Consider the following 57,671-nt stretch of genomic DNA (forward strand, 5'->3'; position numbering starts at 1 on the left):
TGTGCACAAAACCTTGTTCAAGCAGAAAATCGAGCGCACGATAGACGGTAGGCGGCTTAGCCTGTGGTTCGGTTTCCCTTAACAGATCAAGCAGATCGTAAGCGCTGATTGCCCCTTCCTGCAGGCTCATCAGGCGCAGCACTTCGAGGCGTTGTGGCGTGAGCCGCACGTTACGTTGCGCACAGAGTTTTTCAGCTTGAGCCAATAACTCCTGCGTGGTGGTTTTGTCCATTTGGCGCCTCGATTTGCGTGGAAGGTTAATCCCTTACTTTATCATGTTCTGCTTAAAACGCCGAGATCCACCGCTGTGTGCTATACCTGACGCATCGCAACACTGGAAAATTAACATGAAAAGACCCGATTGTATTCGCCACTGGCGTGAAGTTGAGGGGCCTGATGACTCCACCTATCCAGGCAGCGATGAGCTTTTTTCTATTGGCGCGCCGCTGGCCCGCAGGTTGGGGTTAGGGCGATTAGGCATCCATCACGAACGTCTGCCGCCGGGTCGGCGTACTTCTTATCCACACGCTGAAAGCGATGAAGAAGAGTTCATCTACGTGCTGGAAGGGTACCCGGAAGCCTGGATAAATGGTTATTTATGGAAGCTGGAACCCGGCGACAGCGTTGGTTTTCCGGCAGGAACCGGTGTGTGCCACACTTTTATCAACAACACCAGTGACGAGGTGCGGCTGCTGGTCGTCGGTGAGGCGAACAAGAAGCATAACCGCATCTACTATCCACTCAATCCGGTCTATGCAGTCACGCGTGAAGATCGCTGGGTTGATCATCCTCCACAGTTTTTTGGTCCACACGACGGAAAACCTGGGCGGAAATGACAATCCACGCGAACGAAGGGCGCTATCCACGATGATGTGGCTCACTATCGCAACGGTCTATGCTATAGTAGCGCCCCTTTTTTAACCGGATGCTTGAATATTCGCCATGCTGCCTGAATCTCAGTCTACCGCTTTTCCCGCTCATCGTTTTTCTATCGCGCCGATGCTCGACTGGACGGACAGACACTGCCGCTACTTTTTGCGCCTGCTGTCCCGCCAGACGTTGCTCTATACGGAGATGGTGACTACCGGGGCAATTATTCATGGCAAAGGCGATTACCTGGCGTATAGCGAAGAAGAACATCCGGTCGCATTGCAACTGGGCGGGAGTGATCCGGCGGCACTGGCGCAGTGCGCAAAGCTGGCTGAAGCACGAGGTTATGACGAGATTAACCTCAACGTCGGCTGCCCTTCCGATCGCGTACAAAACGGGATGTTTGGCGCTTGCCTGATGGGGAATGCGCAACTGGTCGCCGATTGCGTGAAGGCGATGCGCGATGTGGTGTCGATTCCGGTGACGGTGAAAACCCGTATCGGCATTGATGACCAGGACAGCTACGAATTCCTGTGTGACTTCATCAACACGGTCTCGGGTAACGGCGAATGTGAGATGTTTATCATCCACGCCCGCAAGGCCTGGCTGTCGGGGTTAAGCCCGAAAGAAAACCGCGAAATCCCACCGCTGGATTATGACCGTGTTTATCAGTTGAAGCGTGATTTCCCGCAGTTGACGATGTCGATTAACGGCGGAATTAAATCACTGGAAGAAGCAAAAACGCACCTGCAATATATGGACGGCGTAATGGTGGGCCGGGAAGCCTATCAAAACCCGGGGATTCTGGCGTCGGTCGACCGTGAAATTTTTGCTGCGACCACGCCGGATGCAGACCCTGTCGCCGTGGTGCGTGCCATGTATCCCTATATTGAGCGGGAGCTGAGTAAAGGTACGTATCTGGGGCATGTGACCCGCCACATGCTGGGGTTGTTCCAGGGAATTCCCGGCGCACGCCAATGGCGTCGTTATCTGAGTGAAAATGCGCATAAAGCCGGGGCCGATATTAACGTTCTGGAACACGCGCTGAAACTGGTGGCAGACAAGCGTTAAGTTTTCACCAAAAGTTAGTTAATTTCACCACGCCCTGCGCTTTGTCGCGGGGCGTTTTCTTTATAAATCAATACATTATTTTTGGCATGTTTCTTGTAATGCAATGGAGAGAATTTCATTTCGGGAGAGCGTCATGCTGGAACTACTTTTTGTGATTGGTTTTTTTATCATGCTGATGGTCACTGGCATATCACTGTTGGGCATCCTCGCCGCGCTGATGGTGGCGACGGCAGTAATGTTCCTCGGTGGGATGTTTGCGTTGATGATTAAACTGTTACCCTGGCTGTTACTGGCCGTTGCCGTGGTGTGGGTTATCAAGGCGATAAAAGCGCCAAAAGTCCCACAGTATCAGCGCAATAACCGTCGATTTTACTAAGGTATTGAGCGGTGCGTCACAACCTGCAACATTGCCTTTAGAACCAAATAGGAATTGATTATCAAATCTGTCACTATTGCGTGGTTAACGAATTCATCGAGCTGTACCCTACATACAGCCGAACTAAAAAAAGAAAGGGCTTCCCATGGGAAGCCCTAATTCTTTACTTCCCCGTCATAATTCAAACCGCAGGTGTGTTGGCTGCTTTCATTCACCCCAGTCACTTACTCCAGTAAGCTCCTGGGGATTCATTCAATTGCCGCCTTCCTGCAATTTGAATTATTTAGGGGAAGTCGAAGCATTATGGGATTAGTAAACTCGATCCCTGCGTGGCCCGGCTTTCCAGTGCTTCATGGGCCCGTTGTGCGTCACTTAACGCAAATTTCTGACCCGGCGCGACATCCACTTTGATCACCCCGCTGGCAATCAGCGAGAACAGCTCATTGCTGGCTTCGGTTAATTCATGATGGTTGGTGATGTAACCCTGCAGAGAAGGGCGCGTGACATACAGGGAGCCTTTCTGATTCAGAATACCTAAGTTAACGCCGGTTACCGGCCCGGAGGCGTTGCCAAAGCTGACCATCAATCCCCGGCGTTGCAGGCAATCCAGCGAGGCTTCCCAGGTATCTTTCCCCACCGAGTCATACACCACCCGCACTTTTTTACCGCCGGTTATCTCTTTCACTCGCTCAACTATGCTTTCTTCACGATAGTTAATGACCTGCCATGCGCCGGCCTGCTGCGCTATTTGTGCCTTCTGCGCATTGCCGACAGTACCAATCAGCTTCGCGCCCAATGCTTTTGCCCACTGGCAGGCAATCATCCCGACTCCGCCCGCAGCCGCATGGAACAAAAACGGCTCATCAGGCTGAATTTCATAGGTTTTACGCAGCAGATAAAAAACGGTTAACCCTTTCAGGAATGAGGCTGCGGCTTGTTCAAATGAGATAGCGTTGGGTAGGATGGCGGCTTTATCGGCCGGAACGTTATGCACTGAGCTGTAAGCGCCAAGCGCTGACTGCGCATACACCACGCGATCGCCAGCTTTAATGTGCGTCACTTTGCTCCCCACTTTGCTGACTACGCCGGCGGCTTCGGTTCCCAGACCGCTGGGCAGAGAAGGCGGTGGATAAAGACCACTGCGGATGTAAGTGTCGATATAGTTGATGCCAATCGCTTTGTTCTCGACCTGGATTTCGTTCTCTGCCGGATCTGCAGGCGTAAACTCGACGACCTGAAGCACTTCAGGACCACCATGCTTGTGAAATTCAATACGCGTTGCCATGCTTCCTCCAAAAGAAATGTGGTAATCTTTCGACCCAATCATTATCTCGGTAACTCCATTCACTATGGCAGGAAATAAACCCTTCAACAAACAACAGACTGATGCTCGTGAGCGCGATCCCCAGGTCGCCGGGCTGAAAGTACCGCCGCACTCGATTGAAGCGGAACAGTCGGTGTTGGGCGGTTTAATGCTGGATAACGAACGCTGGGACGATGTGGCCGAGCGCGTGGTGGCGGAAGATTTCTATACCCGACCGCACCGGCACATCTTCACGGAAATGCATCGACTGCAGGAGATGGGAAAACCTATCGACCTGATCACACTCGCAGAATCGCTGGAGGTTCAGGGACAACTGGACAGCGTCGGCGGCTTTGCTTACCTGGCTGAGTTATCTAAAAACACGCCAAGTGCGGCGAACATTAGTGCTTATGCGGATATCGTCCGCGAACGCGCCGTTGTTCGTGACATGATTTCGGTGGCCCATGAAATTGCAGAAGCTGGTTTCGATCCACAAGGGCGCTCCAGTGAAGACCTGCTGGATCTTGCGGAATCCCGCGTCTTTAAAATCGCTGAAAGCCGTGCCAACAAAGACGAAGGCCCGAAAAACATCACCGATGTGCTCGACGCCACCGTCGCGCGTATCGAGCAGTTGTTCCAGCAGCCGCACGACGGCGTCACCGGCGTAAACACCGGTTATGACGACCTCAACAAAAAGACCGCGGGTCTACAGCCGTCGGACTTGATTATCGTCGCCGCGCGTCCGTCGATGGGTAAAACGACATTTGCAATGAACCTCGTCGAAAATGCGGCGATGTTGCAGGATAAGCCGGTTCTTATCTTCAGTCTTGAAATGCCCTCAGAACAGATCATGATGCGTTCTTTGGCCTCGCTTTCGCGCGTGGACCAGACCAAAATCCGTACCGGTCAACTGGATGATGAAGACTGGGCGCGAATTTCCGGAACAATGGGTATTTTGCTGGAGAAACGAAACATCTATATTGATGATTCTTCCGGCCTGACGCCAACGGAAGTGCGCTCGCGTGCCCGTCGTATCGCCCGTGAACATGGCGGTATCGGACTTATCATGATCGACTACCTGCAGCTGATGCGTGTACCGTCGCTCTCCGATAACCGTACGCTGGAAATTGCTGAAATTTCCCGCTCGCTGAAGGCGTTAGCAAAAGAACTGCATGTGCCGGTGGTAGCGCTATCGCAGCTTAACCGCTCTCTGGAACAACGCGCCGACAAGCGTCCGGTCAACTCGGATCTGCGTGAATCCGGCTCCATCGAACAGGATGCCGACTTAATCATGTTTATCTATCGTGATGAGGTTTATCACGAAAACAGTGACTTAAAAGGCATCGCCGAAATTATTATTGGTAAGCAGCGTAACGGTCCGATCGGTACGGTGCGCCTGACGTTTAACGGACAGTGGTCCCGCTTCGACAACTATGCCGGTCCTCAATATGATGATGAGTAATTTCTAAGGAATACAAATGCAAGCGGCAACTGTAGTCATTAACCGCCGCGCTCTGCGACACAACCTGCAACGTCTGCGTGAACTGGCTCCTGCCAGCAAACTGGTTGCGGTCGTGAAAGCGAACGCTTACGGCCACGGTCTGTTAGAGACTGCGCGAACGCTCCCCGATGCGGACGCTTTTGGTGTCGCTCGTCTTGAAGAAGCCCTGCGGCTGCGAGCGGGAGGGATCACGCAGCCCATCCTGCTGCTGGAGGGATTTTTTGATGCCGCCGATCTGCCGACGATCTCCGCGCAGCGTCTGCATACTGCCGTCCACAACCTGGAGCAGCTTGAAGCCCTGGAAGCCGCAGAACTGGCTGAACCGGTCACCGTCTGGATGAAGCTCGACACGGGGATGCACCGCCTGGGCGTGCGCCCTGAGCAGGCCGAAGCGTTTTATCAGCGTTTAACGCAATGTGACAACGTGCGCCAGCCGGTTAATATCGTCAGCCACTTTGCGCGCGCGGATGAACCTGAATGCGGCGCGACGGAAAAACAGCTCGATATCTTTAATAGCTTTTGCGAGGGAAAACCTGGACAGCGTTCAATTGCTGCGTCGGGCGGTATTTTGCTGTGGCCCCAGTCCCACTTCGACTGGGCGCGTCCGGGGCTGATTCTGTACGGCGTATCGCCGCTGGAAAACCACTCTATCGGCGCCGATTTTGGCTGTCAGCCGGTGATGTCGCTGACCTCCAGCCTGATTGCGGTGCGTGAGCACAAAGCGGGCGAGCCGGTTGGTTATGGTGGAACCTGGCAAAGCGAGCGCGACACGCGTCTCGGTGTGGTGGCGATGGGCTACGGCGACGGTTATCCGCGCGCAGCGCCGTCCGGGACGCCGGTGCTGGTTAATGGCCGTGAAGTGCCGATCGTCGGCCGCGTCGCGATGGATATGATCTGCGTCGATTTAGGCCCCGAGGCGCAGGATAAAGCTGGCGATTCGGTGATCCTGTGGGGGGAAGGCCTGCCCGTTGAACGCATTGCTGAAATGACGAAAGTAAGTGCTTACGAACTTATTACGCGCCTGACGTCGCGCGTGGCGATGAAGTATATCGATTAAGCGCATGATGTGCCGGATAAGGCGGTTACGCCGCTATCCGGCAATATTCCTCTCAACATCCTCTCGATCTTCTCCTGCTTCCGGTTTATTGTGTTCATATCCTCTGCCTGTAAACCTGGAGAACCACACGTGTTTCAAAAAGTTGACGCCTACGCCGGCGACCCGATTTTATCGCTCATGGAGCGGTTCAAAGAAGATTCACGTAGCGACAAAGTGAACCTCAGCATTGGCCTGTATTACAACGAAGATGGGATTATTCCTCAGCTTAAAGCGGTAGCGGAAGCGGAAGCCAGACTCAATACCAAACCGCATGGCGCTTCGCTGTATCTGCCGATGGAAGGTCTGAACACGTATCGCCATACTATTGCGCCGTTGCTGTTTGGGGCGCAGCATCCGGTACTCCAGCAACAGCGCGTGGCAACCATTCAGACGCTGGGCGGCTCCGGTGCGCTAAAGGTTGGCGCAGACTTCCTGAAGCGCTATTTCCCTGATTCTGGCGTGTGGGTCAGCGATCCGACCTGGGAAAACCACATCGCGATTTTTGAAGGGGCGGGATTCGAAGTAAGTACTTACCCATGGTATGACAACGCGACTAATGGCGTGCGTTTCAACGATCTGCTGGCAGCGCTGAATACCTTACCGGCGCGTAGCATTGTGCTGCTGCATCCGTGCTGCCATAACCCCACGGGTGCGGATTTAACACCAGCACAGTGGGATGCGGTGATTGAGATCCTGAAAGCGCGCGACCTGATCCCGTTCCTCGACATTGCCTACCAGGGTTTTGGTGGCGGAATGGAAGATGATGCGTACGCCATCCGTGCGATTGCGAGTGCTGGTTTACCAACTCTGGTTAGCAACTCATTCTCCAAAATTTTCTCATTGTATGGCGAACGTGTTGGCGGGCTTTCTGTGGTGTGTGAAGACGCCGATGCTGCCAGCCGCGTTCTGGGGCAGCTAAAAGCGACGGTGCGCCGGAACTACTCCAGTCCGCCAAACTTTGGTGCGCAGGTGGTTGCCGCGGTACTGGGGGATGAAGAGCTGAAAGCGAGCTGGCTGGCGGAAGTTGAGGCAATGCGTACCCGCATTCTGGCGATGCGTCAGGAACTGGTTAACGTATTGAATGCGGAGATCCCGGGCCGTAACTTTGATTACCTGCTGCAACAGCGCGGTATGTTCAGCTATACCGGGCTCAGCGCCGCTCAGGTCGATCGCCTGCGCGATGAGTTTGGTGTTTACCTGATAGCCAGCGGACGTATGTGCGTGGCCGGGTTGAATCACGGTAATGTGCAGCGCGTGGCGAAGGCATTTGCCGCCGTCATGTAATCGGCTTTGTGTGATGCCGGATGGCGCGTAAACGCCTTATCTGTCCTACAAGGATACATGGATTTTAGTTTGTAGGCCTGATAAGCGGAGCGCCATCAGGCGTACTTTCCTGTGTGATCATGCTCCTTTTCCTGGACAAAACCAGAGAAAATCCTTCCTTTCCCTTCCCCCAGGGGGTAAGGTCAGATAGTTTTTTGACCAGTTGTTAAATAAAAAATCATAACTAACTGACTACTTAGGGAAAAATATGCGCAAGTTTACCCTGGCACTGAGTGCCGTTTGTTTATTGTTCACGTTAAATCAGCCCGCTCAGGCGTTAGTTTCCTCTCCTTCTCAGCTTAATCCGGGCACCAACGTTGCAAAACTCGCTGAGCAGGCCCCCATTCACTGGGTCTCCGTGGCACAAATCGAAAACAGCCTGACCGGACGCCCGCCGATGGCCGTTGGCTTTGATATCGATGATACGGTTCTCTTTTCCAGCCCGGGCTTCTGGCGCGGAAAAAAAACGTATTCCCCGGACAGTGAGGATTACCTGAAGAATCCGGCCTTCTGGGAAAAAATGAACAATGGCTGGGATGAATTCAGTATTCCGAAAGAAGTGGCGCGCCAGTTGATTGATATGCATGTGCGTCGTGGCGACAGCATCTTTTTCGTGACCGGGCGTAGTCAGACGAAGACCGAAACGGTATCGAAAACGCTGGCCGATAACTTTCACATCCCGGCCGGCAATATGAATCCGGTCATTTTTGCCGGTGATAAACCCGGTCAGAACACCAAAACGCAGTGGTTGCAGGATAAAAGCATCCGCATGTTCTACGGTGACTCCGACAATGACATCACCGCCGCTCGCGACGTAGGAATCCGCGGTATCCGTATTTTACGCGCCTCTAACTCTACCTATAAACCCCTGCCGCAGGCTGGCGCGTTTGGTGAAGAGGTGATCGTCAACTCGGAGTATTGAGAATACGAAATGCTGCTTTTTTAAACAAATTTACGCTGCTGGCTTTTACCTTTTGCGGACTTGCTGCACACTGAATAAAAGATGTTCTCATTAGGCAATATGCTGGTAAGGGGAATAAAGATGACGAATTCGGAGTTGCTGCAATACTGCATGGCAAAAACGGGTGCGGAGCAGAGCGTGCATAGTGACTGGAAAGCCACGCAAATCAAAGTTGAAGATGTACTTTTTGCCATGGTCAAAGAGGTCGAAGGTCGCCCGGCGGTCTCTCTGAAAACCAGCCCTGAACTGGCAGAATTGCTGCGTCAGCAACATAAAGACGTGCGACCCAGCCGCCATCTCAATAAAGCGCACTGGAGCACGGTGTATCTTGACGGCTCGCTGCCGGGTTCACAGATTTATTATCTGGTGGACGCGTCTTACCAGCAGGCCATAAACACCTTGCCGGAAGATAAACGCAGGTTGCTGGTGCAGCCTTGATCCGTTTTGCCGGATGGCGTCGCCAGCGATTTATCCGGCCTACAGGGTATGTGCCCGTAGGCCTGATAAGGGCAGGATTACAACAGCGGCTTGAGGAAACGTGCCGTGTGTGAGGCTTCACATTCAGCGACCGTCTCCGGTGTGCCGGAGACTAAAATTTCCCCGCCGCCGCTGCCGCCTTCCGGACCGAGATCGACAATCCAGTCTGCGGTTTTAATCACGTCCAGATTGTGCTCAATCACCACGATGGTGTTGCCCTGATCCCGGAGCTGATGCAGCACGTCCAGCAGTTGCTGAATATCCGCAAAATGCAGACCGGTGGTCGGCTCATCGAGAATATACAGCGTTTGCCCGGTACCGCGTTTTGACAACTCACGCGCCAGCTTCACGCGCTGCGCCTCACCGCCAGAGAGGGTCGTTGCGGACTGACCCAGTCGGATGTACGTCAGGCCAACGTCCATCAGCGTTTGCAGCTTACGCGCCAGCGCCGGAACGGCATCGAAGAACTCACGGGCTTCTTCAATCGTCATATCCAGCACTTCGTGGATAGTCTTGCCCTTGTACTTAATCTCCAGCGTTTCGCGGTTATAGCGCTTACCTTTGCACTGATCGCACGGCACGTAGATATCCGGCAGGAAATGCATTTCGACTTTGATCACGCCGTCGCCCTGACAGGCTTCACAGCGTCCACCACGGACGTTAAAGCTGAAACGGCCTGGCGTGTAACCGCGCGCACGTGACTCCGGCACGCCGGCAAACAGTTCGCGCACTGGCGTAAACACGCCGGTGTAGGTTGCCGGGTTAGAGCGCGGCGTACGGCCAATCGGGCTTTGGTCAATATCGATGACTTTGTCGAAATGTTCCAGACCCTGAACATCGCGATACGGCGCAGGTTCCGCCAGCGTCGCACCGTTCAGCGCCGTCTGCGCAATTGGGAACAGCGTATCGTTGATCAGCGTCGATTTACCTGAGCCGGAAACCCCGGTAATGCAGGTAAATAAACCAACCGGCAGCGTCAGAGTGACATCTTTCAGGTTGTTACCGCGTGCGCCGGTGAGCTTCAGCACTTTTTCCGGGTCAGCCGCCACGCGCTGTTTCGGTACTTCAATTTTGCGCTTACCGCTCATGTACTGGCCGGTTAGCGACTCAGGCACCGCCATGATATCTTTTAGCGTTCCTTCAGCAACCACCTGGCCGCCGTGAACGCCCGCGCCGGGGCCGATGTCGATAACGTGGTCAGCGGCGCGAATCGCATCTTCATCGTGCTCGACCACAATCACGGTATTACCCAGGTTACGCAGGTGGATAAGCGTACCCAGCAGACGTTCGTTATCGCGCTGATGCAGACCGATAGACGGTTCATCCAGCACGTACATTACACCGACCAGACCCGCGCCGATCTGGCTTGCCAGGCGAATACGCTGAGCTTCGCCGCCGGAGAGCGTTTCCGCTGAACGCGACAGCGTCAGGTAGTTGAGGCCGACGTTGACCAGGAACTTCAGACGATCGCCAATCTCTTTAAGGATTTTCTCCGCAATCTTCGCCCGCTGACCTGCAAGCTTCAGGTTGTTGAAGAAATCCATCGCATGACCGATGCTCATGTCGGAAATCGCGGGCAGTGGCGTATTTTCGACAAATACGTGGCGGGCTTCCCGGCGTAAACGCGTCCCTTCACAGCTGGCGCACGGTCGGTTACTGATGAATTTGGCTAATTCTTCGCGTACCGCACTGGATTCCGTCTCTTTATAACGGCGCTCCATATTGTGCAGCACACCTTCAAACGGGTGACGACGTACGGACGTATCGCCGCGATCGTTCATGTATTTGAATTCGATATTTTCTTTACCCGAACCGTACAGCACCACTTTATGCACAGTAGGGTTCAGGCTGGCCCACGGGGCTTCGACATCGAACTTATAGTGTTCCGCCAGCGACTTAAGCATCTGGAAATAATAGAAGTTACGGCGATCCCAACCGCGGATGGCGCCACCGGCCAGCGACAGTTCCGGGTTTTGAATCACCCGGTCAGGATCGAAATACTGCTGCACGCCGAGACCATCACAGGTTGGGCATGCACCTGCCGGGTTGTTGAACGAGAACAGGCGGGGTTCCAGTTCGCGCATGCTATAGCCGCAGATAGGGCAGGCGAAGTTGGCGGAGAACAGCAGCTCTTCCGCTTTCGGGTCGTCCATATCGGCGACCACCGCCGTACCACCGGACAGTTCCAGCGCGGTTTCAAAGGATTCAGCCAGTCGTTGGGTGAGATCGTCACGGACTTTAAAGCGGTCAATCACCACTTCGATGGTGTGTTTCTTTTGCAGCTCAAGCTTGGGCGGATCGGAAAGGTCACACACTTCGCCGTCGATACGGGCGCGGATATAGCCCTGGCCCGCCAGGTTTTCCAGCGTTTTGGTGTGCTCGCCTTTACGCTCCTTAATTACCGGCGCCAGCAGCATCAGACGTTTGCCTTCCGGCTGCGACAGCACGTTGTCCACCATCTGGCTAACGGTCTGCGCTGCCAGGGGAACGTCGTGATCCGGGCAGCGCGGCTCGCCAACGCGGGCAAACAGCAGACGCAGATAGTCGTGAATTTCGGTAATCGTACCTACCGTGGATCGCGGGTTATGCGACGTCGATTTTTGTTCAATTGAGATGGCAGGAGAGAGCCCCTCAATGTGGTCGACGTCCGGTTTTTCCATCAGCGACAGAAACTGACGTGCGTACGCGGAAAGGGATTCAACGTAACGACGCTGCCCTTCGGCATATAGGGTGTCGAAAGCGAGCGAAGATTTGCCTGAGCCCGAAAGCCCGGTGACGACAATCAGCTTGTCGCGCGGGATGACGAGGTTGATGTTTTTGAGATTATGGGTGCGGGCGCCCCGAACTTCGATCTTATCCATTCATCTTTCCCGGATTAAACGCTTTTTTGCCTGGCTGCATGGTGCTACCGGCGATCACAAACGGTTAATTATGACACAACCTGACCTGAATGGATATACAGTATTGGAATGCAAAACGCATGTTCCTGTGCAACAATGTCTGGCGGAGGTTGTTTACTGGAATCAACTTCGCAACGTAGTAAAAGCGCTATTGGAAATGCTACAATCCCGCGCTTACACTTATTCAGTAACGTTTTTCAGGAGACACGATCATGGCCAGCAGAGGCGTAAACAAGGTGATTCTCGTCGGTAATCTGGGCCAGGACCCGGAAGTACGCTATATGCCGAATGGTGGCGCAGTTGCCAACATTACGCTGGCTACTTCCGAATCCTGGCGTGATAAAGCGACCGGCGAAATGAAAGAGCAGACTGAATGGCACCGTGTTGTGCTGTTTGGCAAACTGGCGGAAGTCGCCAGCGAATATCTGCGTAAAGGTTCTCAGGTCTATATTGAAGGCCAACTGCGTACCCGCAAATGGACCGATCAATCCGGCGTAGAAAAATACACCACTGAAGTCGTTGTTAACGTTGGCGGCACCATGCAAATGCTGGGTGGTCGTCAGGGCGGCGGCGCGCCGGCAGGTGGTGGTCAGCAGCAGGGTGGTTGGGGTCAGCCTCAGCAGCCGCAGGGCGGCAACCAGTTCAGCGGCGGCGCACAGTCTCGTCCGCAGCAGTCCGCTCCGGCAGCGCCGTCTAACGAACCGCCGATGGACTTCGACGACGATATTCCGTTTTAAGATAGCCGAACGTATTAACGTTCGTACTGATGAAAACCTCGTTGCGACGGGGTTTTTTTACATCTCTTATTCAGAATTAATTATTCGGTATTTTCTGGTTTATCATCGCAGCTTTATCATTCATTTTATACGAACTGATTCACGCTAATATTCGGTAATATTTATTGTTGGTTACGGGGAATGAAAATTAATGTAGGTATTACCGAATAATAACTGTGAAGATGACGAAAATAACTAATGAATATATGTCGTATGTTTGATTTTTCTGCTTGAAATAGTTCTCTGGAAAGTAATATTCAATTAATTTAATGGAAAAATTGTATTTTACTGCATGGTAGATATTGACAAATTAATACATGGCTTTAAATAATGCTTTTAGCTTATCAATTCTTCATTGATGAAAATTCATTTATTATTTGCTGCTTTTTATTGGTGGGGTGTTAATAAGTGATTTGATAAACTATTTGTTATGGAGCTTACTATGTATCAAAGGAAGATAAACCCTAAAGCAATAATACCCTTTGCACTATCATTTACCGCAGCGCAGTTGGTTTGCGCTGGATTTGCGAGTGCAAAAAACTATGAACTGAATTATATAGATGTTAATGGTGGTCAGGAAGGGATCATCATTCGGGATACGATTGCTGATGATAAAAACTATGATATCACGGTAAATATTGATAACCCTGTGCGAGGTGAAGGTAATGGCCTTGAGGTGAAGATTGGCAGTATCACCAAAGACCAGGCGGGAGAGTATCAAATTGGTAATTACAACGTTAATATCAGTGGAACTACGCAACAGGAACACCGCGCCGGGCTGGCCTTTTTTGGCTTATCCGCCGAAGGTCAGGGCACCAACGTCAAAGTTGATAACTTTAGCCTGAAAAATACTTTCTTAATTGGCTCTAAGTATACCCATAATAATACTGCGTTGTATGCGGGAAGCGGTGCGGATATCACTGTAAACGGCAATGTGTATGTTCGTTCAGAGGTTGAACACACCAACGATGGAGAAGATGCTACGCTGGCAAATAATGGAATCTATGCACGTGGAGTAGGTTCAACTATTACGGCAAACGGTGGTAACATTTACATTAATACTTATGCCAGTAATTTCAGAGAACTGCTGGAAAACAACAGCGGTTATCCTGATGGTTCATCAAAAAGTGATGCGGTTAGTGCTAAAGATGGTGGCGTCGTTAATATTAATCAGTCAGGTGAGTATAAGGTCAATTTGTTGGGGAATATCGACTTTGGCGATAAAATATATGCTCATACCAGCCAGATGAATATTACGCTAAATGGTGCAGAATCATTTTGGCATGGGCACGAAGCGAATGTTCTGGACATCGACAGTAATAAATGGGCGGGAGATTTGAATCTGACGTTGATGAATAATGCCCACTGGATCCCAGATGGTAAAGACGCTCAGATCAGTGCTATCACCTTGCAAGACGGCGGGACGATAAACCTGCATGGTTTTAACCTGCATACTAATCAGAGCATCAACGAAACCGTGAAGATTCACGATCTGAAAGGCAACAACGGTATTTTCCTGATTGATGTAAATACAAATAAAACAGATGAGCAGCGGCGTAATGGTAGCGACTTTATCGAAGTCGTTAAGAGTAGCACGGGGGGAACTCATGCCATTGAGGCGTTAAATATTAATAAGCTCAGCAATCTACAAGAAGATATCTGGGTTGCCGATGCCGCCAGCAATGTGATGTTTGAAGCGTACGATAAAATCGATATCACTAACGAGTATGTATATGACTATAAACCGCTACTGCGCTCTGATATTCGGGAAGGCGATCCGGCAAGCCAGTATGGCACAAACTGGTATATTACGGGGATTTCAACGAAAGCCAGTGCGGGTAGCAACACCGCGATTGCCAATGCCGGGTTAAACTACGCGGCGGCCACCGCCCGTCTCGAAATCGACAGCCTGAATAAGCGTTTAGGGGAATTACGCCAGAACCAACAGCAAAATGGTCTGTGGATACGCTATAAAGGCGGTGAAATGGAAAGCGATAATGGCAGCTACTTCAAAAACCTGTATAGCTTCTGGCAACTTGGTTATGACAATAAGGTAGAGGGTGAACAATCAGTCTGGACGCGAGGCATTGCGGCGCATTACATGAGAGGTAACGCTGACTTTACTTATGGCACGGGCGATAACAAGAGCTACGGTGGTTCACTTTATGCTGCATGGAACCGTCCGGAGAAACAGGACTACCTGGATCTGGTTCTGAAATATAGCCGCCATGAGAGTGATTTTAACTACCGAAATGTGTACGGCAATATGGGGGGGGCGGATAGCAGCACGTGGTCAATTAGCGCCAGCGCAGAATACGGCCGTGAGTTTAGTCTGGGAGAATCCTCTTTCATCGAACCGCAAGCGCAACTCGTGTATACCCGATTGGATGAAGCGCGTTATACCACCAGCAGTGGGCTACGGGTACGTCAGAATGATATCGACAGCGTGATTGGTCGTGTCGGATTGCGGGGAGGTTATCGCTTTGAGGAACGCCCGGATAGCGACATTTATGTGAAGCTGGATCTGCTGCATGAGTTTGCCGGCGATCGTGATGTCACTGTGTGGGGTAAAGACGCGTCCATGACGGTCCGTGAGGGAGGTAGCGACTCGTGGATTAACTACGGTATTGGAACCAATATTCATCTTACTCAGAACAATAATTCCCGACTGTACATTGACCTGGAAAGATCGGCTGGAGGCGACATTGATATGAACTGGCAGGTGAACGCAGGGTTCCGGATGGAGTGGTAAGCGGTTACCGGAACGTCAGTAAAATCGTTATCGCTTAAAACCGTGTCCGACCGGGTATAATCTGGTCGGACACACTGCTGTTATCAATTCAACACCATCGGCCAGTCTGGCGGAGTATGGCTCATCACGTCGAGCATCACAGATTCGATGTTATTCCAGATAGTGGATACATCTACCAGGGTGATACCGAGTAATCCGGTTGCAAACCAGCAGGCAAAAACAAGCCCTAAACTGCTGCTGATAACGGCCAGTCCAACATAATCTGATTTACGAAAACGAATATTGAGCGTACTGGCTAAAAACATCAGTACTGCGCTGAGCAGTTGCCACCGCAGAAGAACTACGCCAGTTGTTATTGTTGCCATGAAAAACGTCCTCAGAAAGTCTTGATGCCCAGGACAGCGCGGGGTTATTCACAGAGGGTGTGGTACTCTGGCTATCGACGGGCAATAACATGAATGAAACAATTTTTCTGTTACATTATTTCTGTGAACTATATCACATCTGCTCGTTTGTTCACCAGTATCTGACGTTATTTTTGCTGGTTTTTATCCATGTTAATTGTATGGTTATCTTGATTCATAAACGAATAATAAATTATGCGTTATGTAAGATGCATTCATGTTACTTGTTTTCTTTATCCGAAATTAATCGTTAAAAAAGTTAATGTGTTTTATACGTGCCGCCAGTATAACGCGTGTAAAACATTACTCTTTCTTGATAATGATGTTGCAAAATAAGCGTAACTTTAAGTTTGCCTTACGGGAAAATAATATCATCATCCACTATTATCAGACTTTTACATAGAGACGTCTGTTGATAATGTTGATAGATTCATGCAACTTAACCAGTTGGTGTTTATAGCATCCTGCCTTGATGGGTACTGGCATATACGAAACAGGGAAATAGGGCTGACATGAATCTCAGTGCGCAAAGCAAGATGCTGAAGCTCCTCGGCACGCTCACGGTGGTATTGCTCCCCGTGGTGCTGGCGCTATGGTTTGCTCATATCCGGGCGACGTCCGAAACCCGCACTCAACTCCACTCATTTGCTCAACTGGTGTTAAATAAAACGGAACTGGTGATCCAGCAAGCTGATTTAGCGCGTGATATGGCTCAGCTGTATCAGGGTAAGATGTGTACCCCTGCCCATCAGAAAAGTATGCTGAATATTATTCGCGGGCGTTTATATATCAGCGAGCTAATTTATGCACAAGATGATCGTTTTTTGTGCTCTACGTCGATGGCACCGTCAGTTCCCTATATTATGCCAACCGCTGACTATAAACGTACGCCGGACGTTTCGATCTATTACTATCGCGATACGCCTTTTTTCTCTGGCTACAACATGACGTATATGCAAAGAGGAAACTACGTCGTTGTCATTAACCCATTATCTTACAGCGAAGTCATGTCAGATGACCCTGGCCTATTGTGGGGCGTCTATGACACGATAACGGATACTTTCTTCTCCGCCAGCAATCAGGCGCATGTTAAGCAATTTCTGCCGCTGGTACGCGGTAAAGCCTCTACCTTCCAACTGGACGATCGGTTCTATACCATCGTTCGTTCTGAGAAGCGCCCGATCGCGATTATTGTTTCGACGACCCGCGATCGCGTCCATCAAAATTTCTATCACGAAGCCGCACTCACGATCCCCTTTGGGGTGATCTGCAGCATTCTGATGTTGTTGATGTGGTGGCGTACACGCCAGCAGTACCATTCCCCTCGTCGTTTGTTAAGGCGTGCGCTGGAAAAACGCCAGCTACGCCTGCATTACCAGCCGATCATCGATATCAAGAATGGTCAATGTGTGGGGGCCGAGGCGCTGATGCGTTGGCCAGGTTGCAAAGGCGAGGTCATGAGCCCGACGGAATTTATTCCGCTGGCTGAAAAAGAAGGCATGATTGAAAGTATCACGGATTACGTGGTCGAAGAAGTGTTCAATGATTTAGGGTATTTTCTTTCAGCGCATCCCCAGATTTATATCTCAATTAACCTCTCAGCTTCTGATTTCCATTCATCCCGACTGATTGCCCTGATCGCTGAGAAAGCGCGTGATTACTCAGTCGCTGCCCAGCAAATTAAGGTCGAAGTGACGGAGCGTGGATTTATTGATGTGCATAAAATGACTCCGGTAATCCAGGCATTCCGTCAGGCCGGTTATGAAGTGGCATTTGATGATTTTGGGACGGGATATTCCAATCTGCACAATCTGGCGGCACTGAACGTGGATATCCTGAAGATTGATAAATCTTTTATTAGTACGCTGGCGACCAACAGTACCAGCCACCTGATTGCCGAACATATCATCGAAATGGCGCAAAGCTTACATCTGAAGACAATTGCTGAAGGGGTGGAAACGGCAGATCAAATGGAATGGCTGCTTGAACGTGGCGTTCAGTATTGTCAGGGGTGGTATTTTGCGAAAGCGTTACCGCCGCAGGAGTTTATGCTCTGGCTACAGCGCTCGCCCGCCATACTGACGCAGAGCGGGCAATAATCCTACAGGCGATGACGGTAGTCGCTGGGTGTACGATCAAACTCGCGGCGGAACACGCGTGAGAACGTTTGTTGCGACACATAGCCGAGATCCATCGCAATATCGAAAATAGGTCGTTCGGTCGTCCGTAGTTCCACGGCGGCTAACAAAAGTCGGCGCTGGCGGATATAGTCACCCAACGTCTGACGCATCACCGTGCGGAACATCCTCTGTAAATACCACTTCGAGTAACCTGATTTTTTCGCCACCGCCTCAATGTTCAGCGGTTGATCGATATGTTCATCAATCCATTCAATAAGGGTCTGAATTATCTGCTGATGGGACATAGGGCTGCCTCTTTCTCAGTATTCGATTCGTCGTTTTGTCTGTGGGCGAGTATAATTCCTCAAGTTAACTTGAGGTAAAGCGATTTATGGAAAAGAAATTACCCCGGATAAAAGCGCTGCTCACGCCAGGTGAAGTCGCAAAACGTAGCGGTGTCGCGGTATCAACTCTGCACTTCTATGAAAGCAAAGGGTTAATCAGCAGCATGCGCAACAGCGGCAATCAGCGTCGATACAAACGTGATGTGTTGCGTTATGTCGCGATTATCAAGATTGCCCAGCGTATCGGTATACCACTGGCGACGATTGGCGACGCGCTAGGGGTATTACCCGAAGGACATTCGCTCAGCGCCAAAGAGTGGAAACAGCTCTCGTCGCAATGGCGTGAAGAACTGGACCGGCGTATTCATACCCTGGTGGCGTTGCGTGATGAACTGGATGGATGCATTGGTTGCGGTTGTTTGTCGCGTAGTGATTGCCCGTTGCGTAACCCAGGCGACCAGCTTGGTGAGCAGGGGACCGGGGCGCGCCTGCTGGAAGATGATTGATGGGTTTAAATACGGGTATAAAACTAAAGCGCCACAGAGGGCGCTTTAGTTTGGTTCCGGTCTTCGTCTTTCACTCTATCCCGCTGGTTCACGGGAGGGTTTCCCCCGACATCAACACCCCTCAGTCGAGCACATTAGGGGAGGTTCCGGCTTGTGTCGATAAGGTAAGTGTATGCCACCCCCGTCTATTTGCCAGTCGATTGATGGTTTTTTAGCCGAAAAATTTTCCGCATCTTCATTCGTTTTTTTGCGCGAATTAACGTGAAAGATTACCGCTGGGGTTGTAATAACTGCGCGAAATTTGTTGCCAGATTGCGCATTGACGATAACGTTTGCGCATCGACTGGCTATTTCTTGTGCGTTATAAGAAGAAATGAGTAAAAAGCGGCAAAGTTCAGTTGAAAACCAGTACATGATCGCTAGATAATCGTTTGCTTTTTTTTACCACCCGTTTTTATGCGCGGAGCTAAACGTTTGCTTTTTTGCGACACCCCTACTGACGCAAACCTGGCACAGGGAGAAAACGTTAAGCAGGCAGTGGATTGTCCAGCACGCATAATGACGAAAAATAAACTCTCAGGGGATGTTTTCTATGTCTACGCCTTCAGCGCGTACCGGCGGTTCACTCGACGCCTGGTTTAAAATTTCGCACCGTGGCAGTACCGTTCGACAGGAAGTCGTTGCCGGATTAACGACGTTTCTGGCGATGGTCTACTCTGTTATCGTGGTTCCAGGAATGCTGGGTAAAGCCGGTTTCCCGCCAGCCGCTGTATTTGTGGCAACCTGCCTGGTAGCCGGTGTCGGCTCTATTGTGATGGGCCTGTGGGCAAACCTGCCGCTGGCGATTGGTTGCGCCATTTCTTTGACGGCGTTTACCGCATTCAGCCTGGTGCTGGGGCAGCATATTAGCGTGCCTGTTGCGTTGGGCGCGGTGTTTCTGATGGGTGTTCTGTTTACCATCATTTCCGCGACAGGTATTCGTAGCTGGATCCTGCGCAATCTGCCACAGGGCGTTGCGCACGGTACGGGTATTGGTATCGGCCTGTTCCTGCTGCTGATTGCGGCAAACGGCGTTGGTCTGGTCATTAAGAACCCGTTGGATGGCCTGCCGGTTGCGCTGGGTGACTTCGACACCTTCCCGGTCATTATGTCGCTGATTGGTCTGGCGGTGATTATCGGCCTCGAAAAACTGAAAGTACCGGGTGGCATCCTGCTGACTATTATCGGTATTTCCGTTGTTGGCCTGATTTTCGATCCGGCCGTGCATTTCTCCGGTATTTTTGCCATGCCGTCTCTGAGCGACGAAAACGGCAACTCGCTGATCGGCAGCCTGGACATTATGGGCGCACTGAATCCTGTCGTTCTGCCGAGCGTGCTGGCGCTGGTCATGACCGCCGTCTTCGATGCGACCGGAACCATCCGCGCTGTTGCGGGCCAGGCGAATCTGCTGGATAAAGACGGTCAGATTATCGATGGCGGCAAAGCGTTAACGACTGACTCCCTGAGCAGTGTGTTCTCTGGTCTGGTGGGCGCTGCTCCGGCGGCGGTTTACATTGAATCTGCAGCGGGTACCGCGGCAGGGGGTAAAACCGGTCTGACGGCGATCACCGTAGGTGTTCTGTTCCTGCTGATCCTGTTCCTTTCTCCGCTCTCTTACCTTGTTCCTGCTTACGCAACGGCACCGGCGCTGATGTATGTTGGTTTGCTGATGCTGAGCAATGTGGCGAAAATCGACTTTACCGACTTCGTCGACGCGATGGCGGGACTGATTACCGCAGTCTTTATCGTGCTGACCTGTAATATCGTGACCGGCATTATGATCGGTTTTGCCACTCTGGTTATTGGCCGTATTGTTTCCGGCGAATGGCGAAAACTGAATATCGGAACGGTGGTGATTGCCGTGGCGCTGGTTGCATTCTATGCAGGCGGTTGGGCTATTTAATTCCGATACGCTCTTGATCCTGAAAACGGGTGGCTTTTGCCGCCCGTTTTTATTTTCAGAACACACTCGTTGTCTTTTGCGTTACTCTCGAGTAGATAGAATTGAGGCACGACGCCTCTCACCACTAATCATAAGAAACATCGCAAACAGGGAACGCATGGAAATCTTTTTCACCATACTCATCATGACCCTTGTGGTCTCGCTGTCGGGGGTATTTACTCGCGTATTGCCCTTCCAACTCCCTTTACCCCTTATGCAGATCGCCATCGGCGCCTTGCTGGCGTGGCCGACGTTTGGTTTGCATGTGGAATTCGATCCTGAGCTGTTTTTGGTGCTGTTCATCCCGCCGCTGCTGTTTGCCGATGGCTGGAAGACGCCAACGCGTGAGTTTCTGGAGCACGGACGAGAGATCTTCGGTCTGGCACTGGCGCTCGTACTGGTTACGGTGGTCGGCATTGGTTTTATGATTTATTGGCTGGTCCCGGGGATTCCGCTGATCCCCGCTTTTGCGCTGGCCGCAGTGTTATCGCCAACCGATGCCGTTGCCCTTTCTGGCATTGTAGGCGAGGGGCGTATACCGAAGAAAATCATGGGCATCCTGCAGGGCGAAGCGTTGATGAACGATGCGTCTGGCCTGGTATCGCTGAAATTTGCTGTGGCCGTGGCAATGGGAACGATGGTGTTTACCGTTGGTGGTGCGACGGTTGAGTTCTTTAAGGTAGCGATTGGCGGCATCCTGGCGGGTTTTGTCGTCAGCTGGTTGTATGGACGCTCTCTGCGCTTTCTTAGCCGCTGGGGCGGCGATGAGCCGGCAACGCAAATTGTTCTGCTGTTCCTGCTGCCGTTTGCTTCTTACCTGATTGCCGAACACATTGGTGTTTCCGGGATCCTCGCGGCGGTCGCAGCCGGGATGACGATAACCCGTTCAGGCGTAATGCGTCGTGCGCCATTGGCGATGCGCTTACGTGCTAACAGCACCTGGGCAATGCTGGAGTTCGTCTTTAACGGCATGGTCTTCCTGCTGTTAGGGCTGCAATTACCGGGGATTCTGGAGTCTTCTCTGGTGGCGGCAGAAGCCGATCCGAACGTTGAAACCTGGATGCTGTTTACCGATATCGTGCTGATTTACGTAGCGCTGATGCTGGTGCGTTTTGGCTGGCTGTGGACGATGAAAAAATTCAGTCTGCGCTTCCTGAAGAAAAAGCCGATGGAGTTTGGCTCATGGACAACGCGTGAAATCCTGATCGCCTCCTTTGCGGGGGTTCGCGGGGCGATTACGCTTGCTGGTGTGCTCTCTATCCCGCTGCTGTTGCCGGATGGTAGCGGCTTCCCGGCGCGCTACGAGCTAGTATTCCTTGCCGCGGGCGTGATCCTGTTCTCTCTGTTTGTCGGTGTAGTGATGCTACCGATTCTGCTGCAACACCTGGAAGTGGCAGATCACTCGCAGCAACTGAAAGAAGAGCGGATAGCCCGCGCTGCGACGGCGGAAGTCGCGATTGTTGCTATCCAGAAAATGGAAGAGCGTCTGGCGGCGGACAGCGAAGAGAATATTGATAATCAACTGCTGACCGAAGTGAGCTCTCGTGTAATCGGTAACCTGCGCCGTCGCGTCGATGGACGTAACGATGTGGAAAGCTCATTACAGGAAGAGAACCTCGAGCGACGTTTCCGCCTGGCGGCATTGCGTTCAGAACGTGCAGAGCTTTATCACCTGCGCGCCACGCGCGAAATCAGCAATGAAACGCTGCAGAAACTGTTGCACGATCTGGACTTGCTGGAAGCGTTGCTGATCGAGAACCAATAAACGGTTGTGCCGGATGCGCTACGCTTATCAGGCCTACGGAATCGAATTGTAGGCCGGGTAAGGCGTTTACGCCGCATCCGGCACTTACGATTCTTGCGTTAACCAAAACCCTTCGCAGCATGTCAGCCACGCCTGAGCGCTGTGCGACAGATACACGCCTTCACGCCAAATCATGCCCAGTTGCCAGCGTAAATCGCTCTCCAGCGGGATCCAGCGCAGCGTCTGTTTATCCAGTCGTTGGCAAATTGGCTCCGGTAAAATGGCAATCCCGACTCCGGCTTGTACCATGGCCGCCAGAAAATCCCACTGCCCGCTGCGTACCGCGATGCGCGGCTTGACGTTGTGCTGGCTAAACAGTTCAAGCAGCTGGCGACTCAAGGCGAAATCTTCGTTATAGATCAGCAGCGGGTGCTCCGCTAACGCTTCGGGGGAAATGGACTCACACGTTGTCCACTGACCGGAGCGGGGGACCAGCACGCAGAGCGGATGACTGAAAAGCGGTAAGGTTGCCAGTCCACTCTCTTCCTCGACCGGAAGGGCCGTCATGGCAACATCCAAATCACCGCTCATGACTGCCTGTTGGACGGTTAAGCCACCAAACTCCGATATTTTAAGCTCAACGCCGGGATAACGCTGGCGAAACAGGCTGATGGGACCTGCCATCAACATACCGACCATTGGCGGGATACCAAGGCGCAATAGCCCTTTGTTCAGATGGTTAATGTCGCTAAGTTCGGCTTCAAGCTGGCGAAACTCGGCCAAAATCGCCAGACCGCGCTCAAAAACAACCTGTCCGGTATCGGTCAATAAAAGCCGCCGACCGTCGCGGATTAACAGCGTGCAGTTCAGCTCGTCTTCAAGGTTCTTCAACATTTTGCTGATGGTGGGTTGGGTGACAAAAAGCTTCTCCGCTGCGCGGGTAAAGCTCTGCTGACGCACCACCTCAACAAAATATCGCAGCGTTCTGATATCCATGATTATTCCTTAAGACTATGCCTGCAATGAGTTTAATTCATTTCAGTCCTGGACGGAGGCTCTCTATACTGGCGCTCTCTATTTTTTAAGGACATACCCTCATGGCTGTGGCGATAAGCCGCGTGACGCCTGCTGTCATTCAACGACTCCAGATCCCCGTTCAGGTTCTGTTGTACGCAGGTCTCTTTGTATTTGCTCAATATCTTGTCTCTTGGCTGCATCTGCCGCTTCCCGCCAACCTGGTCGGGATGGTGCTGATGTTGGCATTAATTGTCTGTCGGGTTATCCCGCTGAGTTGGATACGCGCCGGTGCCCGCTGGTTACTGGCTGAAATGCTGCTGTTTTTTGTTCCGGCAGTGGTGGCCGTCGTCAACTATACGCAGCTGTTGTTAGTCGATGGCTGGCGTATTTTTGCTGTCATTGCGATAAGCACGCTGATGGTGCTCGGCGCCACGGCGTGGGTGGTCGATAAAGTGTATCGCTATGAAATGAGCAGGTTAAACCGTGAGTAATTTCCAGCTAAGCGTGTTGTGTCTGGTGATTACGCTGGGTATCTACTTTGCTAATAAGCGTTTGTATCGCCGTTTTCGCAAATTACCGCTGATGCCGCTGGTCCTCACGCCAGCACTGTTGGTGCTGATGCTGGTGTTCGGGCATATTTCCTGGCAGAACTATATTGGCGAATCACACTGGCTGCTGTGGTTATTAGGTCCCGCGACCATTGCCTTCGCTGTTCCGGTATACGATAACCTCGCGGTGATTAAGCGTCACTGGATGTCGCTGACGGCGGGGGTGATCACAGCGACGCTGGTGGCTGTCACCAGTTCTGTGTGGTTGGCGCGTCTGTTTATGCTACCTGATGAGATCCAACGTAGCCTGGCGGTACGTTCCGTCACCACGCCATTTGCGCTGGCGGCAGCAGAGCCATTGGGCGGGCAGCCGGACCTGGTGGCCCTGTTCGTGGTAGTGACCGGTGTATTTGGTATGGCGGTCGGCGATGTGCTGTTTTTACGGCTTTCCATTCGTGAAGGAATGGCGAAAGGCGCAGGATTTGGCGCCGCATCGCATGGCGCAGGCACGGCGCGCTCTTATGAGCTTGGTCAGCAGGAGGGCGTGGTTGCCAGTCTGGTAATGATGCTTTCCGGTGTGGTGATGGTGCTGGTGGCACCGTTGGTGGCGAGGCTGATGTTCTGAGAAAAGATATAATCCTCCGGCCCGAAAGCCGGAGGAGAAGGGAGGTTAGTGTGCACGACCTTGTTCTACACCGTACCCGGTCTGGGAACGGATGAACTGAGCACGGAACTGCTCGCGTTCGCGGTTGCCTTCTTCTGAGTTGTCGGTCGCAGAGAAGAACCAGATCCCGAGGAACGCTACGCTGATGGAGAACAGCGCCGGATATTCATACGGGAAAATGGCTTTTTCGTGACCGAGGATCTGGACCCAAATGGTTGGGCCGAGAATCATCAATACTACCGCTGTTAACAGACCTAACCAGCCACCCAGCATTGCGCCACGGGTGGTCAGTCTTGACCAGTACATGGAAAGCAGAATGATGGGGAAGTTACAGCTGGCCGCGATGGCGAACGCCAGACCCACCATGAAGGCGATGTTCTGATTTTCGAACAGCACGCCGAGCACGATGGCAATCACACCCAATATCAGTACGGTAATTTTCGAGACGCGCAGTTCTTCACGCTCGGTAGCGCCTTTGCGGAACACGTTGGCGTACAGGTCGTGAGAAACTGCCGATGCGCCCGCCAGCGTCAGCCCGGCAACCACCGCCAGGATGGTGGCAAACGCCACTGCAGAGATGAAGCCGAGGAACAGGTTACCGCCCACCGCATTCGCCAGGTGAACCGCCGCCATGTTGTTACCACCGATCAGTGCGCCTGCAGCATCTTTGTACTCTGGGTTAGCACCTACCAGCATGATCGCGCCAAAGCCGATGATAAAGGTCAGGATGTAGAAATAACCCATAAAGCCGGTGGCATAGAATACGCTCTTACGCGCTTCGCGGGCATCGCTGACCGTGAAGAAACGCATCAGAATATGCGGCAAGCCTGCCGTACCGAACATCAATCCAAGACCTAACGACAGGGCGGATATCGGATCTTTTACCAGACCGCCCGGGCTCATAATCGCGGAGCCTTTCGGGTGTACCGCCATCGCTTCGGTAAACAGGTTGTTGAAGCTGAAGCCGACGTGCTTCATGACCATGAAGGCCATAAAGCTGGCGCCGAACAGCAGCAGAACGGCTTTAATGATCTGTACCCAGGTGGTTGCCAGCATGCCGCCAAACAGCACGTACATCATCATCAGTACGCCAACCAGCACCACGGCGATGTGATAGTTCAGACCAAACAGCAGCTCAATCAGCTTACCTGCGCCGACCATCTGGGCGATCAGATACAGCGCGACCACCACCAGGGAACCACAGGCCGACAGAATACGGATTGGCCCCTGCTTCAGACGATAAGACGCAACGTCTGCAAAGGTATAACGACCGAGGTTACGCAGGCGTTCCGCAATCAGGAACAGGATAATTGGCCAGCCGACCAGGAAGCCGAGCGAGTAGATCAGCCCGTCATAACCCGAGGTAAACACCAGCGCGGAAATCCCGAGGAACGATGCCGCCGACATATAGTCGCCCGCAATCGCCAGCCCGTTCTGGAAACCGGTGATGTTACCGCCAGCGGTGTAGTAGTCATTACGCGAACGTACGCGCTTAGACGCCCAGTAAGTAATACCGAGCGTAAAGATGACGAAAATCAGGAACATAATAATCGCCTGCCAGTTGGTTGGCTGGCGTTGAACTGCACCGCTAATAGCATCCGCCGCGTTTGCGGCGAAGGGCAGCGTGGCGGCAAGCGCCGTCAGGACTCTCTTCATGATGCTTTAACCTCGTGCAGAACCGCATTGTTCAGGCGATCAAATTCACCGTTGGCCCGCCAGATATAGATCCCGGTCAGGATGAAGGAGATGAGGATCACTCCGACCCCAATCGGAATACCCCGGGTGACGCTGGTTCCCGCGTGTAGCGGCGTACCCAGCCAGCCAGGCGCAAAGGCAATCAGTAAAATAAAGCTGATATAAACTGCCAGCATGATGATGGACAGAATGGTGGCAAACCGTTGCCGTTTTTCAACTAATTCCCTGAAACGCGCACTGTCTTCTATCCGCTGATAAATTTGGTCATTCATCACAGAGTTCTCCAGAGGTCCCCCTGCGTCTTTCGTGCTACAGGTTCGTTGGCCGCACTCGCCTACCCCAGTCACATAGTGAACTATGTGGCTGGGGATATGCTTGCTTGCCGCCTTCCTGTAACACGAAATCCTTTGGGGGAGGTTTTTATATTTCCTTCCCGGTCAGGGGAGGGGTAGGGATAGGATTTGTAGGCCCGATAAGCAGCGCGCCATCGGGCATTTCACGGTTATGGTTATGATGGCATCGCGATGGCCTGCTTCTCTTCGAGCAGTTTCTCTACCACGCCAGGATCGGCGAGGGTTGAGGTATCGCCCAGATTGCTGGTATCGCCCGCCGCGATTTTTCGCAGAATACGGCGCATGATTTTGCCGGAGCGGGTTTTCGGCAGTGAGTCGGTCCAGTGCAGCACGTCTGGCGTTGCTAACGGGCCAATTTCTTTTCGTACCCAGTTGCGCACCTCGGCGTACAACTCAGGTGACGGCTCTTCGCCGTGATTCAGCGTGACGTAGGCGTAAATGGCCTGGCCTTTAATACTATGTGGAATGCCGACCACGGCGGCTTCGGCAATCTTTGGATGCGACACCAGCGCCGACTCGATTTCTGCTGTACCCAGGCGGTGGCCCGAGACGTTCAGCACGTCATCCACACGTCCGGTTATCCAGTAATAGCCGTCTTCGTCACGACGCGCGCCGTCGCCGCTGAAGTACATATTCTTGAAGGTAGAGAAGTAGGTTTGCTCAAAGCGTTCGTGATCGCCAAACAACGTTCTCGCCTGACCCGGCCAGGAGTCGGTGATCACCAGGTTGCCTTCGGTCGCCCCTTCCTGCGGGTTACCTTCGTTATCAACGATGGCTGGTTGTACGCCAAAGAATGGACGCGTTGCAGAACCGGCTTTCAGCTCGGTGGCGCCCGGCAGTGGGGTGATCATGAATCCCCCGGTTTCGGTCTGCCACCAGGTATCAACGACCGGACATTTTTCGTTGCCAATTTTCTTCCAGTACCACTCCCATGCTTCCGGGTTAATCGGCTCGCCAACGGAACCCAAAATGCGTAGCGATGAACGGTTAGTGCCTTCAATCGCCTTATCACCTTCTGCCATCAGGGCGCGGATAGCCGTTGGCGCAGTATAGAGGATTGTGACCTGGTGCTTGTCCACGACCTGTGACATACGCGCCGGGGTCGGCCAGTTAGGTACACCTTCAAACATCAGCGTGGTGGCACCGCAGGCCAGCGGACCGTACAGCAGGTAGCTGTGGCCGGTAACCCAACCCACATCAGCAGTACACCAGTAGATATCGTCCTGATGGTAATCAAACACATACTTAAAGGTCGTTGCCGCGTAAACCAGATATCCGCCGGTAGTGTGCAGCACGCCTTTTGGCTTACCGGTTGAACCAGAGGTATACAGGATAAACAGCGGATCTTCCGCGTTCATTTCTTCCGGCTGATGTTCAGGGCTGGCTTTTTCTATAAGATCGGACCACCACAGGTCACGGCCTTCCTGCCATTCCGTTTTTCCACCGGTTCGTTTGAGGACGACCACATGCTCCACGGTCTTCACGTTCGGGTTTTTCAGCGCATCATCGACGTTCTTTTTCAGCGGGATGCTGCGTCCGGCGCGCACGCCTTCATCAGCGGTGATCACCAGGCGTGAATTGGAGTCGATAATACGTCCGGCGACGGCCTCCGGTGAGAACCCACCGAAGATGACCGAATGCACCGCGCCAATGCGGGCGCAGGCCAGCATGGCGACCGCAGCTTCCGGCACCATCGGCATATAGATCGCTACCACATCGCCTTTTTTAATGCCTAAATCCAGCAATGTATTGGCGAAACGACAAACATCGCGATGCAGTTCGCGATAGGTAATGTTTTTACTTTGGCTGGCGTCATCGCCTTCCCAGATGATGGCGGTACGATCGCCGTTTTCCTGCAGATGGCGGTCAAGGCAGTTTGCCGCCAGGTTCAGCGTGCCGTCTTCGTACCATTTAATCGACACGTTGCCGGGTGCAAAAGAGGTGTTCTTTACCTGGCTGTATGGCGTGATCCAATCAAGAATTTTTCCCTGCTCGCCCCAAAATGTGTCGGGATCGGTAATGGACTGTTGGTATTTCGCTTCGTACTGCTCCGGGTTTATCAGGCAACGGTCCGCAATGTTTGCGGGAATAGCGTGTTTGTGTATTTGGCTCATGGCTTTTGTTCTCCTTGTAGGATGTTAATAATATGTCGCACAAACGTTAAATGTAGGGGCTTTGCGAGTTTTGTTTAGTATTTGGGCGACAGATCACGCAATAACCGAATTGTGCAAATTAGCGGCAAACTGAATTTTGAAGAGAACTAGCAAAAATTGATTAAACCTCGCGATAACATGCGGTTATATAGAGAGTTTTGAAAAGGTGATCTGTGTCGGGTATAGACAAAAGAGTGAGGGATTAGAAGGGGTAAATAACTCTAAAGTGGTATTTTACATACACTTACAATTGATTAAAAACAACATTTCTTGTGGGGTTTCTTGTTACAAATAGGGTGGAGCAATGTCATGACAGTATTCGTGTGGTTGCTGTTATGGAAAACAATAAAAGAACCGCCATTGCAGATAATGGCGTCATCTGGATGAGACCCCTATGGCAAGGATAAAATCACGCGTACGCCGTTTCTTCAGCCTGTTAGTACCTTTATTATTTATCTCTGCAGTTCACGCTGAACAAACCCCCGTACCCGCAAAAACCGTCACCGTTGAAGCGAAGAATGAAGTCTTCGCCCCTCAGCATCCCGATCAATATCTCTCCTGGAAAGCCACGTCTGAGCAATCAGCCCGTGAAGATGCGCTGGCAGAAGATCCGCGTCTGGTGATCCTGTGGGCGGGATATCCCTTCTCGCGCGATTACAACAAACCGCGCGGGCACGCGTATGCCGTGACCGATGTCCGTGAAACCTTACGTACCGGTGCACCCAAAACGGCAGAAGATGGTCCGTTGCCGATGGCCTGCTGGAGCTGTAAAAGCCCGGACGTGGCGCGTCTGATCCAGAAAGACGGTGAAGATGGCTACTTCCACGGTAAATGGGCGCGCGGCGGTCCTGAAATTGTTAACAATCTTGGCTGCGGAGATTGCCATAACACCGCGTCACCAGACTTTGCCAAAGGCAAGCCAGAACTGACGCTGTCGCGCCCTTATGCTGAACGCGCGATGGAAACCATCGGCAAACCGTTTGAGAAAGCCGGTCGCTTCGATCAGCAATCCATGGTCTGCGGCCAGTGCCACGTGGAGTACTACTTCGACGGTAAAAACAAAGCCGTTAAGTTCCCGTGGGACGACGGCATGAAAGTCGAGAACATGGAGAAATACTACGACACCATCGCCTTCTCTGACTGGACCAACTCCCTGTCTAAAACCCCAATGCTGAAAGCGCAGCACCCGGAGTATGAAACCTGGAGCGCAGGCATTCACGGCAAGAACAACGTGACCTGTATCGACTGCCACATGCCGAAAGTGCAGAACGCGGAAGGCAAGATCTACACCGACCATAAGATTGGGAATCCGTTCGATAACTTCGCTCAGACCTGTGCGAACTGCCACACCCAGGACAAAGCGTCCCTGCAAAAAGTGGTCGCCGAGCGTAAACAGGCCATTCATGACCTGAAAATCAAGGTTGAAGATCAACTGGTACATGCCCATTTCGAAGCGAAAGCAGCATGGGATGCGGGCGCAACGGAAGCGGAAATGAAGCCGATTCTGGAAGACATTCGCCACGCGCAATGGCGTTGGGACCTGTCTATCGCCTCACACGGTATTCACATGCACGCGCCGGAAGAAGGCCTGCGGATGCTGGGTAGCGCCATGGATAAAGCTGCCGATGCGCGTACCAAACTGGTCCGTCTGCTGGCGACCAAAGGCATCACGCATGAAATCCCGTTACCGGATATCTCTACCAAAGAGAAAGCCCAGGCGGCGATTGGTCTGAACATGCAGCAAATCAATGCTGAGAAACAGGACTTCATCAAAACGGTGATTCCGCAGTGGGAAGATCAGGCGCGTAAAAACGGTCTGTTAAGCCAATAACCCCATTTCGCCCCGCAAGGGGCGGATAACTCAACGGAGTGAATATGAGCGTATTACGTTCGTTATTAACTGCTGGGGTGCTGGCGTCAGGCTTGTTCTGGAGCCTGAGTGGAATCACTGCCACGCCAACGCCGCAGGAGTCGGATCAACGCTGGACGGTTACCCAACAGCGTAATCCGGATGCCGCCTGTCTGGACTGTCATAAGCCCGATACCGAAGGCATGCATGGTAAGCATGCGGAAGTCATCAACCCGAATAACAAACTGCCGGTCACCTGCACCAACTGTCACGGCCAGCCGTCACCGAACCACCGTGAAGGGGTGAAGGATGTGATGCGCTTTAACGAGCCGATGTACAACGTGGAGCAGCAGAACAGCGTCTGTATGTCCTGTCACCTGCCTGAGCAGTTGCAAAAAGCGTTCTGGCCGCACGATGTCCACGTAACCAAAGTGGCGTGTGCCAGCTGTCACTCACTGCATCCGAAGCAAGACACGATGCAGACGCTGAGCGATAAAGGACGGATCAAGATTTGCGTCGATTGCCACAGCGATCAGCGTAACAATCCGAACTTTAACCCGGCGTCGGTTCCGTTGCTTAAGGAGCATCCATGAGTTGCTCTCGTCGCCAGTTTATCACCGGCGTCGGCGCGCTGGTGGCAGTGAGCGGGACGGCGGGACGCGTTGTGGCGAAGACGCTGAACATCAACGGCGTGCGTTACGGTATGGTTCATGATGAGTCTTTATGCATCGGCTGTACGGCTTGCATGGATGCTTGTCGGGAAGTTAACAACGTGCCGGAAGGTGTATCGCGTCTGACGATTATTCGCAGCGAGCCGCAAGGGACATTTCCTGATGTGAAGTATCGCTTCTTCCGTCACTCGTGCCAGCATTGTGACCATGCTCCCTGCGTTGACGTCTGCCCGACGGGGGCATCGTATCGCGATGCCGCCAACGGCATTGTGGATGTGAACCCCGACCTTTGCGTTGGCTGCCAGTACTGTATCGCCGCGTGTCCTTATCGTGTGCGCTTTATCCATCCGGTAAGCAAAACGGCGGATAAATGCGATTTCTGCCGGAAAACCAACCTGAAAGCGGGCAAACAGCCTGCCTGCGTTGAGTCATGTCCGACGAAGGCGCTGACGTTTGGTAATCTGGACGATCCCAACAGCGATATCTCCCGTTTGTTGCAGCAGAAAACCACCTACCGTTACAAACTGGCGTTGGGTACAAAACCGAAGGTCTACCGCGTTCCCTTTAAATTTGGGGAGGTGAGCCAATGACATCCGCTTCTGCATTTCATTTCGAATCACTGGTGTGGGACTGGCCCATTGCCATCTATCTGTTCCTGATAGGTATCTCTGCCGGACTGGTCACGTTGGCGATTCTGCTGCGTCGTTTCCATCCGCAGGCGGGTGGTTCTGACAGCACGCTGCTGCGCACCACGCTGGTGTTAGGGCCGGGGGCGATTATCTTCGGTTTGCTGATTCTGGTGTTCCACCTGACGCGTCCATGGACCTTCTGGAAACTGATGTTCCACTACAGCTTCACTTCGGTGATGTCTATGGGGGTCATGCTGTTCCAGTTGTACATGGTGGTGTTAGTGCTGTGGCTGGCAAAAATCTTTGAAAAAGAGGTGATTGCCCTGCAACAGCGGTTCGTGCCGCGACTGACGATGGTCTCAAAACTCCTGACGCTAATCACGCCGTTCCATCGCGCGCTGGAGACATTGATGCTGGTGCTGGCGGTCCTGCTCGGGGCGTATACCGGGTTCCTGCTGTCGGCGCTGAAATCCTACCCGTTCCTGAATAACCCGATCCTGCCGGTGCTGTTCCTGTTCTCCGGGATCTCCTCCGGCGCGGCGGTGGCGCTGATCGCCATGGCATTACGCCATCGTAGCAACCCGCACAGCACCGAAGCGCACTTTGTGCATCGCATGGAAGTCCCGGTGGTATGGCTGGAGATCTTCCTGCTGGCGGCGTTCTTTGTTGGTCTGGCGCTGGGCGATGACGGCAAAATGCGTGCGCTGGCAGCGGCACTGGGCGGCGGATTCTGGACCTGGTGGTTCTGGCTGGGCGTGGCCGGGCTTGGGCTGATACTGCCGATGCTGCTAAAACCCTGGGCCAATCGCAGTTCGACGTTTCATGGCGTGCTGGCAGTGTGCGGCGCCAGCCTGACCGGCGTACTGCTGCTGCGCTTTTTTATTCTCTATGCGGGTCAGCTAACCGTTGCGTAAGGTGATATCTGGACGTTCTCCTTCCTGAAGCCGGTTTTCTGGCGCTGTTATTAAGCCTCGGGGTCAACGTGTTGACCCCGCTTGCCGTGTTGGTGGGTGTCCGCCAGCGCTGGCAAGGGGTGATGCGCCTGGCATGCGTGGGCGTGTGGACGCAATTTGCCCTGCTGCTACTGGCCTTTGCCATTCTGGTATTCTGCTTTCTGACCAGTGACTTTTCGGTGGTCTACGTTGCCCAGCACAGCTACAGCCTGCTGCCGTGGGGATTAAAACTGGCGGCGGTGTGGGGCGGTCATGAAGGATCGTTGCTGCTGTGGGTGCTGTTTCTTTCCGCCTGGAGCGCGCTGTTCGCTTTTCGCTATCGGCGTGATGCCGACGCGCTGTTTACGCTGACGCTCAGCGTCCTTTCAATGATAACGGCCCTGCTGTTGCTGTTTGTGGTGGTATGGTCCGATCCGTTCGTGCGTATCTTTCCGCCAGCCATTGAAGGGCGCGACCTTAATCCGATGCTGCAACACCTTGGATTAATTCTCCACCCGCCGCTGCTGTACCTGGGTTACGGGGGGTTAATGGTGGCGGCAGGCGTGGCGCTGGCCTCGCTGCTGCGCGGTGACTTTAACGCACAAAGCGCCTGGGTGTGCTGGCGCTGGGCCTTGCCCGGCTGGTGCGCGCTGACGCTGGGGATTATCCTCGGCTCCTGGTGGGCGTACTGCGAGCTGGGTTGGGGCGGCTGGTGGTTCTGGGACCCGGTAGAAAACGCTTCCTTATTACCCTGGCTTTCCGCCAGCGCGTTGCTGCATAGCCTGTATATCACGCGCCAGCGCGGGATCTTCCGCCACTGGTCGCTGCTGCTGGCTATCGTCACGCTGATTTTATCGCTGCTGGGGACGCTGATTGTGCGTTCCGGCATTCTCGTTTCGGTGCATGCTTTCGCGCTGGATAACGTCCGTGCCGCGCCGTTGTTTGCGCTGTTTACCGTGTTGAGTCTGGCATCGCTCGGGCTGTACGCCTGGCGGGGCCAGCAAGTCCGGCAGAATGCGCGTTTTGGCGGTTGGTCACGCGAGATGCTGATTCTGGTTGCGTTGCTGCTCTTTAGTGCGGTGCTGCTGATTGTGCTGATTGGCACGCTCTACCCGATGATTTACGGGCTGTTCGGCTGGGGGCGGCTTTCTGTGGGCGCACCGTACTTTAATCGCGCTACGCTGCCCTTTGGGCTGCTGATGCTACTGGTTATTGTGCTGGCTACGGTCAGAAGCCGCAACGTGTCTGTACGTTGTCAGCTTCCGGCGCTGCTGGCGCATGCCGGGGTGCTGGTGTTTGCGGCCGGGATCGTCTTTTCCAGCGGGAGCCGTCAGGAGATAAGCCTGAACCTGAGCCCTGGGCAGCAGGTTGAACTGGCGGGTTACATTTTCCGTTTTGAGCGTCTCGACCTGGAAGCCAAAGGTAACTACACCAGTGAAAAAGCGCAGATCACGCTGTGGCACAATGAGAAACGCATTGGCAGCCTGCAACCTGAAAGGCGCTTCTATGCCGCGCGTCGTCAACAGATGATGGAGCCGGGGATCCGCTGGAACCTGATGCATGACTGGTACGCGGTGATGGGTGAAAAAACCGGACCAGACCGTTATGCCATGCGCTTGTACGTGCAGACCGGCGTGCGTTGGATTTGGGGTGGGGGACTATTAATGGTCTTTGGCGCGCTGCTGAGCGGATGGCGAGGAAGGAAGCGTGAGGCGTAATATCTGCGGTTTTATCGTCCTGTTTTTTATCACTTTCGCCACGCATGCCCAGGTTGTGGACACATGGACGTTTGCCAACCCGCAACAGCAGGAGAAAGCGCTGTCTATTGCCAGCCAGCTGCGCTGCCCGCAGTGCCAAAACCAAAACTTGCTGGAATCCAATGCGCCGGTAGCTGTCAGTATGCGCCATCAGGTTTACAGCATGGTGGCGGAAGGGAAAAGTGAAGCCGAGATAACCACGTGGATGACCGATCGTTACGGTGATTTTGTACGCTATAACCCGCCGTTGAATGAGCAGACGCTGCTGCTGTGGGCGTTGCCGTGCCTGTTGTTGTTACTGGTCGGCGTGGTGGTCTGGCGGGTGAGAAAGCGTCAGCGCGCAGAGGAGGAGGTGCAATGAGTCAGTCCGAACATCCCACTGCGCCGTTACGACCAATGCCCGTGAAGCGGCTGACTGCTGCGGTGGTGCTGATGGTTGTGGCCTGCATCGGCGGTTATCTGTTGACGCCAAAATGGCAGGCGGTGCGGCAGGAACAGGCGCGGTTGGCGGACCCATTACATGCGTTCTCCGATGATAACATTCAGGAAAAACAGCTACTTTCTTTGCAGTCGCAGATTCGTGCTGCTCCACAGGACGGTGTGTTATGGGCGCAACTGGGGGAATATTATCTTTGGCAAAATGCGTATCACAATGCACTGCTGGCCTATGAGCAGGCGCTGCGTTTTCGGGGTGAAAACGCCGAAATCTATTCGGCGCTGGCGACGGTGTTGTACTATCAGGCCGGGCAACATATGACACCGCAAACGCGCGAAATGATAGATAAATCCCTGGCGCTGGACGGTAACGAAGTTACCGCGCTGATGCTGTTGGCTTCCGATGCGTTTATGCAGGCTGATTACGCACAAGCGATTTCAGTGTGGCAAAAAGTAATGGATTTAAACTCGCCGAGGGTGAATCGTGCGCAGTTGATCGACTCGATTAATATGGCGAAATTATTGCAGAATCGGCAAAAATAAATTTGTTTTTTTTGTGATTTGCATCATTTTGCCTGTTTAAAAAACAGGCAATTGAACAAGTGGGCAAAAAAAACTCATGGAAGAACTTCTTCATTTTTTATCAAATAAAAATTCTTTTATAACAAAAAGTTATTCATGATTACCGATATAAACTCGCGTTTTTATGCATAATTTAAGCTAAACCCCCTGTTCTGAAAGGCTTGCGCGAGATAGCGTGCAAATGATAATGATAATAAGCGTTAAAAAACTCTATAAACGAACGCAACACAAATCATACCCTTTCAGTATGTACTGTTCTCGCATTTTTATATGCGGAATAGCGCTCCATCGAGGAAGTCCGTTGTTATGAAAAATTTGAAAGTCAGCCTGGCATGGCAGATCCTCATCGCCATGGTGCTGGGCATTTTGCTGGGGAGTTACCTGCATTACCATAGTGACAGCCGCGAATGGCTGGTGTTAAACCTGTTGCAACCGGCGGGTGATATCTTTATCCACCTGATTAAAATGATTGTCGTGCCGATTGTTATCTCCACGCTGGTTGTGGGTATTGCCGGGGTAGGCGATGCCAAACAGCTGGGCCGTATTGGCGCCAAAACCATTCTCTATTTCGAAGTGATCACCACCATCGCCATTATTCTCGGCATTACGCTGGCGAACGTGTTTCAACCGGGTTCCGGGATTGATATGTCGCAGCTGGCGACTGTGGATATTTCGAAATATCAAAATACAACCGCAGAAGTGCAAAGCCACGCGCATGGCCTGATGGGCACGATTTTGTCACTGGTGCCGACCAACATCGTCGCATCGATGGCGAAAGGCGACATGCTGCCGATTATCTTCTTTTCGGTGTTATTCGGTTTAGGCTTGTCTTCGCTGCCAGCTACTCACCGCGAGCCGCTGGTGACCGTGTTCCGCTCTATTTCCGAAACCATGTTTAAAGTGACGCACATGGTGATGCGCTACGCGCCGGTTGGCGTTTTTGCGCTGATTGCTGTGACCGTCGCGAACTTCGGTTTTGCCTCACTGTGGCCGCTGGCGAAGCTAGTACTGTTGGTGCATTTTGCCATCCTGTTCTTTGCGCTGGTGGTGCTGGGTATCGTGGCGCGTGTCTGTGGTCTGAGTATCTGGATCTTAATCCGTATCCTGAAAGATGAGCTGATTCTGGCGTATTCAACCGCCAGTTCTGAGAGCGTACTGCCGCGTATTATTGAGAAAATGGAAGCCTATGGCGCGCCAGCCTCAATTACCAGCTTTGTGGTGCCGACCGGTTACTCATTTAACCTTGATGGCTCAACGTTGTACCAGAGTATTGCCGCTATTTTCATTGCGCAGCTGTACGGTATCGACCTGTCACTATGGCAGGAAATCGTATTGGTGCTGACGTTGATGGTCACCTCGAAAGGGATTGCAGGCGTGCCGGGCGTCTCCTTCGTCGTACTGCTGGCTACGCTTGGCAGCGTCGGGATCCCGCTGGAAGGCCTGGCGTTTATCGCCGGCGTTGACCGTATCCTCGACATGGCGCGTACCGCGCTGAACGTGGTGGGGAATGCACTGGCGGTGCTGGTAATCGCCAAGTGGGAACACAAGTTTGACCGCAAGAAAGCGCTGGCTTACGAGCGCGAGATGCTGGGTAAATTTGATAAGACCGCGCAGTAATTAGTGATGGGTGCCTGATGGCGACGCTCACGCGTCTTATCAGGCCTACAAAGGATGTGTAGGCCTGATAAGCGTAGCGCCATCCGGCAACCAGCATCAACCATTGGTCAGCTTTTCAAACTCTTCACAGCCGGTATCAAATCCTTCCATACAGCTCAGATTCAGCCAGTGCAGCGCCTTCTGTTTATTCTTCACGATAAACCCCTGCTCGCCGTTTAAGAACATCATTCCGGCCCAGTACTCGGAATAACCGGTGCGGGAGATGGCCGAGCTGCGCTTGAAATACCATGTGGCCTTTTCATCGTCAGCAGGAATACCCACGCCATTGGCGTAGATCAGTCCGAGCAGCATTTGTGCATCGACAGTGGAGTCATTTTCCAGATCTTCAGAGGCGTTTTGCAGCAATGTAATGGCTTTGGGGTAATCTGTGCGTCCAGCCTGCGTGTTCACCAGAATTCTCGCCAGCGTAATTTCCCCCGCCTTACTGCCTGCCTCGGTCGCTTTTTCGGCCAGCGTTTTGGCTTGTGGATAATCCAGACTGACCGGGTTGGTTATCTTAATTTGCGCCAGTAAGGCCCAGGCATCCGCATCGCCATTGTCGGCTGCTTTTTGCGCCCAGTATTCGGCTTTGCTCAAATCGCCTGAACTAAACCAGGTGTCGGCGAGAAAGTATTGTGCGCGTCGGTCTCCTGCCTCAGCGGCCTGTAAGTACTGGCTTCCTGGCTCAGTATCACTGGCATGGGCAAAGAATGTCATAAAGAACATCAATGCAATGATTTGTTTCATTTTGAGTTTTATTTAGGGTACGGAATGAACAGTATAAAGAGATCGTATGGATAAAAAAACAGCCTCCGGGCGGAGGCTGTTGCAGAACAGGTACGAAAACGGACTAACCCATCGCGCTTTCGCGCAGGCTGGCTTTCAGCTTGGTGTACTCATCAATCACATACTGTTCGGCGGCGCGCTGATCGGCAATGCGTTCAACGTTAACGGCACAGTACTTGTACTCCGGCGTTTTGGTAATCGGGCTCAAGTTCTCGGTTACCAGCTCATTACAGGCCCCAATCCACCATTGGTAGGTCATGTAAATCGCGCCTTTGTTTGGACGATCGCTGACTGCCGCACGAGTAATGACCCGACCTTTACGCGAGTTCACCCACACCAGCTCTTCATCCTGGATGCCCAGGCGTTCTGCGTCGGCGGTGTTGATCTGGGCATAGCCCGGTTCATCCGCCAGCGCGGCCAACGCCGCACAGTTACCGGTCATCGAACGGCAAGAGTAGTGGCCGACTTCACGCACCGTTGATAGTACCATTGGGTACTCTGGGGTGAGTTTGTCGATTGGCGCTACCCAGTCACAAGTGAAGAACTGCGCCAGGCCGTTCGGGGTGTCGAACTTCTCTTTGAAGAGGTAAGACGTCCCCTGGTCGGCATCGGAGGTGTCGCGGCAAGGCCACTGGATATAACCCAGTTCGCCCATCTTCTCGTAAGTGGCACCGTAGAAATCCGGGCACAGATGACGCAACTCGTCCCAGATTTCCTGGGTGTTGTTGTAGTGCATCGGATAGCCCATACGGGTGGCGATTTCACTGATAATCTGCCAGTCCGTTTTCAGATCCCACTTCGGCTCAACGGCTTTAAAGAAGCGCTGGAAGCCACGGTCAGCCGCGGAGAATACGCCTTCATGCTCACCCCATGACGTAGACGGTAAAATAACGTCTGCGGCAGCGGCGGTTTTGGTCATGAAGATATCCTGTACGATGACCAGTTCCAGATCCTCAAAGCCTTTACGTACCGCGGAAAGCTCAGCGTCGGTCTGTAATGGATCTTCACCCATAATGTAGGCCGCACGAACTTCGCCATGGGCCGCACGGTGCGGCAGCTCGCTGATGCGATAGCCGGTATGTGCAGGCAGGCTTTCCACGCCCCAGGCTTTGGCGAATTTCTCGCGGTTCGCCGGATCTTTCACGTACTGATAGCCCGGATAGGTATCCGGCAGCGCGCCCATATCGCATGCGCCCTGAACGTTGTTCTGGCCACGAACCGGGTTAACACCGACGCTTGGCTTACCGAGGTTACCGGTCAGCATTGCGAGGCTGGTCAGTGAACGCACGGTTTCCACGCCCTGATAGAACTGGGTAACACCCATGCCCCACAGGATGGCCGCGCTTTTCGCCGTGGCATACATACGTGCAGCCTGACGGATATCGTGCGCGCTCACGCCCGTGATATCTTCGACGGACTCCGGCGTGTAGCCTTCGACAATCTTGCTGTACTCTTCGAATCCTTCCGTACGCGAGGCGACGAACGCCTGGTCGTACAGTTTTTCTTCGATGATGACATGACCCATAGCGTTAAGCAGCGCGATATTCGAGCCGTTTCTCAACGCGATGTGCATGTCAGCAATACGCGCAGTTTCAATTTTGCGCGGATCGCAGACGATAATTTTCGCCCCGTTACGTTTAGCGTTAATCACGTGATTCGCCACGATAGGGTGGGAATCCGCCGGGTTGTACCCGAAGATGAACACTAAATCTGTGTTATCAATTTCATTGATAGCATTACTCATTGCGCCGTTACCGACCGATTGGTGCAGACCTGCAACCGATGGGCCGTGTCAGACGCGAGCGCAGCAGTCAACGTTATTGGTACCAATAACGGCGCGCGCGAATTTTTGCATTACATAGTTGGTTTCGTTACCCGTACCGCGAGATGAACCGGTCGTCTGAATAGCGTCCGGGCCATACTTCGCTTTGATGGCGCTCAGACGAGTGGCGACGTAATCAAGCGCTTCATCCCAGGAAACAGATTCCAGTTTGCCGCCACGTTGGCGACGGATCATTGGGGTTTTCAGACGAGGGGTCAGGATCTGGGTATCGTTGATAAAATCCCAGCCATAGTAGCCCTTCAGACACAGGGTACCCTGGTTGGTTTTCCCCTGCGCCGCTTCAGCCCGGACGATTTTGCCGTTATCGACCACCAGGTTGATTTTGCAACCTGATGCGCAATATGGGCAAACCGTGACGACTTTTTTCATCGGTCTCGCTCCAGTTAATCAAATCGCGCATACGCGCTTGTCGCTTTAGTTATGCATCTTTTATGCCATGTTTTTATCAGGGGCATTCATCGATATTACGGGCGAATTTTGCGCAAAACCCTGACGAAAAACAGGCTGTCGTCATATTTGACGTGACGAATCTCCAATACGTGACGCCCCGGCAGTGTGACCGAGGTTATGTTTCCCACACATCCTTGTGCCTTATCGCTGTCACTCTGGGCAGAATCAATCACACTCATTTAAGTTGGCCAGAAATGGGGAAAAACAATGAAGCCAGCCATACTGGTTGTGGATGATGACGTGGCGGTCTGCTCGCTTTTACAGGATGTGCTGAGCGAACACGTCTTTGCAGTGACCGCTTGTCACACCGGGCAGGAGGCGCTGCGTTGCATTGATACTCAGCCGGAGATCGCGCTGGTGTTATTGGACATGATGTTGCCCGATATCAACGGTCTGATGGTGTTGCAGCAGGTGCAAAAGATGAGGCCCGGACTGCCGGTGGTGATGCTGACCGGGCTTGGCAGCGAGTCGGATGTGGTGGTCGGGCTGGAAATGGGCGCTGACGATTACATCGGTAAACCGTTCAATGCGCGGGTGCTGGTGGCGCGGGTGAAGGCGGTGCTCAGACGCGTCGGTGTGTTAACACCCGAAAGCAGCGGCCCACAAACTACGGGGTTATCCTTTAATGGCTGGCATCTGGACACTGCAGGTTGTCAGTTACGTAATCCTCAGCAATTGAAGGTGGACCTGACACAGGGTGAATACAGTTTGCTGCTAGCGTTGGCACAGAACGCCCGCCGGGTGCTCAGTCGGGAACAATTGCTGGAACTGACGCGCAGCGATAGCGTTGAGGTGTTTGACCGCACTATTGACGTGTTAATCATGCGATTGCGGCGAAAAATAGAGATTAACCCGCATCAACCGATGTTGATCAAAACCCTGCGCGGGCTGGGCTATGTATTCGCCGCCGACGTGCAGCATCACGACAAGGCGGCGTAAATGCCTTATCCGGCCTACAAAAGCGATAACGACCTCGTAGGCCTGATAAGCGTAGCGCATCAGGCAACAGCCATTCCGGCTTTTAACTCTGCCAGCGTTTTCGCGCCGTCGATTGCATTGGCGCACAACAAACTGGCTCGCGCGCAGGCGTGTGCCAGCCGGATGCTCTCTTCCAGCGACCAGCGTTCATGACAGCCATACAAAAAACCGGCGCAAAACGCATCTCCCGCCCCGACGCTGCCGACGATCTCCTCCTGCGCCAGGTATTGTGACGGAACCCAAATGCCCGCCCGATCCGGCGCTTCCCCCCAGGCACCTTCCGGACAGTGAATAACCACCCGCTGGCGTACGCCTGCACCCAATAATTCGCGCGCGGCGGTAGCGATATGCGGGATATGCAGCTCGCCGTTGGGCTGGCGGATCTCCAGCCCGCTGAACTCTCCGGCTTCCAGCTCGTTAATCACCAGATAATCGAGATGGCGCAGGGCGGGCATCACCAGCGGCTGGTAGCGCGGGTCGCCCTTGCGTGAGACCAGATCCAGCGATGTTTCAAAGCCGTTGTCGCGCATTTGCGCCAGCAGCCGAGCGCTACGCGTGCCGTACTCTTCATCCGGCATGTCCAGGCTGTCGAGCAGCAGCAGATAGCCAAGATGGAAGATTTTCATCGAGGTATCCAGTTGCTCAAAAGCGGGCAGATCCAGCAGGCGATTTGCGCCGGGCGAATGAAAAAATGTGCGCTGACCGCTCGGGTCGGTCATCACCTGCGACATTGACGTAGGGGCTGATGTTGTGCGCTGAACATGCTGGCGATTAACGTGATACTGTTCCAGCATCGCCATGATGTAATCGCCATCGCTGTCCTTGCCAATTAAGCCCACCGCCTGCAGCGGCAATCCGGTGTGCATTTTTGCCAGTGTAAGCAGCACGTTCAGCGGCGCACCGCCCGTGGCGCGTTCGCTACGGGTGATTTCCGCCAACCAGCCGCGCTCCGGCCACTGCACAATCTGATGTACATGATCGACCAGCATGTTGCCTGCGGCGATAATGCCTTTACGTTCCATCAGATTTGCCCCGCGCTGCCAAAAATACGCATCTGTTCTGAAACGGTATCAGTAATGGCCTCTTCAATGCCGAGCAGCAGTTCGGCGAATTCGTCGTACAAGGGCTGACGATTCGCCATCCGCGTCTCCACTGCCGACAGCGCCGCCTGCGACATGCCCGTATAAAAGTTGATTTTGTGAATGCCAAGCTCGATTGCCCGACGGAAATCGTCGTCGCTGATGCCGGAACCGCCGTGCAGTACCAGCGGGATCGCCGCTTGCTGGCGAATGGCGTCCAGACGCGGGAAGTCGAGCACCGGTTCGCCTTTATATTTGCCGTGGGCATTGCCAATGGCGACCGCCAGCGCGTCAATACCGGTTCTGTCGACGAAATCACGCGCCATCATCGGGTCGGTGAATAGCGACTCGTCGGCATGACCGTACAGCGCGCCGCCCTCATCACCGCCCACTGCGCCCAGTTCAGCTTCCACAGACACGCCGACAGCGTGGCACATCTTCACCACTTCGCGGGTTTGACGGATATTTTCTTCATATTCCAGCGTGGATCCATCGAACATCACTGAGCTGAAACCTAAGCGTAACGCTCGCACCACCGACTCAAAGTGCAGGCCGTGGTCAAGATTCAGCACTACCGGAATGTCATGTCTGGCGGCTTCGAACTTGACCGCTTCGACCAGAGAATCCAGCGAGATATATTTAAAATGCACTTCGGCGATATTGATGATAAACGGCGAACGTTCCTGCTTTGCCGCGGCAAACAGCGCACGCAGGAAGTGTGAGTCCAGAACGTTAAATGCCCCTAAGGCATAGCGGTGCTCGCGGGCATGGGCAAGCCCATCGGCGAGAGATATCAACGGCATAATGCGCTCCTTGGTTAGCGGAACAGGCGATATTCGTTACACAGCACCAGCAGCGCCGGTTCGTCTTCTTCAATGTCGTTGTAGCGGGAAATCGGTTGCAGAAAATGGTTGTCGTGGTCGTCGTCATTAACAGAAGAGACCTCGCCAACCAGCACGTCGCCAAAACCTTTTTCCGCCCAGAAGCTGTGATACAGGCCCGGCGGCAGGCAGATGCTCTCACCCGGCGTCAGGCGTAGTTGGCTGCCCGCGGCATGGGTTTGTCGACAGCCGTCAATCACCACGCTAACGTCGCTGTCTTCCGTTTGCTCGCGGATCCCTGCATTCCACAGTTCGACAATCAGATTGCCGCCGCCGCGATTGATAATGTCTTCGCGTTTGCGCCAGTGAAAATGCATCGGCGTGACCTGCGCATCGCGAACATGCATGATTTTCTCGGCGTAGCATTTCTCGTAAGGCATGCCTTTCGGCGAACCATTACGCAGGGTGAACAGCGTTAATCCTTGCGCGGAAAAATTGTTGCCGCCGAACGCGGTGACATCCCAACCGAGCTTGAGGTCGAACACTTCGCTCCAGGCAGCGGCATCAAGCTTGCGCCATTGGGTCGGCGGGAAACTGGCAAAAGGGGGGAGATGCACGTCGTGCAGAGAGAAAAACTGGCGCGTGTGGCCAAGGATCTCGTTTATTGCGGAGCGTTTCATTGATTCTCCTGTGGCTGATAAGATGACCTTTATGCGGCCCTCTCGCAAAGGGAGAGGGAGAAAATCAAAAGCTTTCCCATGGATCAAATGGGATACCATCCGGTTACCTCTCCCTCACAGCAGAACAGGGAATCGTTATATTTTATTGTGTTTTTTTATGGGGTGGTGTGATTCATTCAATAAAATGATAAATGAAAAGAATATTTTTATAAATGTTATTGTAAATCATTGAGTTAATTTGTTCATTTTTTTAGTCACATCTCAGTTTTCTGGAACCATTTGGATGTGAATGCTGGATTGTTACCTCGCGATGAAAAAACGAATGCGGCGTTTTATAAATCTTTTTGTTAAAAAATTAATTTCATTGAATCTAAAATCGCGCCAGTTAATCGTTTATTTATATGCCAGGATTATATTACGTGTTTGACTAATAATAATTAATTCACTTTTCATATTTTTTTCAGTAAAAAATAACCTTTTTTAGTTATTATTGATATGCTGGCTGGACTTTATTTCTTATGTATTACTTTCTTTTGGTAAGGGATGCGATAATGAAAAAAGGTTCAGGGTTCTATAATCTGGAAGGTATAGTTTCAGAGGAGAGTATAAATAAGTATTTATTCTCCGTAAGGGGCGAGGGTAAGTTAGGGGTGCTTGATGTTGAAACAATTGAAGGTTATGAAAACTTAAGTAAACCATACAGTTATAAAATTACATTCACATCAAAACTAAAAAGCATCCCTCCTGATTTACTTCTAAATATTGAAGGCTCGCTGAAAATCAGAGCACCTAATCATAACTGGAATAAATATATTCAGGGTTCTGAGATGTGGCTATATGAACGACAAATTGAAGGCGTCATTACGTCATTTTCGCTTATTAGCACATCAGCGGATGAATCACTGTACGAAATCAGGCTGGAGCATAAGCTTGCATTACTCTCTCAACGCAAGCGATCGGCTATTTACCTGAACATAAATGTGCCGAATTTGGTCACGCAGCTCCTCAAAGAACATGCTTTTGCCGATTATGAAATCGACTTTGATAATCTTGTTTGTATGTATCCTAACCGGGAAATGATCGTCCAGTGGGAGGAATCAGATTTAGCGTTTATCAGCCGCATCCTGTCAGAAGTTGGGATCTGGTTCAGAATTGAAAATCATCATGCCGTTCCGCACATTATGGTGCTTATCTTCAGTGATTCACAAAGCCGGTACATCTTCGATCAAAAGATTATGCATGCATCTCATGCGGGTCTGACAGCAAATGATTACGCGATCGATAAGCTGGTATCAAAGCACAACGTTGTTTCCGCAGCCGTTAAAGCAAAGAACTTTGACTACCGGCTTGCCAATTCGCTAGTACTCAATGCTGATGCCGAGGAAGCTGAACAGACGTCGACGACGTATGGAATGGATTATCGTTATGCGGATATTCATCACCAGCCGGGATCGAAATTTGCGGAGGAACAACCGGGCGAATCAAGCTGGTTCTACGCCAAACTGCATCACGAAATTATTCTTAATAATCAGTCCGTTTTAAGCGGCGTGACCACCAGTCCGTCGATCGTGCCAGGTATGGTGCTTAACATCGACGGTACCATTCCGCAGGCGTTCACTTCGGGCTTTGTGGTAACGGCAATGCGAGTGACGGGCAGGCGTGATGCAGCCCTGCAATCCCAACTGTTCGGTATTCCTTACAATGAGCGCGTTTGCTTTCGACCGCAGCCATTACCCCGGCCACGTATCGCCGGTACTGTTCCCGCAATCGTTTCATCACCAATAGACAATGACCAATATGCCCACATCGATCTGCAGGGGCGCTATTGGGTGAAGTTTGATTTTGACCTCGACCAGCATAGGCAAGGCTATGAAAGTATGCCCGTTCGTCTGGCGCGAGTTTATGCCGGCGATACTTATGGTCATCACTTTCCACTCATTCAGGGTGCGGAGGTCGCCATTGCGTTTGAAGGTGGCGATCCGGAAAGACCTTTCATTGCTCATGCCCTGCATCATGCACCAAAGCCGGACCCCGTCACCAGCCGCAACAATACCCGCAACGTCATCCGCACTGCGGGTTTCAATAAGCTACGGATGGAAGACCGACGTGGGCAGGAACACGTCAAGCTGAGTACCGAGTACGCTAAAACCCAGCTAAACATGGGCCATCTTGTTGATGCGGGTGGTAAGCCGCGCGGTGAAGGCGCAGAACTGCGCACCGATGATCGGGCAGTTTTGAGGGCCGCAAAGGGAATATTGCTGACGACAGAGGCGCAGCCAAAAGCCCAGGGTCAGCAGCTCGACATGAACGCAGTCGTTCAACAGCTACAGGCTGCCCTTGTGCTGGCAACTTCTCTTCAGCAAAGCGCCCTGACGGCGCAAGCGTTAAACGTTGAAATGGATCAACAGCAGCAGCTTAACGCCGCGCTTCAACAGCTCACCCGCTCGGGGCTGGTGGCCTATGCCGATAAAGGTATGGCTCTGCTCACACCGGAAACCATGGCGCTGTCGGCAAACAAAGATCTGTCGCTGAACGCGGCCAATAACGGCAGTTTTAACGTTTTTAAGAAACTCTCCATGGCCGTCGGGCAGGGTTTATCGCTTTTCAGCAGAGCGATCGGAATCAAAATTATCGCCGCAAAAGATGATATTTCCGTCCAGGCGCAGCGTGGCGAAATGGGTCTGCTTTCTGATAAGCATTTTCATATTCAAAGTATGAACGGCAACGTAACCATCAGCGCCAAAAAGAATATTCAGTTGCTGTGTGGAGGGGGCGGTATTCGAATAAATGAAGATGGCTCAGTAAAAATATTCTCTCCCGCCAAAGTGCAGCTCAAAGGCACCACCCTTGACTGGAGCGGGCCGGAATCCGTTAAAGATAAATCCCCCGTTTTTCAGGAAGACCAGTTTCACCGCCGCATTAAATTACATGGTTATGGAAATACGGACGATGTTCTGAAAAAGACAAAATTCAGACTGACTAAGTCCTCCGGTGAAATCATTGAAGGTGTTACCGACGATGAAGGCATGACGCCGTTACTGGATATGACGGAAATGGATGAAATGAAAATGGAGATTTTGCCAAATGAGTAACAGTCCCTTTAATCCGCGAGTGGTGGCGACAGGTGTACAAGGCGTGCCTAAATCCACCGGCGGAAAAATGGCCGTCTGCGAAGTGGCGGTTAAAAATCCTATGCCCTGCATTGTGATCCTTGTTCATGGCGTCAACGATGTTGGCGAGGCGTATCAAAATCAGGAGCAGGGGATCATTGCTGGCCTGAATGAACGTATGGGCCGCACGGATATGTATCCGCATGAGTGGCATCAGTACAAAATGGATATGGGGGATGGCGAGCAGCAGCAGGTGAAAATGCCCGGGCGCAGCCCGGTGATCCCATTTTACTGGGGATATAAACCTGTTGACCATACAACGTATATTGACGATCAGCGGCGTTACCGCGATGAGCGGGCTAAATCAGGAGACGCCGCAAAGCTGCCTTATAACGCCTACCAGGAAGATGACAACGCAACGCTGGCAAAGTTAGGACACATTCCTCAAACCACGTTGAAATTTCAGAATGATAATTTCGGCAACGTGCTGGACGATGTGTACGCCAAAGGCGGGGGGACCTTTGCCAATGCGACAACCACTATTCCGGATATGCTAGGCCCTGGCTCCGGCGGCCCTGCGAACGCTACGGCAGGATTTGCTTCATTTCATCTGAATGGCGGGGATTTTACGCACCCTATTTATGATAACCCGCACCGAATTTATCAGTTTTTTGCCGCGCAGCGGCTGGCCGATTTAATCCTGATGATTCGAAGAGAACCGGCAACAAAATTCGATCCCATTAATATCATTGCGCACTCCCAGGGAACGATAATCACCATGCTGGCCAATATGCTGGTAAAAGCAGCAGGTGCCGATCCTGCCGATTGTGTGATACTTAACCATTCTCCCTATGCACTGGAAAAAACGGCTGCTGAAAGTGTCACACCTGGACATCACCAGACGGATCGCGCCCGACAGCAGACGTTCCGCAATTTCTGCCAGTTGATGGCGACCAACGCCAGATACGGCAAGGGGGAATATCACACGCAGGCCGAGATTGATGAATTAGAAGGCGCGCTGTGCCTGAGTAAAACCAATTCACAGTGGCGGCAGAATAAACTCTATACGCGTAATAACTTTGGCAAGGTATATAACTATTTTTGCCCCAATGACAGTGTGGTTTCATTACTTAACGTGCAGGGGTTGGGCTGGCGGGGAGTCCCCCATAACATTGCCAGCGGAATAGACAATCTGCGCCAGCGGGTTTTCTGTGAAAATGGTCCGGAAATAGGCGGCAGCCCGCTGAGCGTCCCTTTTGAAATGCCGGCGTTAGAAAAGGATTGTTTTGATCAGGATACGCTGGCAACCAGACAATATACGTTTGCGGATGTGGTTGTTAACGGCGAGCAGCTCCCCGTTACCTTCAGGCATCAGTTACAGGGCGCGGGAAGTCAGTATAAATATTCGATAGCGCCGGGTTCACCCGATCAGGACATCTCATTTTCTGCAAAAGCCACGGTTATTGCGCGCACTGAGACAGATTTCAAAAATCTCAGCGGCGCAGGTTTCGATTATTTACAGCCGGGCCAGGAATTAACGCCCACTGAACTTACGATGTTCGCCAAAAAATATGGCAAGCCTTATACCAAAGGCGTTGTTCTGGGCGGGGGATACAATAAGACCGTTCAGTTGATTTATGAAAAAACGCCGGATGAGCTGCAAAAAGAATGGATGCAATCAGAGCAGGTTGGTTACAGCCAGCATTCCTCTATTGTTATGTCGAAAGATGCCCCCGCGAAAGCGATGCCTTTCGATCTGGCGGTGGGAATATGCAGAGCATTTGATCACCGCTGCGGAGAATTCTGGACCGAGCTACTCCTGCGCGGGGACTGGCGTATGAAGCGTAACGGTCTTCAGGAAGCAGTTGAATATTATAAATCAGGAGAGCTAAACGACAGGAAAACAAAAATATATATGAATAAACCAGATGATATTTTACCGACAGGAACGTTTGGCGTGGTTAACGAATATTGCCATTCAACAACGGTTAAACCTGCCAGACATAATGAAATATATAATACCGAGACACCCAATCTGCAATGGGATATGCCCAAAATACTTAACGTTTAAGGATGAGTTATGATAATGGGAAATGTGGTAAGCGTAATCGTCGTAGCAATTTCACTATGTGTTATCTCTGGATGTACAAAAAAAACGCCCTCACAGGTTATTTATCGTTATGACGATAATCGTTATCTGGAGTTAAAAGGCTATTATTGTGAGGGAGCACTTTGGTATCACGATGGTAAAAAAAATATTCATAAAGAGATATATGATGGAGTATTTGCTTCCTTCAGGATATTCTCTGGGATATATATCCATCCATCGGATAAATACATCTTTATTCCTGAATGGGAACCCGGTGCATATACAATATCTAAAGACTATGGACAAACGTGGCAGGTCGCAACGTATATGTCCCCATCTCAGGGGCAAGAGAAAAATTCTGATGGGAATATGGTAGATAGACCTGAAGGAAAAGAAATAAAAAGAGTGGTGGTGGTTAATAATCAGGCATTTATTTCCACTGCACAAGGACATTTATATCTGAGCTCATACCCTTTTGACGACCCGCGCTTAAAGCCGGGTGGTCCGGGTATAGATTATCAATACTTTGATGACACGTATTATCTCTACAGACCAGGCAAGCATAAATCCAGTGGCGAGTATGTGAACGGCCATATGAGACCTGAATCGCCAGGTGCTGCCTGGGGAACGGTGGTGTTTATGAAAGCATCCCTGGCCCATTTAACGGAGGGATATAAGGCCAACTATCAAAACCTGCCGGACAAAGAACCAGAAGTGGTGGGCTATAAGGGCTGGACCCGGATGTACTGCGATATGGATGCAGGGAAATAATCTGCAATGGGATATGCCCAAACCGCTTAACGTTTAAGGATAAATTATGAATAAGGGAAGTGCGTTAAAAATAATGATCGGAACTATTTCGCTATGTGCTATCGCTGCCTGTACAAAAAGAACACCCTCACAGATTATTTATCGCTATGATGATAACCGATATCTGGAATTAAAAGGCTATAATTGTGAGGGAGCGCTTTGGTATCATGATATTACAAAAAATATCCATAAAGAGTTGATTGATGGCAGATTTGCTTCCTTCAGGATTTTCTCCGGAACCTATATTCACCCTTCCGATAGATATATATTCATTCCAAACTGGGAGCCAACGGCTTATCTGATCTCTAAAGACTACGGGCAAACATGGCAGGTGGTAACCTATATGGCCTCTTCCCGGGCGCTGGAGAGAAACTCCGATGGGGTTATGCGTGACTATCCTGAAGGAAAAGAAATAAAAAGAGTGGTGGTGGTCAATAACCAGGCGTTTATTACCACGGCGCAGAATCATTTATATATGAGTTCATACCCATTTGACGACCCGCGTTTAAAGCCGGGTGGTCCGGGTATAGATTATCAATACTTTGATGACACGTATTATCTCTACAGACCAGGCAAGCATAAGTCCAGTGGCGAGTATGTGAGCGCCCATATGAGGCCTGAATCTCCTGGGCGCGCCTGGGGAACGGTGGTGTTTATGAAAGCATCCTTAGCCCATTTAACGGAGGGTTATAAGGCTAACTATCAAAATCTGCCGGACAAAGAACCAGAAGTGGTGGGCTATAAAGGTTGGACCCGGATGCACTGCGACCTGAATGCGGGGAAATAATATGAAAGGTGTAATCAGACTAAATGACCCGCTGGAAAACGGTGGATATGTGAACAAAGCTTCTGGTAGCAAGTTTATGAGAATCCCTGTTGCTTTAATGGGGGATACTGTTTTTTGTATTGCGCATAAAGGGACCTTTCCCATACTTGATTTTGAACCAACCTGGACAATGGACGGTAGAGGCGTTGTTGTGGATGGGTGTAGGGCTGCATGCGGTTGTGCAATAAAAACCACACTGCCAACGGCGGGGATAAGCAAATGAATAAATGGAAGAGACCAAACAAGAATCCGTATCAGGAGCCAGAACAATTCCCGCTTAATATTGTGCTGATCATTAGCTGTGCTATATTTCTGTTTTTTATAACGTACAATATATTCAGCTGGTTGCAGGACAAGAAGGTTCCTGATGATCTGATATGGAATGCAATAGGTATCCCGTCGCTAATAGTGTTAGCAATCTGGTGTGTGGTGGTAATCATTTACGGTGTTATATATTTTCCATGTTACTATGCGGGTTATCTTGAGCTGTATGGTATGAATAGGTGGAAAAACTGGGCAATACGGGCATTGCCTCTTTTAGACTATTCATCCATTCTCCCGGTACCTGAACTGGCATTAAAAATTCAGAAACTAGAGGGTGAAGCGCCAGCAGGTTCTGCAACGCCGTTACGAATTGATATTGAAGTTGACTCAATGGATGACACCAGAGTTGATAAAGTGCTAAGGCAGTTGATAGAGCCCCTCAAAGATTCTCTTGTCAGGGATTATCGGCCTTTTAATACCTGGATGTATGTTAAGGGAGCGGATGACACTATCGGCAATAGTTTTAAGGCGGTACTGGCAAGTCTGGGCATCCCCAACGATAAGGTCGGAAAAATTAATATTCTTTACGAATGTCCTGATTATTTTTTAATAAATGATTGGGTTGATTTAAATATGTCTGAAAATAGCCTTGTTATTGCAGTTGAATTGCATAATGAAAATAATTATGATTTCTTCGAAAGTGCTAATGCTTTTATTTTCACCAGTACGAAACTGCTTGAAGATAAAGACACACCTTTATATTTATTACGCATGATGGACAGTACCCCTTACTATCTTGATGAAATCGTAAGTACATATCTTTCTGCACAGCAAGTGGATGTTAGTAAGATTAAAAAACTATGGTTCAACTCACTGGATAAGCAGTCAAAATTCGTATTGTTTAGTGGAATAGAAAACGCAAAAACGAGTATTCTGGCCGATAGTCGATATGAACTGGAGGCCGTCACTGGGCAAAGCACAGAGGTTCAGCGCTGGGTTGTATTGGCGTTGGCTGCGGATGCTGCAAAATATGGTCAAGGCCATCAGTTATTCGCCAGTACATCTGCAGACACTATTCAATCCGGCATAATAGCTGCTAAATATCCAGGATCTTGTCCGGCACTTGATAAGCTGGATTTCGATGATTATTGGAGAATAATAAAATTGTGCGCCATTATTTTATGGTGTATGGGATTTGTAAGTCTCGTACCACTGGAACTGTTCCAAAGTCACCCCTGGTATACGTTTACACCTTTAGTTATTGGTATTCCGGTTATTTACACGGCGGTTATGATTTTTTCTTTTATACTGAGTCATAATATAGAGGAGAAAATGGATATTTATTACTCTCAGTATTTATGAGATAAGCGCCCTGACGGGCGCTCTTGCTTCTTTGACTCTCTTTGTGGCAGGAGAGCATCAGTCGGTTCAGGATTTATTTAACCGTCCAACCCTTATAACTGCCGACGTTGTTTTTATCGATCATCGTCACTGGGATCAGCACGGGTTCTTTCGGGGCGGGTTTCCCCTGCAATATGTCATAGCCGATTTCAACCGCTTTGGCAGCCATCACCTGCGGATCTTGTGCCGGAGTCGCCACAAATAGTGAGTTTTCGCGCTTCAGCGCTTCTTCACCGTCTGGGGATCCATCTACGCCGACAATAAAGAATTCGCTACGCTGCGCCTGTTTTGCCGCCAGATCGGCACCGATCGCCGTGGGATCGTTAATGGCGAATACGCCATCGATCTTCGGATTGGCCGCCAGCAACGCGGTCATGATCTCCAGCCCGCCTTCGCGACTGCCTTTGGCGTTTTGGTTATGCGACAGCACCTTGATGTCCGGGTGGCGTTTAAATTCGGTCTGGCAGCCTTCCACACGGTTCTGGACGGCAGATACCGGCGGCCCGTTGATAATGACGACGTTGCCCTTGCCTTTCAGACGGTCGGTAATGTATTTACAGGCCATTTCACCTGCCTGAGTGTTATCGGAAGTAATAGTCGCGTCTGCGCCTTCCGCCGCCACGTCAACGGCAACCACCACGATCCCGGCGTCTTTCGCGCGTTTAACCGCCGGGCCGATGCCTTTGGAGTCGGCGGCGTTAAGGATAATCATGTCGACTTTGGCGGCAATAAAGTTGTCGATTTGCGACACCTGTTGCCCCAGATCGTAGCCGCTGGAAACCAGCGTCACTTTAACGCTATCACCTGCCAGTTTGCGTGCTTCCAGCTCCGCGCCTTTGGTAATTTGCACGAAGAACGGGTTGGCCAGATCGCCCACCGTAACGCCGATCGATTTCAGTTCTTTTGCCTGCACAAACGGAGCTGCAGCAAGCAGGGCGCCAGCACAGAGCGCGGTCACTAATGGCTTCAAACGCATACTCGTTTCCTCACGTAGGGTATTGTTGTTATACGCCTGATGGCGCTGCGCTTATCAGACCTACGCATGAGTAGGCCTGTAAGCTTGTCTATGCACTTTGATGGTGTCGGGTACGGTATTTGTCGATCAGCACCGCTATGATGATCACCGCCCCTTTGATCACCAATTGCCAGAAATAGGAGACGCCCATCAGCGTCATGCCGTTATTGAGCGTGGCGATAATCAGCGCCCCCACCAGCGTGCCAGTAATGGTGCCGATCCCGCCAACAAAGCTGGTGCCGCCGAGGATCACCGCTGCGATGGCGTCCAGTTCGTAACCCATGCCTAAGTTGCCGTTGGCGCTGTATAACCGCGAGGCGCTCATCACCCCGCCAAGACCCGAGAGCAAACCACTCATGCCGTAGACGAACAGCAGCACCAGCCACACTTTGATCCCGGTTAGGCGCGCGGCCTGCATATTGCCGCCAACCGCATAGATATGAACGCCGAGTGTGGTGCGCCTAAGAATGAACCAGCACACCACCACCACCGCCAGCGCAATCACTACCAGCCACGGAACCGGACCGAGATAGTTGTTGCCGATCCACTCAAAGCTGATGTTGGAGTTAATCACCGTGGTGCCATCGGCCAACAGATAGGCCGCGCCGCGCAGCGCGGTATAGGTTCCAAGCGTGACGATAAACGGCGGCAGCCCGGCAAAAGCGACCAGCGCCCCGTTAAACAACCCCAGTACCATGCCGAGCATTAGCGCCGCCGGAATAGATAGCATGGCAAACTCAGGAATAAGAGAAACGACCATGGCCGCAACGGCAGTGGTGCCGAGAATGGAGCCAACCGAAAGATCGATACCGCCGGTTAAAATAATGAAGGTCATGCCAGCGGCCAGCACGATGTTGATCGACGCCTGGCGTGTAATATTCAGCAGGTTGCTCTCAGTAAAAAAGTTTGGCGCGATAAAGCCAAACACCGCCACTATCAGGATGAGAATCGGTAAGATACCGACCGTTTGCATCAGATCGCTCATCAGCATTTTTTTTGCGGAGGCGGATTTCGCCACCTGCTGGGGAGTGGTTGGATTATTCATGGGGCACCGCCTGATGATGGGAGTCGTTCACGCCGGTTGCCAGCGTCATAATGTTTTCCTGGGTAATGCTTTTCCCGTCCAGCTCGCCGGCAATGCTGCCTTCGCGCATGACGTACACGCGATCGCTCATCCCGACCACTTCCGGTAGTTCGCTGGAGATCATTAGGATCGCCACGCCTTTGCGCGCCATATCGTTCATGATCCGGTAGATCTCGCTTTTGGCGCCGACGTCCACGCCGCGCGTGGGTTCATCGAGGATCAAAATGCGTGGGCCGATCGCCACCCAGCGCGAAATCAGCAGCTTTTGCTGGTTGCCGCCGGACAAGCCGCCTGCGCGGACCTGTGCATGCGGCACGCGGATGTTGAGCAATTTGATGGCGTCATCGGAAATCGCCTGCGCCTTTTTGCGATCGAGCATGCCCCAGGTGGCGTCGCGCTCCAGCGTCGCCATGGTGATGTTCTCTGCCGCTGCCAGCTCTAAAAATAATCCCTGCTCTTTGCGGTTTTCCGTCAGAAAGCCAATGCCGTGGTCAATTGCTTCGCGTGGGGAGTGGATCACCACCGGTTCTCCGTCCACTTCAATCATGCCGCCGATGGCTTTACGCACGCCAAAAATCAGCTGCGCCAGTTCAGAACGCCCGGCGCCGACTAAGCCCGCAAGGCCGACAATCTCACCGGAGCGCACCAGTAAGCTGCACGGCTGGACTTTATTGCCGTCGGTCAGGTGGTGGACGTTAAGGCGCGCTTTACCCAAAGGAATATCGCGCTCTTTGTTGAACAGATCGCTTAACGGACGGCCCACCATCATGCGCACCAGCTCCGGGGCGTTGAGTTTGTCGCGAGTCAGGCTGCCGACGTATTGCCCGTCGCGCAGGACGCTGACGCGATCGGAGAGTTCGTACACTTCCGCCATGCGGTGGCTGATGTAGATAATCGCCATCCCCTCATCGCGCAGGCGCATGATCAGTTCAAACAGGCGGTGGGTTTCACGTGAGGAGAGGGCGGCGGTGGGTTCATCCATCACCAGAATGCGGCTGTTACGGTGCAGGGCGCGGGCGATTTCTACCTGCTGCTGTTCGGCGATGGTCAGCGTCATTACCCGGTCGCTGGCCTTAAACTGGGCGCCGAGTCGGTCGATAACCTTCTGTGACTGCATGATCATCTCTTTACGCTGGACCAGACCGCCGCGCGACAGCTCGCTGCCAAGAAAGATATTTTCCGCTACCGTCAGGTTTGGCGCGAGCTGCATCTCCTGGTAAATCAGCGTGATGCCTGCGCTCAGCGCATCCTTTGGCCCACGAATGTGAAACGGCTGACCGTCAATCAGGATCTCCCCGCTGGTGGCGGTATAGGCGCCCGCGAGGATCTTCATCAGGGTGCTTTTCCCCGCACCGTTCTCGCCCATCAGGGCATGAATCTCGCCCGGCCAGACCGTTAAGTCGACCCCTTTCAGCGCGTAAAATTTGCCAAACGCTTTGGCAATGTTGCGCATCTCCAGAACCGGTGTCCTGCTCATGGCGGATCTCCTGTGGGGTGGCCGATATCAGCAGTCCATCACAGGAATGTAAATGCAAAATGTCAGAAGCCGTTCATATTTGTCATATTGCGATTTTTCTTCACGGAGCGTGATATGCCGCAACCGGGACGTCACTTTTTCGCCAGTGCGCGTGGACGATTACTGTTCTTTAATCTGCTGGTGGTGGCGGTCACGTTGATGGTGAGCGGTGTGGCGGTGCTGGGATTTCAGCATGCCAGCCAGATCCAGGAGCAGGTGCAGCAGCAAACCGTTGACGATATGACCGGCAGCATGAATCTGGCGCGTGATACGGCAAACGTCGCGACAGCGGCGGTGCGGCTGTCGCAGGTAGTCGGGGCGCTGGAATACAAAGGGGAAGCGGAGCGGCTGCAGGAGACGCAGCGGGCGCTGAAGCAGTCGCTTGAACAACTGGCTACCGCGCCGCTGGCGCAGCAGGAGCCGGTGCTGGTCGAGCGAATTATCCAGCGCAGCCAGGAGCTACAAAGCAGCGTGGAAGGTATGTTGCAGCGCGGTCAGCGGCGGCACCTGGAACGTAACGCGCTGCTCAGTTCGCTGTATCAGAATCAAAGTTATTTGCGTCACCTGCAAAAGCTGACCGGCGCGCAGGATGACGTGCTGCTGGGACAAATAGACCGCTTAATTGTGGCTGCCATTGAAACCCCCACGCCGCGTTCGGTGATCAAACAACTGGACGAGGTGATGCCCGCGCTGCCTCTGCAAACCAGCAACCTCCTGATTAGCAACATCCTCAACGATTTCAACCAGGAACTGCATAAGCTGGAGCCGCTTTCGTCGGCACTGGAACAAAGCGATCTGGCGATCAGCTGGTATATGTTCCACATCAAAGCGTTGGTGGCGATCCTCAACAGTGATATCAACCAGTATGTCTCGCAGGTGGCGATTATCTCCGAACAGCGGGTGGCGCAAAGTCATCGGGAACTGCAATCCGGCGCGTTGTTTATTTTGGCGTTTGCGCTGCTGGCGGTGGTGATCACCGGTTTTGCCGGGTGGTATATCTACCGCAATCTCGGTTCCAACCTGACAGCCATTTCGCGGGCGATGACCCGGCTGGCGCATGGGGAATCAGACGTCAGCGTCCCGGCCCTGCAACGGCGCGATGAGCTGGGCGAGCTGGCGCGTGCCTTTAGCGTCTTTGCCCGCAATACGGCGTCGCTCGAACACACCACCCGGCTGCTGAAAGAAAAAACCAGCCAGATGGAAATCGATCGCACCGAGCGTCAGGGACTGGAGGAAGCGCTGCTGCACAGTCAGAAACTGAAGGCGGTAGGACAGCTGACGGGCGGATTAGCGCATGATTTTAATAACCTGCTGGCGGTGATTATCGGCAGTCTGGATCTGGTGGATCCGGATTCTCCCGACGCGCCACGGGTCAATCGGGCGCTTAAAGCGGCTGAACGTGGTGCGCTGTTGACCCAGCGGCTGCTGGCTTTTTCGCGCAAACAGTCTTTGCATCCGCACGCGGTAGAGCTG

The 57,671-nt window shown here is 52.2% G+C and carries 48 protein-coding genes and 1 pseudogene (2 of these 49 cut by a window edge); 32 read left to right on the forward strand and 17 right to left on the reverse strand.

The window, feature by feature from the left end:
* A protein-coding gene (gene zur, locus AL515_RS03075) for a zinc uptake transcriptional repressor Zur (protein ID WP_003031709.1) crosses the window boundary here: on the reverse strand, positions 1–232 show its start. The gene continues 287 nt to the left of window position 1, outside the view; only the first 232 of its 519 coding nucleotides appear in the window; it begins with the start codon at positions 230–232; its stop codon lies off the left edge, out of view.
* 115 nt (positions 233–347) lie between these two features.
* Between zur and AL515_RS03080 the strand changes: the two genes are divergently transcribed.
* The 3 genes from AL515_RS03080 (at position 348) to pspG (ending at position 2,317) form a co-directional block, all read left to right on the forward strand.
* Entirely contained in the window at positions 348–836 is a 489-nt protein-coding gene (locus AL515_RS03080; RefSeq protein WP_048213928.1) for a cupin domain-containing protein, read from the forward strand.
* A 106-nt stretch (positions 837–942) separates the two neighbouring features.
* Positions 943–1,941, forward strand: coding sequence for a tRNA dihydrouridine(20/20a) synthase DusA (dusA, locus tag AL515_RS03085; RefSeq protein WP_048213927.1), 999 nt, complete (start codon positions 943–945; stop codon positions 1,939–1,941).
* Between the two features lie 133 nt (positions 1,942–2,074).
* The gene (gene pspG / locus AL515_RS03090; RefSeq protein WP_048213926.1) at positions 2,075–2,317 is read left to right on the forward strand and encodes an envelope stress response protein PspG; all 243 of its coding nucleotides are present in this window, start codon (positions 2,075–2,077) and stop codon (positions 2,315–2,317) included.
* A 301-nt stretch (positions 2,318–2,618) separates the two neighbouring features.
* Here the strand turns inward: pspG and AL515_RS03095 are convergent, their stop codons facing one another.
* A complete protein-coding gene (locus AL515_RS03095) occupies positions 2,619–3,602 on the reverse strand; it encodes a quinone oxidoreductase (RefSeq protein ID WP_061068789.1) in 984 nt (327 codons plus the stop codon).
* A 64-nt stretch (positions 3,603–3,666) separates the two neighbouring features.
* On the opposite strand from AL515_RS03095, the gene dnaB reads away from it, so the two are divergent.
* The 5 genes from dnaB to AL515_RS03120 all read left to right on the forward strand — a co-directional run bounded on the left by dnaB (position 3,667) and on the right by AL515_RS03120 (position 8,939).
* A complete protein-coding gene (gene dnaB / locus AL515_RS03100; protein WP_061067020.1) occupies positions 3,667–5,082 on the forward strand; it encodes a replicative DNA helicase in 1,416 nt (471 codons plus the stop codon).
* 16 nt (positions 5,083–5,098) lie between these two features.
* Positions 5,099–6,178 carry an alanine racemase gene (gene alr, locus AL515_RS03105; protein WP_061067021.1) on the forward strand — a complete coding sequence of 360 codons (1,080 nt, stop codon included), beginning with the start codon at positions 5,099–5,101 and terminating at the stop codon, positions 6,176–6,178.
* Positions 6,179–6,307: 129 nt separating this feature from the next.
* Entirely contained in the window at positions 6,308–7,501 is a 1,194-nt protein-coding gene (gene tyrB / locus AL515_RS03110; protein WP_061067022.1) for an aromatic amino acid transaminase, read from the forward strand.
* Between the two features lie 247 nt (positions 7,502–7,748).
* Complete coding sequence (aphA, locus tag AL515_RS03115) at positions 7,749–8,462, forward strand: acid phosphatase AphA (protein ID WP_048213924.1); 714 nt, start codon at positions 7,749–7,751, stop codon at positions 8,460–8,462.
* Positions 8,463–8,582: 120 nt separating this feature from the next.
* Positions 8,583–8,939, forward strand: coding sequence for an MmcQ/YjbR family DNA-binding protein (locus AL515_RS03120; RefSeq protein ID WP_048213923.1), 357 nt, complete (start codon positions 8,583–8,585; stop codon positions 8,937–8,939).
* Positions 8,940–9,016: 77 nt separating this feature from the next.
* Here the strand turns inward: AL515_RS03120 and uvrA are convergent, their stop codons facing one another.
* Positions 9,017–11,839: an excinuclease ABC subunit UvrA gene (gene uvrA / locus AL515_RS03125; protein ID WP_061067023.1), complete on the reverse strand. Its 2,823-nt coding sequence runs from the start codon at positions 11,837–11,839 to the stop codon at positions 9,017–9,019.
* 251 nt (positions 11,840–12,090) lie between these two features.
* On the opposite strand from uvrA, the gene ssb1 reads away from it, so the two are divergent.
* Positions 12,091–12,615: a single-stranded DNA-binding protein SSB1 gene (gene ssb1 / locus AL515_RS03130; RefSeq protein ID WP_003826621.1), complete on the forward strand. Its 525-nt coding sequence runs from the start codon at positions 12,091–12,093 to the stop codon at positions 12,613–12,615.
* A gap of 481 nt (positions 12,616–13,096) precedes the next feature.
* Complete coding sequence (locus AL515_RS03135) at positions 13,097–15,406, forward strand: autotransporter family protein (protein WP_061067024.1); 2,310 nt, start codon at positions 13,097–13,099, stop codon at positions 15,404–15,406.
* Between the two features lie 83 nt (positions 15,407–15,489).
* Here the strand turns inward: AL515_RS03135 and AL515_RS03140 are convergent, their stop codons facing one another.
* A complete protein-coding gene (locus AL515_RS03140) occupies positions 15,490–15,771 on the reverse strand; it encodes a YjcB family protein (RefSeq protein ID WP_061067025.1) in 282 nt (93 codons plus the stop codon).
* Positions 15,772–16,322: 551 nt separating this feature from the next.
* Between AL515_RS03140 and AL515_RS03145 the strand changes: the two genes are divergently transcribed.
* Positions 16,323–17,909, forward strand: a complete 1,587-nt coding sequence (locus AL515_RS03145) for an EAL domain-containing protein (protein ID WP_048213920.1) — start codon at positions 16,323–16,325, stop codon at positions 17,907–17,909.
* Positions 17,910–17,911: 2 nt separating this feature from the next.
* On the opposite strand, the gene soxS is transcribed toward AL515_RS03145, so the two are convergent.
* Positions 17,912–18,235, reverse strand: a complete 324-nt coding sequence (gene soxS / locus AL515_RS03150) for a superoxide response transcriptional regulator SoxS (RefSeq protein WP_005132611.1) — start codon at positions 18,233–18,235, stop codon at positions 17,912–17,914.
* An 86-nt stretch (positions 18,236–18,321) separates the two neighbouring features.
* On the opposite strand from soxS, the gene soxR reads away from it, so the two are divergent.
* The 3 genes from soxR (at position 18,322) to AL515_RS03180 (ending at position 22,526) form a co-directional block, all read left to right on the forward strand.
* Positions 18,322–18,780 carry a redox-sensitive transcriptional activator SoxR gene (gene soxR, locus AL515_RS03155; protein ID WP_003826630.1) on the forward strand — a complete coding sequence of 153 codons (459 nt, stop codon included), beginning with the start codon at positions 18,322–18,324 and terminating at the stop codon, positions 18,778–18,780.
* 592 nt (positions 18,781–19,372) lie between these two features.
* Positions 19,373–20,722 (forward strand): guanine/hypoxanthine transporter GhxP, encoded by a 1,350-nt coding sequence (gene ghxP, locus AL515_RS03170; RefSeq protein WP_005132609.1) that lies wholly within the window; start codon positions 19,373–19,375, stop codon positions 20,720–20,722.
* Between the two features lie 157 nt (positions 20,723–20,879).
* Positions 20,880–22,526, forward strand: a complete 1,647-nt coding sequence (locus AL515_RS03180; RefSeq protein ID WP_040229801.1) for a Na+/H+ antiporter — start codon at positions 20,880–20,882, stop codon at positions 22,524–22,526.
* Between the two features lie 84 nt (positions 22,527–22,610).
* On the opposite strand, the gene AL515_RS03185 is transcribed toward AL515_RS03180, so the two are convergent.
* The gene (locus AL515_RS03185) at positions 22,611–23,501 is read right to left on the reverse strand and encodes a LysR family transcriptional regulator (RefSeq protein WP_040229800.1); all 891 of its coding nucleotides are present in this window, start codon (positions 23,499–23,501) and stop codon (positions 22,611–22,613) included.
* A 101-nt stretch (positions 23,502–23,602) separates the two neighbouring features.
* Between AL515_RS03185 and AL515_RS03190 the strand changes: the two genes are divergently transcribed.
* Positions 23,603–24,013, forward strand: coding sequence for a CidA/LrgA family protein (locus AL515_RS03190; protein WP_061067026.1), 411 nt, complete (start codon positions 23,603–23,605; stop codon positions 24,011–24,013).
* Complete coding sequence (locus tag AL515_RS03195; RefSeq protein WP_061067027.1) at positions 24,006–24,695, forward strand: LrgB family protein; 690 nt, start codon at positions 24,006–24,008, stop codon at positions 24,693–24,695. The genes AL515_RS03190 and AL515_RS03195 overlap by 8 nt, the downstream gene beginning before the upstream one ends.
* A 45-nt stretch (positions 24,696–24,740) precedes the next feature.
* Here AL515_RS03195 and actP read toward each other — a convergent pair whose 3' ends face one another.
* The 3 genes from actP to acs all read right to left on the reverse strand — a co-directional run bounded on the left by actP (position 24,741) and on the right by acs (position 28,896).
* Positions 24,741–26,390, reverse strand: a complete 1,650-nt coding sequence (actP, locus tag AL515_RS03200; protein ID WP_048213916.1) for a cation/acetate symporter ActP — start codon at positions 26,388–26,390, stop codon at positions 24,741–24,743.
* Positions 26,387–26,701 carry a DUF485 domain-containing protein gene (locus AL515_RS03205; RefSeq protein ID WP_003031750.1) on the reverse strand — a complete coding sequence of 105 codons (315 nt, stop codon included), beginning with the start codon at positions 26,699–26,701 and terminating at the stop codon, positions 26,387–26,389. The genes actP and AL515_RS03205 overlap by 4 nt, the downstream gene beginning before the upstream one ends.
* A 236-nt stretch (positions 26,702–26,937) precedes the next feature.
* Positions 26,938–28,896 (reverse strand): acetate--CoA ligase, encoded by a 1,959-nt coding sequence (gene acs, locus AL515_RS03215; RefSeq protein ID WP_061067028.1) that lies wholly within the window; start codon positions 28,894–28,896, stop codon positions 26,938–26,940.
* A gap of 433 nt (positions 28,897–29,329) precedes the next feature.
* Between acs and nrfA the strand changes: the two genes are divergently transcribed.
* From nrfA to gltP, 8 genes and pseudogenes are all read left to right on the forward strand, one after another.
* Positions 29,330–30,766, forward strand: a complete 1,437-nt coding sequence (gene nrfA / locus AL515_RS03225; protein ID WP_048213914.1) for an ammonia-forming nitrite reductase cytochrome c552 subunit — start codon at positions 29,330–29,332, stop codon at positions 30,764–30,766.
* Between the two features lie 44 nt (positions 30,767–30,810).
* Entirely contained in the window at positions 30,811–31,377 is a 567-nt protein-coding gene (gene nrfB, locus AL515_RS03230) for a cytochrome c nitrite reductase pentaheme subunit (protein ID WP_005132587.1), read from the forward strand.
* Complete coding sequence (nrfC, locus tag AL515_RS03235) at positions 31,374–32,045, forward strand: cytochrome c nitrite reductase Fe-S protein (RefSeq protein WP_005132585.1); 672 nt, start codon at positions 31,374–31,376, stop codon at positions 32,043–32,045. Before nrfB ends, nrfC begins: the two co-directional genes overlap by 4 nt.
* The gene (nrfD, locus tag AL515_RS03240) at positions 32,042–32,998 is read left to right on the forward strand and encodes a cytochrome c nitrite reductase subunit NrfD (RefSeq protein ID WP_061067029.1); all 957 of its coding nucleotides are present in this window, start codon (positions 32,042–32,044) and stop codon (positions 32,996–32,998) included. Before nrfC ends, nrfD begins: the two co-directional genes overlap by 4 nt.
* A gap of 8 nt (positions 32,999–33,006) precedes the next feature.
* Positions 33,007–34,734, forward strand: coding sequence for a heme lyase CcmF/NrfE family subunit (locus AL515_RS03245; protein WP_071887308.1), 1,728 nt, complete (start codon positions 33,007–33,009; stop codon positions 34,732–34,734).
* Between the two features lie 25 nt (positions 34,735–34,759).
* A pseudogene (gene nrfF, locus AL515_RS24050) lies at positions 34,760–35,134 on the forward strand (heme lyase NrfEFG subunit NrfF); the annotation flags it as partial.
* Complete coding sequence (nrfG, locus tag AL515_RS03250; RefSeq protein WP_061067032.1) at positions 35,131–35,751, forward strand: heme lyase NrfEFG subunit NrfG; 621 nt, start codon at positions 35,131–35,133, stop codon at positions 35,749–35,751. The pseudogene nrfF and the gene nrfG, both read left to right, overlap by 4 nt.
* A 345-nt stretch (positions 35,752–36,096) precedes the next feature.
* Positions 36,097–37,407, forward strand: a complete 1,311-nt coding sequence (gene gltP / locus AL515_RS03255; RefSeq protein ID WP_048213908.1) for a glutamate/aspartate:proton symporter GltP — start codon at positions 36,097–36,099, stop codon at positions 37,405–37,407.
* A gap of 96 nt (positions 37,408–37,503) precedes the next feature.
* Here gltP and yjcO read toward each other — a convergent pair whose 3' ends face one another.
* Positions 37,504–38,193 carry a Sel1 family TPR-like repeat protein YjcO gene (yjcO, locus tag AL515_RS03260; RefSeq protein WP_061067033.1) on the reverse strand — a complete coding sequence of 230 codons (690 nt, stop codon included), beginning with the start codon at positions 38,191–38,193 and terminating at the stop codon, positions 37,504–37,506.
* Between the two features lie 103 nt (positions 38,194–38,296).
* Entirely contained in the window at positions 38,297–40,444 is a 2,148-nt protein-coding gene (gene fdhF, locus AL515_RS03265; protein ID WP_082759560.1) for a formate dehydrogenase subunit alpha, read from the reverse strand.
* A gap of 288 nt (positions 40,445–40,732) precedes the next feature.
* Here fdhF and AL515_RS03275 point away from each other — a divergent pair, with 288 nt between their 5' ends.
* Positions 40,733–41,464 carry a response regulator gene (locus AL515_RS03275; protein ID WP_061067034.1) on the forward strand — a complete coding sequence of 244 codons (732 nt, stop codon included), beginning with the start codon at positions 40,733–40,735 and terminating at the stop codon, positions 41,462–41,464.
* Between the two features lie 59 nt (positions 41,465–41,523).
* On the opposite strand, the gene AL515_RS03280 is transcribed toward AL515_RS03275, so the two are convergent.
* From AL515_RS03280 to AL515_RS03290, 3 genes are read right to left on the reverse strand one after another with little or no spacing between them, the layout of a single operon-like run.
* A complete protein-coding gene (locus AL515_RS03280; protein ID WP_105242137.1) occupies positions 41,524–42,528 on the reverse strand; it encodes a carbohydrate kinase family protein in 1,005 nt (334 codons plus the stop codon).
* On the reverse strand, positions 42,525–43,385 hold the full coding sequence (locus tag AL515_RS03285) for a ketose 1,6-bisphosphate aldolase (RefSeq protein ID WP_061067036.1): 861 nt from the start codon (positions 43,383–43,385) through the stop codon (positions 42,525–42,527). Before AL515_RS03285 ends, AL515_RS03280 begins: the two co-directional genes overlap by 4 nt.
* Positions 43,386–43,399: 14 nt before the next feature.
* Entirely contained in the window at positions 43,400–44,083 is a 684-nt protein-coding gene (locus AL515_RS03290) for a D-lyxose/D-mannose isomerase (RefSeq protein WP_061067037.1), read from the reverse strand.
* Between the two features lie 551 nt (positions 44,084–44,634).
* Here AL515_RS03290 and AL515_RS03295 point away from each other — a divergent pair.
* Genes AL515_RS03295 through AL515_RS03320 form a run of 6 tightly spaced genes read left to right on the forward strand, consistent with a single transcriptional unit; the run spans position 44,635 to position 52,544 of the window.
* A complete protein-coding gene (locus AL515_RS03295) occupies positions 44,635–47,175 on the forward strand; it encodes a type VI secretion system Vgr family protein (protein ID WP_061067038.1) in 2,541 nt (846 codons plus the stop codon).
* Complete coding sequence (locus tag AL515_RS03300; protein WP_105242138.1) at positions 47,168–49,264, forward strand: T6SS effector phospholipase Tle3 domain-containing protein; 2,097 nt, start codon at positions 47,168–47,170, stop codon at positions 49,262–49,264. Before AL515_RS03295 ends, AL515_RS03300 begins: the two co-directional genes overlap by 8 nt.
* A gap of 9 nt (positions 49,265–49,273) precedes the next feature.
* Positions 49,274–50,053 carry a T6SS immunity protein Tli3 family protein gene (locus tag AL515_RS03305; protein WP_003031795.1) on the forward strand — a complete coding sequence of 260 codons (780 nt, stop codon included), beginning with the start codon at positions 49,274–49,276 and terminating at the stop codon, positions 50,051–50,053.
* Positions 50,054–50,099: 46 nt separating this feature from the next.
* Entirely contained in the window at positions 50,100–50,879 is a 780-nt protein-coding gene (locus AL515_RS03310; protein ID WP_061067039.1) for a T6SS immunity protein Tli3 family protein, read from the forward strand.
* Position 50,880: 1 nt separating this feature from the next.
* A complete protein-coding gene (locus AL515_RS03315) occupies positions 50,881–51,141 on the forward strand; it encodes a PAAR domain-containing protein (RefSeq protein ID WP_061067040.1) in 261 nt (86 codons plus the stop codon).
* Positions 51,138–52,544, forward strand: a complete 1,407-nt coding sequence (locus tag AL515_RS03320; RefSeq protein ID WP_061067041.1) for a hypothetical protein — start codon at positions 51,138–51,140, stop codon at positions 52,542–52,544. The genes AL515_RS03315 and AL515_RS03320 overlap by 4 nt, the downstream gene beginning before the upstream one ends.
* A 73-nt stretch (positions 52,545–52,617) precedes the next feature.
* Here AL515_RS03320 and AL515_RS03325 read toward each other — a convergent pair whose 3' ends face one another.
* The 3 genes from AL515_RS03325 to AL515_RS03335 all read right to left on the reverse strand — a co-directional run bounded on the left by AL515_RS03325 (position 52,618) and on the right by AL515_RS03335 (position 56,159).
* On the reverse strand, positions 52,618–53,559 hold the full coding sequence (locus AL515_RS03325) for an ABC transporter substrate-binding protein (RefSeq protein WP_003826688.1): 942 nt from the start codon (positions 53,557–53,559) through the stop codon (positions 52,618–52,620).
* Between the two features lie 88 nt (positions 53,560–53,647).
* Positions 53,648–54,643 carry an ABC transporter permease subunit gene (locus AL515_RS03330; RefSeq protein ID WP_005132548.1) on the reverse strand — a complete coding sequence of 332 codons (996 nt, stop codon included), beginning with the start codon at positions 54,641–54,643 and terminating at the stop codon, positions 53,648–53,650.
* Positions 54,636–56,159 carry a sugar ABC transporter ATP-binding protein gene (locus AL515_RS03335; protein WP_061067042.1) on the reverse strand — a complete coding sequence of 508 codons (1,524 nt, stop codon included), beginning with the start codon at positions 56,157–56,159 and terminating at the stop codon, positions 54,636–54,638. Before AL515_RS03335 ends, AL515_RS03330 begins: the two co-directional genes overlap by 8 nt.
* 114 nt (positions 56,160–56,273) lie before the next feature.
* On the opposite strand from AL515_RS03335, the gene AL515_RS03345 reads away from it, so the two are divergent.
* On the forward strand, positions 56,274–57,671 hold the 5' portion of the coding sequence (locus AL515_RS03345; RefSeq protein ID WP_061067043.1) for a hybrid sensor histidine kinase/response regulator. It continues 867 nt past the right edge of the window; only the first 1,398 of its 2,265 coding nucleotides appear in the window; the start codon lies at positions 56,274–56,276; its stop codon lies off the right edge, out of view.

Source organism: Citrobacter sp. FDAARGOS_156 (assembly GCF_001559235.2).
GTDB classification, from domain to species: Bacteria; Pseudomonadota; Gammaproteobacteria; order Enterobacterales; family Enterobacteriaceae; genus Citrobacter; species Citrobacter youngae.

Bases quoted from the DNA above. Each gene is read 5' to 3' on its own strand.
- ghxP (WP_005132609.1), top strand. From the start codon at position 19,373: ATGTCTACGCCTTCAGCGCGTACCGGCGGTTCACTCGACGCCTGGTTT.
- AL515_RS03310 (WP_061067039.1), top strand. From the start codon at position 50,100: ATGAATAAGGGAAGTGCGTTAAAAATAATGATCGGAACTATTTCGCTA.
- ssb1 (WP_003826621.1), top strand. From the start codon at position 12,091: ATGGCCAGCAGAGGCGTAAACAAGGTGATTCTCGTCGGTAATCTGGGC.
- yjcO (WP_061067033.1), bottom strand. From the start codon at position 38,193: ATGAAACAAATCATTGCATTGATGTTCTTTATGACATTCTTTGCCCAT.
- nrfA (WP_048213914.1), top strand. From the start codon at position 29,330: ATGGCAAGGATAAAATCACGCGTACGCCGTTTCTTCAGCCTGTTAGTA.
- soxS (WP_005132611.1), bottom strand. From the start codon at position 18,235: ATGTCCCATCAGCAGATAATTCAGACCCTTATTGAATGGATTGATGAA.
- AL515_RS03320 (WP_061067041.1), top strand. From the start codon at position 51,138: ATGAATAAATGGAAGAGACCAAACAAGAATCCGTATCAGGAGCCAGAA.
- AL515_RS03120 (WP_048213923.1), top strand. From the start codon at position 8,583: ATGACGAATTCGGAGTTGCTGCAATACTGCATGGCAAAAACGGGTGCG.
- AL515_RS03140 (WP_061067025.1), bottom strand. From the start codon at position 15,771: ATGGCAACAATAACAACTGGCGTAGTTCTTCTGCGGTGGCAACTGCTC.
- AL515_RS03295 (WP_061067038.1), top strand. From the start codon at position 44,635: ATGAAAAAAGGTTCAGGGTTCTATAATCTGGAAGGTATAGTTTCAGAG.
- AL515_RS03335 (WP_061067042.1), bottom strand. From the start codon at position 56,159: ATGAGCAGGACACCGGTTCTGGAGATGCGCAACATTGCCAAAGCGTTT.
- AL515_RS03145 (WP_048213920.1), top strand. From the start codon at position 16,323: ATGAATCTCAGTGCGCAAAGCAAGATGCTGAAGCTCCTCGGCACGCTC.
- AL515_RS03180 (WP_040229801.1), top strand. From the start codon at position 20,880: ATGGAAATCTTTTTCACCATACTCATCATGACCCTTGTGGTCTCGCTG.
- AL515_RS03330 (WP_005132548.1), bottom strand. From the start codon at position 54,643: ATGAATAATCCAACCACTCCCCAGCAGGTGGCGAAATCCGCCTCCGCA.
- AL515_RS03205 (WP_003031750.1), bottom strand. From the start codon at position 26,701: ATGAATGACCAAATTTATCAGCGGATAGAAGACAGTGCGCGTTTCAGG.
- AL515_RS03185 (WP_040229800.1), bottom strand. From the start codon at position 23,501: ATGGATATCAGAACGCTGCGATATTTTGTTGAGGTGGTGCGTCAGCAG.
- uvrA (WP_061067023.1), bottom strand. From the start codon at position 11,839: ATGGATAAGATCGAAGTTCGGGGCGCCCGCACCCATAATCTCAAAAAC.
- actP (WP_048213916.1), bottom strand. From the start codon at position 26,390: ATGAAGAGAGTCCTGACGGCGCTTGCCGCCACGCTGCCCTTCGCCGCA.
- acs (WP_061067028.1), bottom strand. From the start codon at position 28,896: ATGAGCCAAATACACAAACACGCTATTCCCGCAAACATTGCGGACCGT.
- nrfD (WP_061067029.1), top strand. From the start codon at position 32,042: ATGACATCCGCTTCTGCATTTCATTTCGAATCACTGGTGTGGGACTGG.
- nrfC (WP_005132585.1), top strand. From the start codon at position 31,374: ATGAGTTGCTCTCGTCGCCAGTTTATCACCGGCGTCGGCGCGCTGGTG.
- AL515_RS03285 (WP_061067036.1), bottom strand. From the start codon at position 43,385: ATGCCGTTGATATCTCTCGCCGATGGGCTTGCCCATGCCCGCGAGCAC.
- AL515_RS03080 (WP_048213928.1), top strand. From the start codon at position 348: ATGAAAAGACCCGATTGTATTCGCCACTGGCGTGAAGTTGAGGGGCCT.
- alr (WP_061067021.1), top strand. From the start codon at position 5,099: ATGCAAGCGGCAACTGTAGTCATTAACCGCCGCGCTCTGCGACACAAC.
- soxR (WP_003826630.1), top strand. From the start codon at position 18,322: ATGGAAAAGAAATTACCCCGGATAAAAGCGCTGCTCACGCCAGGTGAA.
- aphA (WP_048213924.1), top strand. From the start codon at position 7,749: ATGCGCAAGTTTACCCTGGCACTGAGTGCCGTTTGTTTATTGTTCACG.
- dnaB (WP_061067020.1), top strand. From the start codon at position 3,667: ATGGCAGGAAATAAACCCTTCAACAAACAACAGACTGATGCTCGTGAG.
- AL515_RS03305 (WP_003031795.1), top strand. From the start codon at position 49,274: ATGATAATGGGAAATGTGGTAAGCGTAATCGTCGTAGCAATTTCACTA.
- dusA (WP_048213927.1), top strand. From the start codon at position 943: ATGCTGCCTGAATCTCAGTCTACCGCTTTTCCCGCTCATCGTTTTTCT.
- nrfG (WP_061067032.1), top strand. From the start codon at position 35,131: ATGAGTCAGTCCGAACATCCCACTGCGCCGTTACGACCAATGCCCGTG.
- AL515_RS03300 (WP_105242138.1), top strand. From the start codon at position 47,168: ATGAGTAACAGTCCCTTTAATCCGCGAGTGGTGGCGACAGGTGTACAA.
- AL515_RS03190 (WP_061067026.1), top strand. From the start codon at position 23,603: ATGGCTGTGGCGATAAGCCGCGTGACGCCTGCTGTCATTCAACGACTC.
- nrfB (WP_005132587.1), top strand. From the start codon at position 30,811: ATGAGCGTATTACGTTCGTTATTAACTGCTGGGGTGCTGGCGTCAGGC.
- AL515_RS03325 (WP_003826688.1), bottom strand. From the start codon at position 53,559: ATGCGTTTGAAGCCATTAGTGACCGCGCTCTGTGCTGGCGCCCTGCTT.
- AL515_RS03095 (WP_061068789.1), bottom strand. From the start codon at position 3,602: ATGGCAACGCGTATTGAATTTCACAAGCATGGTGGTCCTGAAGTGCTT.
- AL515_RS03315 (WP_061067040.1), top strand. From the start codon at position 50,881: ATGAAAGGTGTAATCAGACTAAATGACCCGCTGGAAAACGGTGGATAT.
- gltP (WP_048213908.1), top strand. From the start codon at position 36,097: ATGAAAAATTTGAAAGTCAGCCTGGCATGGCAGATCCTCATCGCCATG.
- AL515_RS03135 (WP_061067024.1), top strand. From the start codon at position 13,097: ATGTATCAAAGGAAGATAAACCCTAAAGCAATAATACCCTTTGCACTA.
- AL515_RS03290 (WP_061067037.1), bottom strand. From the start codon at position 44,083: ATGAAACGCTCCGCAATAAACGAGATCCTTGGCCACACGCGCCAGTTT.
- pspG (WP_048213926.1), top strand. From the start codon at position 2,075: ATGCTGGAACTACTTTTTGTGATTGGTTTTTTTATCATGCTGATGGTC.
- AL515_RS03275 (WP_061067034.1), top strand. From the start codon at position 40,733: ATGAAGCCAGCCATACTGGTTGTGGATGATGACGTGGCGGTCTGCTCG.